The sequence below is a fragment of the Sphaerimonospora cavernae genome (genome assembly GCF_042435035.1).
Taxonomy (GTDB): domain Bacteria; phylum Actinomycetota; class Actinomycetes; order Streptosporangiales; family Streptosporangiaceae; genus Sphaerimonospora; species Sphaerimonospora cavernae.
Genome location: NZ_JBHMQT010000065.1, coordinates 1 through 40,726, shown reverse-complemented (window position 1 = coordinate 40,726; position 40,726 = coordinate 1). Strand labels below are relative to the sequence as shown.

The following is a 40,726-nucleotide window of genomic DNA, read 5'->3' as shown; positions in this document are numbered from 1 at the left end:
GCGCGTGATCGGGAGTCGGTGAAGAGCGCGTTGATCACGCTGGTCGAGCACGCCCTGACCTCGCACGTGGGCGCGTACGGTGGATGAGCGGGCGCGCGCACGGGCGCACTGGCCGCGCGGCCGGATAGGCTGGAGGCCGGTCCATTCACCCGTCCAATCGCTTCGAGGCTGGCCACTCACGTGTTCGAGACGCTTTCTGACCGGCTGACTTCGGTCTTTTCCTCCCTTCGGTCCAAGGGCAGGCTTTCCGACGCAGACATCGACGCGACCTGCCGCGAGATCCGCATCGCCCTGCTCGAGGCGGACGTCGCGCTGCCCGTGGTGAAGGACTTCGTGGCCCGGGTCAAGGAAAGGGCGCGCGGAGCCGAGGTCTCCCAGGCGCTCAACCCCGCCCAGCAGGTCGTGAAGATCGTAAACGACGAGCTGATCGAGGTTCTGGGCGGTGAGACGCGTCGGCTGCGCCACGCCAAGACTCCGCCGACCGTCATCATGCTCGCGGGTCTCCAGGGATCCGGGAAGACCACGCTCGCCGGCAAGCTGGCCAAGTGGCTGCGCGAACAGGGACACGCCCCGCTGCTCGTCGCATGCGACCTCCAGCGGCCCAACGCGGTCCAGCAGTTGTCGGTCATGGCCGAGCGTGCCGAGGTCGCCGTGTTCGCGCCCGAGCCGGGCAACGGGGTGGGCGACCCCGTCGCGGTGGCCAGGGAGTCGGTCGAACAGGCCCGGCGCCGTCAGCACGACGTGGTCATCGTCGACACCGCCGGTCGGCTGGGCATCGACCAGGAACTGATGAAGCAGGCGGCGGACATCCGTGACGCGATCAGCCCGGACGAGGTGCTGTTCGTGGTCGACGCGATGATCGGTCAGGACGCCGTGAGCACCGCCCAGGCGTTCATGGAGGGGGTCGGCTTCGACGGCGTCGTGCTGACCAAGCTCGACGGCGACGCCAGGGGGGGTGCCGCGCTGTCGGTCCGGCATGTCACCGGCCGCCCGATCATGTTCGCGTCCACCGGCGAGAAGCTCGAGGACTTCGATGCCTTCCACCCGGACCGGATGGCGGGCCGGATCCTCGACATGGGCGACATCCTCACCCTGATCGAGCAGGCCCAGAAGACCTTCGACGAGCAGGAAGCCGCCAAGATGGCGGGCAAGCTCGCCTCCGGTGACGGCTTCACGCTCGATGACTTCCTCGAGCAGATGATGATGGTCCGCCGGATGGGCCCTATCAAGAATCTCCTCGGCATGATGCCGGGCATGGGCCAGATGCGCGAGCAGCTCAACCAGGTCGACGACCGTGACCTCGACCGCATCGCCGCCATCATCCGCTCCATGACCCCGGGCGAGCGCCAGGAACCGAAGATCATCAATGGCTCGCGGCGGGCCCGCATCGCCAAGGGCTCCGGCGTCACCGTCACCGAGGTCAACAACCTGGTCGTCCGCTTCTTCGAGGCGCAGAAGATGATGAAGCGGATGACCCAGGGCCTGGGCATTCCCGGCATGCCGGGCCGGGGCAAGAGTCAGAAGGCGCAGAAGGCCAAGAAGGGCCGCCGCGTCAGCGGCGACCCCCGCAAGGCGGCGCTCGGAAAGGCCGGCTCCGGTACGGCGGACACGCCCTCACTGCCGAAGGGCGCCGGCGCCCTCGGCAACCTCGGAACAGGGCAGCTGCCACCGGGCCCGGAGCTCCCGCCCGGCTTCGACCCGTCGAAGTTCAAGCTGCCGGGTCAGAAGTAGCGGTACGGCAAGCGACGGTGTCGAGTGGGCGAGGGGATGCCCGAACACCCTGAGCGATCTGGCAGAATATCTGGCTGGAACATCGTGACTGTGCGGGTGCCCTCTCACTCCCGCCGGTCGCGCCTGTCCCTCGGGCGGGCTCCCATCGTGCCCCACTCGATGAGACACCGCTCACCCACGCTCTAATGCAGGAGAGACCACACTCGTGGCAGTCAAGATCAAGCTCAAGCGGCTCGGAATGATCCGCAACGCGCAGTACCGCATCGTCGTCGCCGACAGCCGTAGCAAGCGCGACGGTCGTGCGATCGAGGAGATCGGCCTGTACCACCCGAAGGAGGACCCCTCGCGCATCGAGGTGAACTCCGAGCGGGCGCAGTACTGGCTGGGCGTCGGCGCGCAGCCGACCGACCCGGTTCTCAAGATCTTCAAGCTGACCGGTGACTGGCAGAAGTTCAAGGGCGAGCCCGCCCCGGCGACGCCGCTGCTGGTGGCCGAGCCGAAGCCGGACCGCCACGCCGCTTATGAGGCCGCGGCCCGGGAGACGCTGTCCGGTGACACCGCTGTCGCCGCCACCGCTCAGAAGAAGGCCAAGAAGCCCGCCAAGGCCGAAGCGACCGCCGAGGCCCCGGCAGCCCAGGCTCCGGCAGTCGAGGAGAAGCCGGAAGGCGAGGCCTGAGATGCTCGAGGAGGCCCTCGAGCATCTGGTCAAGGGCATCGTCGAACATCCTGACGACGTCCGGGTCCGCGCGCGACGCATCCGCACCGGACGCGTCCTGGAGGTCCGGGTCCACCCCGAAGACCTCGGCAAGGTCATCGGCCGCGGCGGCCGTACGGCCAAGGCGCTGCGCACGGTCGTCAACGGGCTGTCCCAGGGCCGGTACGTGCGGATCGACCTGGTCGATCTGGACACGGCCTAGGCCCGCCGAGGAGAACCTCACGTCCGGGGGACCCCTCATGGGGTCCCCCGGCTCCGTCTCCGGCTAGTTCGGTTCCAATGCGAGCTTCGTGTTTCAACGCGAGCTTCGTGTCCTAACACGAGATCCGGTTCTGAAGGAAGGCGACAAGTGCAGTTGGTGGTGGGCAGGATCGGCCGGCCGCACGGCGTACGGGGCGAGGTCACCGTCGAGGTGCGCACCGACGATCCCGACGTGCGGTTCTCCCCCGGTACGGCTCTCGCCACCGATCCGGCGGCTGCCGGCCCGCTGACGGTCGAGAGGGCGCGCTGGCACAAGGGGATCCTGCTGCTGGCCCTGGCCGGTGTGGACGACCGCGATGCCGCCGAGGAACTACGGGGCACGTTGCTCGTCATCGACGCCGCCGACGTGCCACGGTCCGCCGATCCCGACGAGTTCCACGACCATGAACTCATCGGTCTTGCGGTGGTGACCACGGCGGGTGAGCGGATCGGCGAGGTCGCCGACGTCCTCCACCACGGGCAGGACCTGCTCGTCGTCCGCCGACCGGATCAGGGCGAGGCCTACGTTCCGTTCGTCAAGGCGCTCGTACCCGAGGTCGATCTCGACCGGGGCGTACTGGTCGTAGCCGCGCCGCCCGGCCTGTTCGATCTCGGCGAGACCGAGTAGGGCGGGTTTCCGAGTAGGAGGAGGCACGCGTGCGCGTCGACATCATCTCGATCTTTCCCGAGTACTTCGCTCCGCTCGACGTGTCGCTGGTGGGCAAGGCGCGGGAGCGGGGGATCCTCGAGATCCGTCTCCACCAGTTGCGGGACTGGACCCACGACGTCCACAAGACCGTGGACGACACGCCGTACGGCGGGGGTCCCGGCATGGTGATGAAGCCGGAGATCTGGGGTGAGGCCATCGACGCCGTCATCGCCCAGGCCGGGCCGGCCGCGTCGCCCCGGATGATCGTGCCGACGCCGAGCGGACGGCCGTTCACTCAGGAGACGGCCATCGAATACGCCGAGGAGCCGTGGCTGCTGTTCACCCCGGCCCGTTACGAGGGCATCGACTCGCGTGTCGCGGCCGAGTACGGCTCACGGCTGCGGGTCGACGAGGTGAGCGTCGGCGACTACGTGCTGGCGGGCGGCGAGGCGGCCGTCCTCGTGATCGTCGAGGCGGTCGGGCGGTTGCTGCCCGGGGTGCTCGGCAACGCCAGATCGGTCGCCGACGACTCCTTCGCTCCCGGGTCGATGGCCAACCTTCTGGAGGGCCCGGTCTACACCAAACCGCCCACGTGGCGCGGCCGCGAGGTACCCGAGATCCTGCTGTCCGGCCACCACGGAAAGATCGCCCGATGGCGACGCGACCAGGCGCTGCGGCGTACTCTCGAGAAACGGCCCGAGCTGGTCGCCAGGCTCGATCCGGCCGGCCTGGACAAGGACGACCGGAAGATCCTCACGGAGTTCGAGCCCCCATGCGGCATCCCGTTTCGCGCCGAGCCGGATGATGTGGCAAACTGAATCGCTGCTGCCGCTTTCGTGTGGCCGGGTGTCGCCCGGTCCCAGCCGCGGCAGAATCGGACGTAAATCAAGCCAAGCACGCGTGTCCCCCTTGTCGCCGAGCCTTTCCGGCCCGGCCGGGTGGACCTCCGCGTGCCCATGTCAGCGAGGAACCGCCGTCATGCACACGCAGATCCAGGAGCTCGAGAAGGCTGCTCTCCGCAGCGACGTTCCGGCCTTCCGCCCGGGTGACACGCTGGAGGTCCACGTGCGTGTCGTCGAGGGCAACCGGTCCCGAATCCAGGTGTTCAAGGGGTTCGTCCTGCGTCGGCAGGGCGGCGGCGTACGTGAGACTTTCACCGTCCGCAAGGTCAGCTACGGCGTCGGCGTCGAGCGGACCTTCCCGGTGCACAGCCCGGTGATCGAGAAGATCACCGTGGTGACCCGGGGCGACGTCCGCCGGGCGAAGCTCTACTACATGCGCGACCTGCGCGGCAAGGCGGCTCGCATCCGCGAGAAGCGTGAGGCGACGCCGGCCGCCAAGTAGGTCAAGGAGTGTCGATCGTGGTCCGTGCCATCGGTACGGACCACTTTCTTTTGCCGGGGATGCCGCGTCCACGCCACTGGCCGCCGCGGACATCATTTAGGCTCAGCACCGTTGGCTAGCGAAGGTCAGGGGTTCGGCGTGCGCCACCCTGGCGAGGACGGGGTGGACGTGGTCGCCGAAGACATCCAGCAAAGCGCCGATGGCGCCAAGGAGAAGAAGGGGTCGTTCTGGCGGGAGCTTCCCGTCCTCATCGTGGTGGCCCTGGGGCTGGCCCTGCTCATCAAGACCTTCGTCGTGCAGGCGTTCTACATCCCGTCCGAGTCGATGGAGAACACGCTGCTGATCAATGACCGGGTGCTGGTCAACAAACTCGTGTACCACGTCCGCGACATCGAGCGCGGGGACATCGTGGTGTTCTCGGGAGTGGACTCCTGGGATCCCGAGGTGCAGTTGGAGGAGCCGTCGAACCCGATCACCGGGGCCCTCCGCTGGGTCGGTACGGCGTTCGGCGTGGTCCCGGGGGAGAAGGACTACATCAAGCGGGTCATCGGGCTGCCCGGCGACAGGGTCAAGTGCTGTGACGAGCCGGGCCGCGTCACGGTGAACGGGGTGCCGCTGGACGAGAAGGCCTACCTGCACCCGGGAGACGCGCCCTCCCAGGACCCTTTCGATGTCACGGTGCCACCGGGGCGGTTGTGGGTGATGGGCGACCACCGGTTCGTCTCCTCCGACTCCCGGCGTCACACGGGGGATCCCGGGGGCGGCGCGATCCCGGCCGACCAGGTGATCGGCCGTGCTTTCGTCATCGTCTGGCCGTTCGACCGGGCCCAGATCCTGCCGATCCCCGACACGTTCGCTCAGCCCGCCCTGAAAGCCGCCGGAGCCGCCGCCGGAGCCGCCCCCGTCCTGGCGGGCTTCGCGGGAGCCGTGCCGCTGGTGGTGCTGCGCCGCAGATTCAGGAACCGCAGATCAGCCAAGCGGTAGAGGAAGGCCATGGCGAAGACCGGCAAGACCGAGGAGAAGAACGACGCACCCGCCAAGAAGGGCTCGGGGCTCCGTGACACCATCTTGTACGGCCTCGGCGGAATCGTGGTGGCGCTGTTGGTCCACGCGTTCGTCCTGCAGACGTTCTACATTCCCTCCGGCTCGATGGAGAACACGCTGCTGCTGAATGACTATGTGGCGGTGAACAAGCTCGCCTACAAGTTGGGCGACGTGGAGCGGGGCGACATCGTGGTCTTCAAGGGCTGGGATGGTGAGGACACGATCAAGCGGGTGATCGGCGTCGGCGGTGACACGGTGAAGTGCTGCGATGACAAGCGCCGGATCACCGTCAACGGCACCCCGCTCGATGAGGAGGGCGTCTACCTGTACCCGGGAGCCCACCCCTCCGGACGCCGGTTCGAGGTGAAGGTGCCGCCGGGGCGTTTGTGGCTGATGGGCGACCATCGGAACAACTCGATGGACTCCCGGATGTTCCTGGAAGACGGGCATCTGGGCACGATCTCGGAGGCTGACGTCATCGGCCGGGCTTTCGTTCGCTTCTGGCCGCTGTCACGCTTCTCCTGGCTGTCCCCGCCTGCGACTTTCTCCGCCGTTCACTGATCCGGTCCCGAATTCACCCGGGCTTTTGCCGGTGGCGGAGGCTCCGGCCGTATCGCCGGGGCGGATTGGGGCGTAATCTGCTTGTCGTCATGACGCCTTTGTATCGCCCCCGTCCCAGTGTGGTGCGGCGGGATTCGGGACTGTACGGCTACGAGCGGGCTCTGGCACGACGAGGATTCGCTCCGGTGGCCGGGGTGGACGAGGCAGGCCGGGGCGCCTGCGCCGGGCCGCTGGTGGTGGCGGCGGTCGTGTTGGGGCGGGAGATCCACGGCCTGACCGATTCCAAGCTTCTTACGGAGGCCGCCCGAGAACGCCTCTACGACCACATCACCGGCACGGCGAAAGCGGTCGGAGTCGTCGTGATCCCCCCTGCGGAGATCGACGCGCGGGGCCTGCACAAGTGCAATGTCGCGGGCATGCGCCGGGCGGTTGCGGGACTGGGGATCGACCTCGGCTACATCCTGACCGACGGCTTCCCCGTGGCCGGGCTGCCCGCACCGTCGCTCGCCGTATGGAAGGGAGACCAGGTCGCGGCCTGCGTCGCGGCGGCCTCGATCGTGGCCAAGGTGACAAGGGACCGCCTGATGCGCGGCCTGGACGAGACGTCCCCCGAGTACGGCTTCGCCGTGCACAAGGGCTACGTCACCGCGGGCCATCGTCGGGCTTTGGCCCAACACGGACCCAGCCCCCATCACCGGTTCTCGTTCGTGACGGTGGCCAGGGTGACTCGTGGAGCGGAGATCCAGGACGTAGGCCCGTGGACCGGGCAGGATGGGGGCATGCAAGAGAATGAGGTCGGGGCCAGTGTCGTCTGAAGGGGCGACCGCGACGGGGAGCGGAAGAGGAGGTCCGGAATGAGCGCGGAAGATCTCGAGAAGTACGAGACCGAGATGGAGCTGCAGCTCTACCGGGAGTACCGCGACGTCGTGGGTCTGTTCACCTACGTCGTGGAGACCGAGCGGCGCTTCTATCTGACCAACTCGGTGGACCTCGATGTCCGGACAGCCGAGAACGGTGACGTCTTCTTCGACGTGAAGATGCAGGACGCCTGGGTCTGGGATATGTACCGTCCGGCCCGCTTCGTCAAGAACGTGCGGGTCGTGACGTTCAAGGACGTCAACATAGAGGAGTTGGCCAAGCCCGATCTCGAGATGCCCAAGGAGGGATTCTCCAGCTAGGGCCGTTTTCCCCAGAACCGGGTTCGGCGGGCTGAGGATGTGCCCGATTGCGGCACCGTTACGGCATGCGCTCTGTCGTCTGCCTGCTCGCCTGCCTCATGGCCGCCTCGTCCAGTGCAGGCTCCTTGCCGCCGCGGTCGCCGCTGCCCGCTGAGCTGTCGTCCACCGAGAGGGCCGCGGGTCCGCGTGGCGGAGCATGGGCGTCGCCGGTCGCGCTGGGCGGGCGTCGCCCGCTCGGCGTTCGCGGTCTGGTGGTCAGGGGTTTCGACCCGCCGGCTCGGCCCTGGCTCGCAGGGCATCGTGGCGTGGATCTCGCAGCGGGGGCGGGTGAGGAGATCTACGCGGCCGGCTCGGGCGTCGTCGAGTACGCGGGCCGGGTCGCCGGGCGCGGAGTCGTCGCCATCGCTCACACGAACGGGCTGCGGACCACCTATCTCCCGGTCCTGGCATCCGTACGGCCCGGCCAGAGCGTCGCGGCGAGTGACGTGATCGGGGTGATCGAGGACGTCCCGGGTCACTGCAGGATGACCTGCCTCCATTGGGGGCTCTTGCGGGGGAGGAGTTATCTCGATCCCCTCCTGCTGTTCGGTCTCGGCCGGGTCCGCCTGCTGCCGTTGTGGCCGGCGTCCACGGAAGGTCAGGCCCGCGGATGAGCCTGCCGATACGCGGCCCTGAGCCGTTCCACGGACACATGCGTGTAGATCTGTGTGGTGGCCAGGGAGGCGTGACCCAGCATCTCCTGGACACTGCGCAGATCGGCCCCGCCCTCGAGTAGATGGGTGGCCGCGGTGTGCCGGAGGCCGTGCGGGCCCATATCCGGAGTTCCTTCGATCTCCGCCAGGCGCGCGTGCACGACCCGCCTGACCGTGCTCTGATCGATCCGGCCGCCGCGGACTCCGACGAAGAGGGCGGGGCCGGTGCCCTCGCGGACCAGCAACGGCCTGCCGCGCACGCACCAGGCGTCGAGGGTGCGCAGCGCGGGCGCTCCGACGGGCACCGTTCGCTCCTTGCGGCCCTTGCCCAGCACCCGCACCGTACGGCGGTCGCGGTCGACGTCGTCGACATCGAGACCGCACAGCTCGCTCACCCGCACACCGGTGGCGTAGAGCAGTTCCATGATCGCCTGGTCGCGCAGGTCCTTGGGGTTGTGGGCACCCGCTCCGTCAGGGGCGGCCTCGTCAGGGGCAGCCCGGTCCAGCACGGCCCGGACCTCCGCCTGGTCCAGCACCTCCGGCAGGCGCCGGTGCGGCTTGGCGGTGCCCAGCAGCAATCCCGGATCACCGTCCAGCCAGCCCCGGCGGTGGCAGAACGCGGTGAACGCCCGCGCGCACGCCGTCCGCCGCGCCAACGTCGCCCGGGACGCCCCTGCCTGGTGTTGGGTCCCCAGCCAGTCGCGGAGGGCGTTCACGTCCAAGGTGGCGATGCTTTCCCGCTCCGGGCCCTCCTGCCCTGCGGCCATATGTGCGAGCAGTGAGGCGATATCCCCCAGGTACGCCCTGACGGTGTGCGGCGACAGGTCCCGCTCCAGGCGAAGGTGGCGCTCGAACGCCGCCAGGACGGACTCGAACCTGGGAGACGACATCTCAGCCGATCCCGAAATGATCCTTGATGCCCTGCACACCCACCAAGAGTTGCTCCATCGCGACGCCCTGCTGTTCCAGCATCGTGCTGTGGTGTTCGAGGGTTTTGGTGTGGTTGTCCAAGATTGCACTGTGGTGTTCGAGGATCCTGGTGTGGTCGTCCAGGATCCTGGTGTGGTCGTCCAGGATCCTGGTGTGGTCGTCCAGGATCGTGCTGTGGTGTTCGAGGGTTTTGGTGTGGTTGTCCAGGATCCTGGTGTGGTCGTCCAGGATGCTGCCGTGGCGTACCAGCACCGTGCCGTGACGTTCCAGGACGTTTCTCTGGAACTCCAGGTCCTTCCCGTACTCGCGGAGGATCTCCTGCTGCTCCTGCAGCGTTTCGTGGATCGCGGTGAAAAGCCTGGCGTTCGCCGCCTGCGCGTCCCAGACGTCCTGACGGGTGGACAGAGCGATCTCCCTGCCGTCCCCGGTGTTGATCGTTACTGAGCTGCGGTCAGCCATGGATCGCATGCTATCCGTTGACCCTTTCGTGATCTCGATGAATTGAACTACCGGGAGCGGCGAAGCCGCCAGCCGCGGTCTGACTGCTCGACGAATCCGGCGGCGGCCAGCCCGCCGAGGCAGGCGAGCGCTGTGGTGAGATCCACTCCTGCCGCGACGGCGATGGCGGCCGGCCCTGATCCACCGCGGGCCGGAACCGCCTCCAGCACCCGTCTCGTCTCCTCGCCCAGCGCGTCCCTGGGCAGCACGGGCCCTCGGGCGCGGGGGGCCAGATCCGCCCCGATCGAGCCGACCAGCTCGATCACTTCGGCGGCGGAGGTGACGCAGACCGCCTTGCCCTCCCGGATCAGTGTGTGACAGCCCACGGAGGTCTCCGAGGTGACGGGCCCCGGCACGGCCATCAGGTGCCGGTTCAGGTCGGCGGCATGCCCCGCGGTGTTGAGCGCTCCGCTCCGCGCCGCCGCCTCGACGACGACTGTGCCGCGCGACAACGCGGCGATCACGCGGTTGCGTACGAGGAAGCGGGGCCTGGTGGGGTGGACGCCGAGCGGCCATTCGCTGACCATGAGGCCCTGGGAGCGCACGACCCCGAACAACTCCTCGTGGGCGGTGGGATAGCAGACGTCCGTCCCACAGGCCAGCACAGCCACCGTCGCGGCTCCGGCCGCCAGCGCCCCGCGGTGGGCGGCGCCGTCGATCCCGTAGGCACCACCACTGATCAAGGTCCAGCCGCGCTCGCCGAGCCCAGAGCCGAGATCGCTCGCGACGGTCGTCCCGTACGCGGTCGCGGCCCGTGCGCCGACTATCGCGACCGAGCGAAGGCAGGTGAAGCGCAGGTTTGCCCGGCCCTCGAGCCACAATCCGAACGGCCGCCGGTCGCCCAGGTCGTCGAGCTGCGTCGGCCACTCGGCGTCGCCGGGGATGACCAGCCGGGCTCCCCGCTCCCGCCCCGCCGCGATCAGCGCCCCGGGGTCCGTGTAGCGGGCGGCCCATCCCGCGACGAGCCGGGCGAGATCGAGACGCCGCCGCGATGTCAGAGCGAGCTCGGCCTCTCTCCGCGCGGACTCCGGGTCCAGCCTGCCGCGCCTGGCCTGTTCGAGAGCATCTTGCGGGCCGTGGGCCGCGATCAGCCGGCCCATCACCGGGTCGCCGGCCTCGGCCATCCGCATGATCGCCGCTCGAGCGGCCCGCTCCTCTTCCCGGGCGCCGGCATCCTCGGGGACCTCGGGCCGGCACTCGTCTCTTCCAAGGTTCCCCATCACGTGTCCCCCATCACTCGAGATCCCCAACCAACCGATCAGTCCGCCCGCCCAATCAAGTCGCCCGCCCAATCAGTCCACGCCCAGCCACATCGCGAGCGCTCCCGTCGTCTCCGGCTCGCCCGGGATCTCCTTGGTGGCGAGGTCGGCCAGGGTCCAGGCCAGGCGGAGCACCCGGTCGAGCCCGCGCGCGCTGAGCGTCCCGAGGTCGAGGCCGCGGTGCAGCGGAGCGAGGGCCCTGCCGGGCAGGCGGAACTCGTTGTGCAGGACGGCCGACGGCACCTCGGCGTTCGCTCGCCAGGGCGTCCCCGCCAGCCGTTTGGCGGCCCGTTCCCGTGCGAGCAGGACGCGCTGCGCCACCGCCTCGGTCGGCTCGGTGAAGTTCCGGTCTGCCAGCAGTTCGGCCCGGGTGGCCCGGCCGACCCGCACCTTCACGTCCACCCGGTCGAGCAGCGGGCCGGACAGCCGTGCCAGATAGCGCCGACGTGCGGTCGGCGTACATCGGCAGGGCTCGCTCGACGTCCCCGGCCGGCCGCACGGGCAGGGATTGGAAGCGAGGACGAGCATGAAGCGGGCGGGAAACGTGATCGTCGCGCTCGCCCGCGCGATCGTCACCACGCCTGATTCGAGCGGCTGCCGTAGGGAGTCGAGCACGGAGGTGGCGAACTCAGGGGCTTCGTCCATGAACAGCACACCCCGGTGTGCGAGCGACACCGCGCCTGGACGCACCGTCCCGCCGCTGCCGCCGCCCACCACGGCGGCCACCGTCGCGCTGTGATGCGGAGCCATGAAAGGCGGCCGGGCGAGCAGCGGATGCCCAGCCGGCAGCGTTCCCGCCACCGAGTGAATCGCCGACACCTCGAGGGCCTCGTCGAGGCCGAGAGATGGCAGCAGGGTCGGCAGCCGCTCGGCCAGCATGGTCTTGCCGGTGCCCGGCGGACCCAGCATCCAGAGGTTGTGCCCGCCCGCCGCGCAGACTTCGAGCGCCTTGCGGGCGAGTGGCTGGCCGGCCACGTCCCGCATGTCCGGTCCGCCCTCCGTCCCGATTGCCTCCGTCCCATCCGCCGCAGGCTCCGCGTCGGCGCCTCCGGCGGACGGTGCGGCCTGGCCGGTGGCGGCCGGCCGGCGGCCCGTATCGCCGGAGCGCAGCCACCGCACGAGTTCACTCAGGGTGGCGACGGGGACCACGGCGATGCCGGGAACGAGGGCCGCTTCGGCGGCGTTGCGTGCGGGCACGACAACGGTGCCGGCCCCTGCCTCCGCCGCCGCCAGTACGGCGGGCAGCACCCCCCTGATCGGCCGTACCCTGCCGTCGAGCCCCAGTTCGCCGAGGAACAGGGGATCCGCGATGCGGTGCGCGGGGACGGCGCCGGCCGCGCCCAGCATGGCGACGGCGATGGCGAGATCGAAGATCGAGCCGCGCTTGGGCAGGCTCGCGGGGAACAGACTGACGGTGACCCGGGTGTCGGGCCAGGCGAAGCGACTGTTGATCATTGCCGAGCGCACCCGCCCGCGGGCCTCGCTGATCGCGGTGTCGAGAAGGCCGATGAAGTGGGTGCCCGCGACTCCTGGCCCCACGTCGGCCTCGACCTCGACCATCCGGCCGGTGACGCCCACCAGGGCCACGCACCGGGTCCGTGCCACGGCCATGTCAGATCACCCCCCTCTCGTGCCGTACGGCGAAGTCGCCGGCGAACCGCTCGAGCGCGACCACGTCGACCCGGATCGTGCCGAACCTCTCGGGCTGCGACGCCAGCCATTTGCTCGCCAGGCTCCGCAGGCGCAGCAGCTTCTCGCGGGTGACCGCCTCGAACGCGGTGCCGTGGCTGTGGCCTGAGCGGGTCTTCACCTCCACGACGACCAGTGCGTCGCCGTCCCGGGCGAGGATGTCGATCTCGCCCTGGGGGCAGCGCCAGTTGCGGGCCAGGATCCGCATGCCACCCGCCTCGAGAAAGTTCGCGGCGAGCCGCTCGCCGTGTCTGCCAAGTTGATCCTTCGCGGCCATGGGACCACCTCCGGCCTCGACGGTCGCCGATCGCGGGCTACCCTCGATGAGCCGAACCGCATTCTGTGGACAACTCTCTGCGATCGCTCAGCCGCAGGACCGGGGGGAAGGGATGAGGCACGTGATCGAGACGCTCATCAAGGAACTCGGCGAGGGCGTGGGGGTGGCCCTGCCGGATGTGCGGGTGACCGGCGACGATCTCGTGCTGCCGTCCGTCTTCCCGGTCGGCGCGGCCGCCGCCGCATGTGCCGGGGCGGCGAACGCCGCCGTCGCCGCCTACTGGCGGCCCGTCGCGCCGCCGGAGGTGCTCGTCGACGTACGGCACGCGGCGGTGGCCTTCCAGAGTGAGCGCCACTTCCAGGCCGACGGCGAGAACTTCGACGTCTGGGCGCCCCTGTCCGGCGACTACCGGGCCGATGACGGCTGGGTCAAGCTCCACTGCAACTTCGATCATCATCGGGACGCCGCGCTCCGGGCCCTCGGGTTGCCCGCCGGAGTGACCAAGGAGGATGTCGCACGTGCCTGCGAGAGCCGTACCGCACTCGACGTCGAGGAGGCGGTGACCCGCGAGGGCGGGTGCGCGGGGGCGATGCGGAGCCGGGCCCGGTGGCTCGCGCACCCGCAGGCGGGCGTGATCGCCGAACAGCCGCTGGTCGGGCTCACCCGCCTGACTGATCCCTCCACTCCGACCGACGTCCCCGGCACCCTGGAGTCATCGGGCGAGTCATCGGGCTGGGATCGGCCGCTGAGCGGGGTGCGCGTTCTCGATCTGACCCGGGTGATCGCCGGGCCGGTGGCCGCCCGCACGCTCGCCGCCCACGGGGCGGAGGTGCTGCGGGTCGGGGCGGCTCATCTGCCCGAAGTGCCGGGACTCGTCGTGGAGACGGCGTTCGGCAAGCGGTCATGTCACATCGATCTTTGCTCTGAGCCCGAGGCGCTGCGCGACCTCGTCCGCCAGGCCGATGTCGTCATCCAGGCATACCGTCCGGGAGCGCTGAACGCCAGGGGGTTCGGGCCCGCCGATCTCGCCGCGATGCGGCCGGGGATCGTCTGCGTCGACATCTCCGCGTACGGCTCCCGCGGCCCCTGGGGCGGCAGGCGGGGTTTCGACAGCCTCGTCCAGATGGTCTGCGGGATCGCCCACGAGAACGGCGATGGGTCCCGGCCCGCCCCGCTGCCCGCCCAGGCGCTCGACCACGGCAGCGGCTTCCTCGCGGCGTTCGGCGCGGTCGCCGCGCTGCTGCGGCGCCGGGCAGAGGGTGGATCCTGGCATGTCGAGGTCTCCCTGGCGCGTACCGCCAAGTGGCTCGACGACCTCGGCAGGGTCGACGGCGCCGGCATCCCGCAGCCGTCGGCCGACGGGCTGCTGGCCACCATGCCCAGCGCTTTCGGCACCCTCACCTACGTGCGGCCGCCCGGCCTGATCGCGGGCGCGGAGCCCTACTGGGCGAGCCCGCCGCCGAGGCAGGGCGAGCACCCCGCCGAATGGGCGACAGCCACAGGCAGGGGATGATGAGCTGCTGGTCGACGCCGAGGAACCGCGGATGCTCGGCGAGCGGATCGACGAACTCATCCACCCTTACCGGACGACCGAGCGCACGGCCCAGGACGCGCCGACGGGGGCCCGCCTGGCGGAGTTCCACCTCCGCATGTTCCCGCGTGCGCCACGCGGGCCGGGCCGCGAGCCGACGGCGTCACCGGCGCCGAGCCGGGCGAACCGGCCGTCACCTGAGGGGGGCGGATCCGTATAGACTGTTCGACGGCCTGCTATGCGGGCCGAATTCGCACGCCCGTGCAAAGACCGTCTCCTCGGTCCGGATCGGGGGAGTGTTCGACCGAACGCGACCTCGTCCGGTGAAGACGGCCCGGGCGTCAGGACGCGGGCAGACGGGCCCGCGTGACCAACCGAGGCCAGTGCCCCAGGGCACGCGACCATGGAGGAACAGCACCATGGCTCCTGTCGTCACCATGCGGCAGCTTCTTGAGAGCGGCGTTCACTTCGGCCACCAGACGCGCCGGTGGAACCCGAAGATGAAGCGCTTCATCCTCACGGAGCGCAACGGCATCTACATGATCGACCTGCGGATGTCGCTGTCGTACATCGACCGTGCGTACGACTTCGTGAAGGAGACCGTCGCGCACGGCGGCACCATTATGTTCATCGGCACGAAGAAGCAGGCCCAGGAGGCGATCGCCGAGCAGGCGTCGCGCGTCGGCATGCCGTACGTGAACCAGCGCTGGCTGGGCGGCATGCTCACCAACTTCTCGACCGTGCACAAGAGGCTCCAGCGCCTCAAGGAGCTGGAGGAGCTCGACTTCGACAACGTGGCCGGCTCCGGGCTCACCAAGAAGGAGCTCCTGATGCGCCGCCGCGAGAAGGAGAAGCTGGAGCGCACCCTCGGCGGCATCCGCGACATGGCCCGCGTCCCGAGCGCGATCTGGATCGTGGACACCAAGAAGGAGCACATCGCGATCAACGAGGCCAAGAAGCTCGGCATCCCGGTCGTCGCGATCCTGGACACCAACTGCGACCCCGACGAGGTCGACTACGCGATCCCGGGTAACGATGACGCGATCCGCGCCGTCAGCCTCCTCACCCGTGTGGTCGCAGACGCCGTCGCCGACGGCCTGATGACCCGCGCCGGCGCCGCCCGCGGTGAGGAGAAGCCGGCCGGTGTCGCCGCGGCCGAGCCGCTGGCCGAGTGGGAGCGCGAGTTGCTCGAAGGCTCCGCCCCGGCCACCGAGGCCACCGAGGCGGCCGAGGCCGGTGAGGCTCCAGCCGCCGTCCAGACCGAGCAGGCCGAGCAGACGCAGGCCGAGCAGACGCAGGCCGAGCAGCCCGAGCAGGCCTAGGGCCGCTCCCGCCGGCGTACGGCAGAGCCCGTACGGTCAGGCAACACGCTCCATCGGGCGGGCACCCTCGCAGGGGGCGCCCGCCCCCCATGACGATTCGCATCCGGGTCCTGAAGAGGAAATTGGAACAATGGCTTCCGTGAACATGGCCGACGTCAAGCGGCTTCGCGAGATGACCGCCGCCGGCATGATGGACTGCAAGAAGGCGCTTGAGGAGGCCGAGGGCGACTTCGACAAGGCCATCGACATCCTGCGTCTCAAGGGCGCCAAGGACGTCGGCAAGCGCGAGGCCCGCACCGCGTCGAACGGCCTGGTGGCCGTCAAGCACGAGGGTGACTCCCTGGCCGCGCTGCTCGAGCTCAACTGCGAGACCGACTTCGTCGCGAAGAACGAGCGCTTCCAGCAGTTGGCCGCCGACATCGTCGCGCACGTCGCGGCGACCAAGCCCGGCGACGTGCCGACCCTGCTGGAGTCCCAGCTGAACGGCAAGAGCGTCAAGGAACTGCTCGACGAGACGAACGCCGCGCTCGGCGAGAAGATCGAGATCCGTCGGTTCTCCGTGCTCGACGGCGGGTACATCGTGTCGTACATGCACAAGACCGACCCGCAGCTTCCGCCGGCGGTCGGTGTGCTGATCCAGCTCGACGAGCCGAACGCCGAGGTGGCCAAGGACATCGCGCAGCACACCGCGGCGATGGCGCCGAGGTTCCTGAGCCCGGCCGACGTTCCGGCCGAGGTGATCGAGAAGGAGCGGTCGCTGTTCGAGCAGATGACCCGCGACGAGGGCAAGCCCGAGGCGGCCATCTCGAAGATCGTCGATGGCCGCGTCAACGGCTGGTTCAAGGACTTCACGCTCGTGGAGCAGGCGTTCGTGAAGGACAACAAGAAGACGATCGCCAAGGTCGCGGACGAGGCAGGGGTCAGGGTTCTGGCCTTTACTCGTTACAAGGTCGGGCAGGCTTAGGCTTATCGCCGAGGAGCTCTTGACCCGCGGATATCTCGAGGAGGCCGCCGCCGTGCAGGAAAACACCAGACCCGCCACGCCGGCGGCTTCGTCGTACGACGGGCCGCTGCGCTGGAAGCGGGTGATGTTGAAGTTGTCGGGTGAGGCGTTCGCCGGGGGAGACACTCTCGGCATCGACCCGCTCGTCGTCGCCCAGCTCGCCGACTCCGTCGCCGAAGCCGTCCGCGAGGGTGTGCAGGTGGCGGTGGTCGTCGGCGGCGGCAACATGTTCCGCGGCGCGGCCCTTTCCGACCAGGGCATGGACCGTGCCCGCGCCGACTACATGGGCATGCTCGGGACCGTCATAAACTGCCTCGCGCTGCAGGACTTCCTGGAGAAGCGCGGGATCGACACCCGCGTGCAGACCGCGATCACGATGCAGCAGGTCGCCGAGCCGTTCCTGCCCCGCCGGGCGATCCGCCACCTGGAGAAGGGCAGAGTGGTCATCTTCGGTGCGGGGCTGGGGTCGCCGTTCTTCTCGACCGACACCTGTGCGGCGCAACGGGCTCTGGAGATCGGCGCCGAGGCGCTGCTGAAGGGTACGCAGGTCGACGGCGTCTACGACTCGGACCCGCGGAAGAACCCCGACGCGGTACGGTTCGACCAGCTTGAATACGGTGAGGTGCTGACGCGAGGTCTCGGGGTCATGGACGCCACCGCGATCAGCCTGTGCATGGACAACGGCCTGCCCATCGTGGTCTTCGACCTGATGGGCGAGGGCAACATCCTGCGGGCGGTTCGAGGTGAGAAGATCGGCACGCTGGTGAGTCCGGCAGGGAAATAGGGAGCCGCAGTGATCGACGAAACCCTCCTCGAGGCGGAGGAGAAGATGGACAAGGCGGTAGCGGTCGCCAAGGAGGACTTCTCGGGCATCCGCACCGGCCGCGTCACCCCCTCGATGTTCAACAAGATCAACGTGGACTACTACGGGTCGCCGACGCCGATCCAGCAACTCGCGTCGTTTCACGTCCCCGAGGCCCGGATGGTCCTTGTCCAGCCGTATGACAAGGGCGCGCTGAACGCGATCGAGAAGGCCATCCGGGACAGCGATCTCGGGGTCAACCCCGGCAACGACGGTGCGGTCATCCGCGTGGTGTTCCCCGAGCTCTCGCAGGAGCGCCGCAAGGAGTACGTCAAGATCGCTCGCAACAAGGCGGAGGGCGCCCGGGTCTCCATCCGGAACATCCGCCGCCACGCCAAGGAGATCCTGGACAAGATGGTCAAGGACGGCGAGGCCGGCGAGGACGAGGTCCACCGGGCGGTGAAGGAGCTCGACGACCTCACCCAGAAGCACGTCGCGAAGATCGATGAGCTGCTCAAGGGCAAGGAAGCCGAGCTGCTCGAGGTCTGACCGACGCCTCGGCCGCGGGATGCCTCGGGGTCGACGATCGGCTCGACCGTGATCCTTGTGCCGCGCCGCCCTCACGTGGCGCGGCACAAGGATCACGTGTATAGGGAGTAGGACGTTTTGGACGCAACGGCCGCCGCCTCGGAGAACGGGCCCGACCGCAAAGCGCTCGACGGCGACGGTGTCCCCGGCGATGGGGCCCCCGGAGCGGCCGCCGGGGGCGGGAGCCGTATGGGACGGAACCTGCCGGCCGCGGTGGCGGTCGGCGTCGCGCTCGGCGCGGTCGTCATCGGCTCGCTCTACATTGTCAAGGCGGCCTTCCTGTTCGTCGTCCTGGCTGTCGTCGGCGTCGGCGTGCACGAACTGGCCAAGGCGTTCGCGATCCGCGGCATCCGGGTGCCGGTGATCCCGCTGCTCGCCGGTATGGCCGCGATGGTCGTCGGTCCGTACTGGGGCGGCGTCCCCTTCCTCGTCGGAGCGTTCGCGGTGACCGCGATGGTGCTGCTGGTCTGGCGGATGTTCCAGGGCGCCGACGGCTACGTCAGGGATGCTACGGCGAGCATGTTCATCGCGGTTTACCCGGCGCTGTTCGCGGGGTTCGTGCCGCTGCTGCTGAAGCCGGACGACGGCGCCGACCGGGTTGTGATCTTCATAGCGGTGACCGTCTGCAGCGACATCGGCGGCTATTTCGCGGGCATCTTCTTCGGCAGGCACCGGATGTCACCGCTCATCAGCCCGAAGAAGACCTGGGAGGGATTCGCCGGCTCGGCGGTCGCCTGCGTGGTCGCCGGGGCGTTACTCGTCCATTTCCGACTCGACTCGGGCTACTGGCAGGGTGCGGTGCTCGGCGCGGTCGTGGTCGTCTGCGCCACCCTCGGTGATCTCATCGAGTCGGTGGTCAAGCGTGACCTCGGCATCAAGGACATGGGCACGCTGCTGCCCGGCCACGGCGGCGCCATGGACCGCCTCGACTCCCTGCTCTTCACGCTCGTCCCGGTCTGGCTGCTGCTGACGCTCCTCGTCAGCCCATGACCGTTCACGACGCTGTCAGATGCGCGCCGGTCAGATCCGGTGCCGTACGGCCAGGCGCTCGGCGGGCACCTCGTGCCCGTGCTCGGCGGTGAGGCGGAGTTCGGCCTCGGTGAGCGGGAACAGCCACAGCCAGCGGACCGGATCACCCCCGACTGCAAATCCCGACATGTCTGGAAATCCCGGTGGGTCGACGAGCATGATGACCCCCTGATAGTCCCCGTCGAGGGGGAAGGAGTCAGGTCTTCGGAACCACCGCGCCGTGTGGCCGTCCCCCAGCCAGGTCACCGACCGCCAAGGATAGCGGCCCAGCCAGGCGAACAGCCGGGCGACGGCCCGCGGGTCCTGCCGTGTCGCGACGGCCAACTCCACCCGGCAGGCCGTGTCGTAGAGTTCGGCTCCCGGCATCCGCTGGCAGCTCATCCCCACCGTCGACAGAATCGTGTGGTCCCGTTCCGCGGTGGCCGGGCGCTCGGTCACGCCGATCACCGGAAGGCTGCCGCCTCCGACGTTCCAGTAGCGGCCCGGCGGGCCGACCCGGCCGTCCAGGTGGCCCATCACGAACTGCTGGAACGAGGCCCAGCTTCCCCTCGCCTCCCGCCACCGCCAGTACGCGCGCGCCTGGGCGACACGGGACGACAGTCCCTCCATCGCCTCAGCCAGCGGCCACGCGTACGGCGACTCGCCCACGGCGTCGCGGGCATAGCCGGGCATGCCGCGATCCATGTCCGCCCAGCTCGGAATGACGGCGAGGAGTTCGCCGTTCTCGAACAGGGCGACGCCGTCACCCTCCTCGAACCAGAGCACCGACAGCGCCGCCGGGTCCAGTGGCGGAGTGCCGGCCGGGCGGCCGGTGGCGTGCATCGGCAGCACGGGCGGGAGACCGCCGTCGGCCCGGCCCGGGTCCGCCGTGGCCGGCGCGGGGCAGTGGTTTGCCAGCCAGACCGCTCCGCGTACGGCGCCCCGGGCGTCCCGCAGGTAGGCTACGGAGGACTCCCGGTCGGTTTCGACTGTGAGGGCCCGGCTCCGGTACGGATTGGGGCTGGTGAGCACGGTGGTGATGTCCACCCGTCAACCTCCGGGTCGCCTCCGCAATCAGGCCGTCAGACTGAATGTAAGCCCGGTCGGGGCCGCCGTTAAGACCATGTTCCGCCGACATCAGACGTTCCGCCGACATCAGACGTTCCGCCGACATCAGACGTTCCGCCGACCACCAGGCGTTCCGCCGACCACGAGATCGGAAGGTTTCCGCGTGAGCGAGCAGCCGACCACCACGCAGCCGACCACCGGGCAGCCCCGGCCCGGCCAGCTGACCTTCGTCGCGCCGCGCCGGGCCAGGCCGCGACGCCACCTGGCCGATCTGAGCATGGCCGAGCGTCGGGAGGCGGTCGCGGAGTTGGGGGAGAAGCCGTTCCGCGCCGATCAGCTTTCCCGGCACTACTTCGCCAGGCTCACGGCCTCACCGGAGCAGATGACCGATCTGCCCGGCGGGCTGCGCGAGCGGCTGGTCGAGGAGCTCATGCCGCCGCTGCTGACGTCCGTACGCGAGATCACCTGTGACGGCGGCACCACCCGCAAGACCCTGTGGCGGCTGTTCGACGGATCGCTCGTCGAGTCGGTGCTGATGCGCTATCCCGACCGGGTCACCATGTGTGTGTCCTCCCAGGCCGGTTGTGGGATGAACTGCCCGTTCTGTGCCACCGGCCAGGCCGGTCTCACCCGGAACATGTCCACGGCGGAGATCGTCGAGCAGGTCGTCGCCGGGGCCCGGTCGCTGGCCCGTGGCGAGGTGCCCGGCGGTCCCGGCCGGGTCAGCAACGTCGTCTTCATGGGCATGGGCGAGCCGCTGGCCAACTACAAGGCCGTCATCGGCGCGGTCCGCCGCCTCGTCGATCCCGCGCCCGAGGGTCTCGGCATCTCCGCCCGGGGCGTCACGGTCTCGACCGTCGGCCTGGTGCCCGCGATCGACAAGCTGGCGGGCGAGGGCCTGCCCGTCACGCTCGCCGTGTCCCTGCACGCGCCCGACGACGAACTGCGGGACACGCTCGTGCCGGTCAACACCCGGTGGAAGGTCGCCGAGGTGCTCGGCGCCGCCTGGCGTTACGCGGAGACGACCAGGCGCCGGATCTCCATCGAGTACGCGCTGATCAAGGACATCAACGACCAGGAGTGGCGTGCCGACCTGCTGGGCCGTCTGCTCAAGGGCAAGCTCGTGCACGTCAACCTCATCCCGCTCAACCCGACGCCCGGGTCGAAGTGGACGGCCTCCCGCCCGGAGGACGAGCGCGCCTTCGTCCGCCGGCTGGAGTCGCACGGCGTCGCCGTCACCGTGCGGGACACCCGCGGCCGGGAGATCGACGGCGCCTGCGGCCAACTCGCCGCCGCCAACCCGTCATGACGTTACGGGCGGGCGAAATCCGTCCCTCGAGAAACCTCCACAATCGTCGCATCCTGTTTACGGTGCGTGATAATGCCGCTGCTTTTCGGAGTGGTTGGAATGAGCTCCAGGGGCTGCCGTTCTCCGTTATCCAGCCCGACCGGGGCGTACGACTCAGGCGGTGACGCGGGCGACGGCGCGGATGGGGGCACCGTCGGCGGCGCCGAGCCGCAGCGGCAGCAGGAAGAGCTCGATCTCATGACCGGCGGCCTGGGCCGCCAGGAGGTCATCGAGGTTGCGCAGGTTCTCCGCGATGACGGCGTGCGCCCCGCACAGGACGCGGTGGGCGGGGATCTCGCCGGCCGGGGTGGGATCCACACTCAGCGCGTCGATCCCGACCGTCCGCGTCCCCGAACCCACGATCAACTCGGCCGTCTCAACGGTGAGCCACGGATGCGCCAGATAGTTCTCGTCACCCCAGTGGGTTGCCCAGCCGGTGGCGATCAGCAGGATCGCCCCCGGCCGACCCGCCGACGCCAGTGCCGGGGCCAGCGCCTCGGGCGTGATCGGTGATCGGGGCGGCAGGCCCCGTACGTCGGCGACGACCGCCGGGCCGACGAACCGATCGAGGGGCAATTCCTCCAGCGTGGGCAGGTCGTCGTCGATGTGGTACGGCGCGTCCACGTGGGTGCCCGACTGCGACCCGAGGTGCAGGCCGAGGACGTTGACCCCCTCGGCCGCGACCGTGAGCGCCGGTTCGATCGCCACCTCGGGGTCCCCGGGGTAAACCGGCATCCCGGTCGCCATCGGCACCGTCAGGTCGATCAGCACGTCGCCTCCCACGGGTCGCTCAGAGCTTCGGCTTGCCGCTGCGGTAGAGCCAGGCGTCGAACAGCGCGCCCAGGTCCTGACCGGACAGCTTCTCCGCCAGGTCGACGAAGTCGCGGGTGGCCACCGTGCCGTGCCGGTTGTCCTTGGTCCAGGTCTTGAGCAGCGTGAAGAACGTCCTGTCACCGATCTTCTCGCGAAGCGCGTGCAGGGTCATCGCGCCCCGCGTGTAGACCAGGTCGTCGAACATGTTCGCACGGCCCGGATCGCCGGTCTTCCGCTTCCAGAACGCGCTCTTCGCCTTCTTCTCGTAGAACTTGTCGAACGTCCGCCGCGCCGTGGGGCCGCCGTGCCGCTCCACGTACAGCCACTCGGCGTAGGTCGCGAAACCCTCGTTGAGTCAGATGTCCTTCCAGCTGCGCAATCCCACGCTGTTGCCGAACCACTGGTGGGCCAACTCATGCACGATCTCCAAGTCGTTGCCCGGGCCCCCGTCGTAGACGGGCCTGCCCTGCGTCTCCAGGGCGTACTCGACGTCCAGCCGCTCTCCGATGCCACCCGTCGAGGAGAACGGATAGGTGCCGAAGACTCCCGCCGCCCACTTGGTGACCTTGGCGGTGGTCCGGTGCAGGTGCTTGGACTTCTCGGCGGCCGAGGGGCCGTACGCGGTGATGTTCGGCACGCCGCCGGCGCTGCCCTCGCTGACCTTGAACTTCCCGATGGCGACCATGGCGAGGTAGGTCGCCATGGGCTGCTTCATCTCCCATTTCATCGTGTGATAACCGTCGCGGACGCCCACGACGCCGGAGTTCTCGGGCTCGCCGTTGGCCAGGACCGTGAGGGCGGCGGGCACGGTCACCTCGAAGGAGAAGGTGGCCTTGTCGCGGGGATTGTCGTTGGCCGGGAACCAACTGCGGGCGCCGTCGGGCTCCGAAACCACGACCGCGCCGTCCTCGGTGTTGATCCACCCTTCGAGACCGAGCGCCTTGTCTTTGATCGCCTTGGGTCTGCCCGCGTACGACACCTCGACGCGGAACGTGCTCCCCGAGGGCAGCCCCCGCTTGGGCGTGATCACGAGCTCCTGGCCCTTGCGCTGGTAGGGCGCCCCCTTGCCGTTCACCTCCACCTTTCTGATCTTCGGTCCGGAGTAGTCGAGGTTGAACCTGGACAGGTTCTCGGTGGCGGTGGCCGTGATCGTCGTGGTGGCGGTCAGGTGCCGCTCCTCGGGGTCGAACCGCAGCTTGATGTCGTAGTGGCCGACGTCGTACCCGCCGTTGCCGGCGTGCGGGAAGTATGGATCGCCGAGCCCGGCCGAGCCGGGTGTGAAGGCACTGGCCCGGACCGTCTCGGTGGACGCCGCGGCGGCCGTAGCGGTCGGCTGGAGGGTGACCAATGCGAGACCCGCGGCGGCGGTGAGCGCCGCGAAGGGGGATGATCTGCGAATCATGCCCCTATCGTGGTGCATAACGCCCGAACAGCCGCCGTTCCACCGTCTGATGAGATCGCTGAATTACCGGATAAGGGTGGAAGTCAGACGATAAGCTCCTGTGACCATGCGGGTCGCCAATCTCTCGTTCCGCTATGGGCGGCGGGATCCATGGGTGCTGTCCGGGGTGGAGCTGGGCCTCGGCGCCGGGGACGTCATCGAGATCATTGGGGTCAACGGCACCGGCAAGTCCACCCTCCTACGTCTGATCGCGGGACTTCTCAGGCCCGTCACAGGAGCGATCGAGGATCGGCCCGGAGTGGTCGGGTACGCCCCCGAGCGCTTCCCGGCAGGTCAGCCGTTCACCGTCGCCGCCTATCTCCGGCACATCGCGGCGATCCGCGGTGTCGATCCGCGATCGGCGGAGGAATGGTCCGAACGGCTCGGGATGGATCACCTGCTCGGGCAGCTGCTGCCGGACCTGTCCAAGGGAAGCGCCCACAAGGTGGGCCTCGCTCAGGCGCTGCTGTGCCGGCCGGGGCTGCTCGTCCTCGACGAGCCCTTCGCCGGCCTGGACGCGGCCACCCGGGACGAACTGCCACGCGTCATCGACGAGGTCGCCGGTCGAGGGGGCATCGTCGTCGTCAGCGATCATCAGGGTGACCTGCGCGCGCTTCCCGGAAGGCGGCGGCACGAGGTCCGCGATGGCACCCTTCGCGAGGTCCCCGTCGCGGCGCCGGACGACGGTCCGGACTCCGCCGGGTCGGTCACGATGCTGGAGGTCAGCGTGGTCACTGCCAAGGCCGCGGACCTGGCGGAGCGCCTGCGGGCGGAGGGCCACGGCGTCCGGGCGGTCCGTACGGCCCGGCCGGGCCGTACAACCGGGGCGGTGGTGGAGCAGTGATGGCGCTGGCCCGGTTCCGGCTCGCCGCCTACGCGCGCTCCCACAGGGCCGTTCAGCCTCTCATCGGGCTGCTTCCGCTGTTGGCGATCCTCTACGCGACGCCGGTTCCGGCGGGTGCCGAGTTGGGGGCCGCGGCCGACTCGGCCGCCATCCTCGTCCCGGTGTTCGCCTGGGCCGCCCGCGGCCTGCTCGACATCGAGCCGGACGAGCAGCGGATGATCTTCCGTACGGCCGTCGGCCGGTCGGAGGCAGTCGGCGGGCTGCTCGCTGCCTGCGCGTACGACCTCGCACTGGCGGCCGTCGCCATGGGGGCGCTCGTCCTGCGACTGCCGGCCGCCCCCGGCCTGGCCGTACTGCTGGCGGGCGGATTCCTGCATCTGCTGTCGGTGATCGCGGGCGTGGTGCTCGGTGCGCTGACGAGCCGCCCGATCCTGCCCTCTCCCGCCGTGTCGAGCATGGCCCTGATCTTCGGCTACCTGGCCATGCTGCTCATCAGCCTGTCGGGGGTGCGCTGGCTCGGCGTCCCGCTGATGGCCTGGATGCGCGACGCCCACCACTGCGTCCTACTCGCCAATCTGCCCCTGCTCACGGTGCAGTCCCTGCTGTGGCCCGCCCTCGGCCTGGCCGCCTACGCGCGCCTTCGCCGCACCCGCCCGTAACGTCAGGCGAGGGACCCACCTTCCGTTTCATCCGGCAGGGGAATCGCTTCCTCGGAATCGTCTTTACGTGCCCCGAAGGGGCATCGGTCAGGGCTTGGCCGTCGCCTACTCCGGCTACCTCAGCCAGAGGGAGCGAGAAGCCGTCCTCTTCAGGGGGGCGGAGGAGTCACAGCCACATCCTCGCCGGCGGCGGCGTGGCGGGTGGCCAGGTCGATCCACCGGTCGGCGATGCGGCCCCACAGTTCCCGGAGGGCTGGTTCGGCGGCGGCGATCTCGGCGAGCATGACGGACGCGTCCATGCCCAGCTCGGTGAGCTGGCCCGCCCCGCTCCGCGCCCACCGCTCGGTGGATTCGAGCAGCACCTCGGGATGGAACTGCACGCCCCAGGCCGCCGGGCCCAGCCGGTAGGCCTGGTTGGGAAAGTCGGGGCAGAACAGCAGGGGCACCGCCCCGGGCGGCAGCTCGGTGATCGCGTCATAGTGCCACTGGATGGCGCATGCGTCGTCGGGGAGGCCGGTGAACAGCGCGTCCTGTGCGGCGGCGGGCCGGGCGGTCAGCGGGAACAGGCCGATCTGGGGGGTGGCGGCCTTCGCCACCGTGCCGCCACAGGCATGGGCGAGCAACTGTCCGCCCAGGCACACGCCCAGCGTCGGAATCTCGTCGCGTACGGCCTGCCGCAGCAGATCGGCCACCGCCGGCAGCCAGGGCGCCAGATCCACGTCGTCGACGCCGGGGATGCCGCCGAGGACGAGGAATCCGTCGACGCCCTCCAGGGAACGCGGGAGGGTGTCCCCCTGCCAGGGGTGGCGTAGGTCCAGTTTCACCTCGGCCGCCGCGATTCGCGTGCCGATGAGTCCGGGGCCGGCGCCGTCCTCGTGCTGGACGGCGAGGATCACGGGAGCGTTCACAGCCATCGCCTCGCTGATCGACGTAGGGGTGTGTCGGGCGGCAACCGCGGTCAGCGGGTGCCCCAGGAGTAGGTCTGCTTGTGGAGCTTCAGGTAGACGAACGTCTCGGTCGCCCGCACGCTGGAGATCGCCCTGATCTTGCCCAGGATCTCCAGCAGATGTGTGTCGCCCTCGCAGACCACCTCGACGATGAGGTCCACCGAACCCGCGGTCAGCACCACATAGTTGATCTCTCTTATCGAGGAGAGTTCCTCGGCGACCGCGTCCAGATCGCCCTCGCACTTGATGCCGATCATCGCCTGCCGGGGGAACCCGAGCGACAGGGGGTCGGTGACCGCGACGATCTGCATCACGCCGAGGTCGAGCAGTCGCTGTACCCGCTGGCGTACCGCGGCCTCTGACAGCCCCACTGCCTTGCCTATCGCGGCGTACGGTTTACGCCCGTCGGCCTGAAGCTGCTCGATGATCTGCTTGGAGATCTCGTCGAGCATCACTGGCCCGCCCTTCCCGGGCGCGCGTACCTTCGGCGGATTCGTCATCCTCGGGGGGGTGTCCTCTCTGGGGGATGGAGTGGGACAGGGGAGGGGCCATCACCGGTGTGACCTCGTGTTACAGCGTAGTTCCAGTCAACCTGTGATCACGATCTGACATATTGTCAATTTCTCTGCTCGCGGCAAGCGATTTCGTAGCGATTTGGTATCTTAGCCACGGATTCCCTTGTAGTTGTCTGTTTTCTCTGTCAGAGTCGCGACAACTCCAGCCACCTCAACAGGAGGTCAATGGTGACCACCCGTCTCCAGAACTTCGTTAACGGGAAGTTCGTCGACGCCGTGAGCGGGCGCTTCTCCGACGTGGTCGACCCTACGACGGGCGAGGTCTACGCCCAGGCACCGGTATCGGGCCGAGAGGACGTCGACGTCGCCTACGCCGCCGCCACCGCCGCCTTCGAGACGTGGGGGCAGACCACGCCGGGCGAGCGGGCGGCGCTGCTGCTGAAGATCGCCGACGCGATCGAGGCGCGTGCCGACGAGATCAACGAGGCGGAGTGCCGCAACACCGGCAAGCCCCGGGCTCGGATGGCCGAGGACGAGACGCCGGTCGCCGCCGACCACTTCCGGTTCTTCGCCGGGGCGGCCCGCACACTCGAGGGCCCGACGGCCGGGGAGTTCCTCGCCGACCACACGTCGGTGATCCGGCACGAGCCGATCGGCGTGATCGGTCAGGTCACCCCGTGGAACTACCCGATGATGATGGCGGTCTGGAAGATCGCCCCCGCGCTCGCCGCCGGCAACACGATCGTGCTCAAGCCGTCCGACACGACCCCCGCCGCCACGCTCAAGCTCGCCGAGATCCTCGGCGACATCCTCCCGGCCGGCGTCTTCAACGTCGTCACCGGTGACCGTGAGACCGGCGCGCTGGTCGTCGGTCACCCCGACGCCGACATGGTCGCGATCACCGGCTCGGTCGGCGCCGGCATGGCGGTCGCGCGGTCGGCGGCCGACGACCTCAAGCGCGTCCACCTGGAACTCGGCGGCAAGGCCCCGGTCGTGGTGTTCGACGACGTCAAGGACATCGGGGCCGTCGCGGGGGCGATTGCCGAGGGCGGCCTCTACAACGCCGGCCAGGACTGCACCGCCGCCTGCCGGGTCCTCGTCCAGGAGAGCATCCACGACGAGTTCGCCGCCGCGCTCGCCGAGGCCGCCGCCGCCACCAAGGTGGGCGGCCTGGACGACGAGGAGGCCTACTTCGGCCCGCTCAACAACCCCGCTCAACTCGCCAGAGTGGAGGGGTTCTTCGCACGCAAGCCCGACCACGCGAAGGTCCTGACCGGAGGCCGTCGCGTCGGCGAGAAGGGGTTCTTCTTCGCCCCGACCGTCGTCGACGGGCTCCAGCAGGACGACGAGATGATCCAGGACGAGATCTTCGGCCCGGTCATCACGATCCAGACGTTCACCGACGAGGCGGACGCGCTGGCCAAGGCGAACGGCGTGCGGTACGGGCTGGCCGGCTCGGTGTGGACCTCCGACCATGGCCGGGCTATGCGGATGTCCAGGCGGCTGGACTTCGGCGTGGTGTGGGTCAACACCCACCTCCCGTTCGTGTCCGAGATGCCGCACGGCGGCTTCAAGCACTCCGGCTACGGAAAGGACCTTTCGGTCTTCGGCCTGCATGACTACACGCGCGTGAAGCACGTCATGCACTACATCGGCGAATAGGTCGCGGCAGCCCGAGCCGTACGGCCTACCGACAAAGAGGGATAAGCCTGGAATGACAGACATCCAGGCGGGCATGGGGGCGGCCGTCGCGGCCGCCCCCATATCAGCCGACGTGCCCGCCATCGAGCTCGACAGCGTCGTCAAGGAGTACGTGTCACACGGAGAGGTCGTTCCGGCGGTAAAGGGGGTCAGCCTCTCCATCGCCGAAGGCGAGTTCTTCTCCCTTCTCGGCCCGTCCGGCTGCGGCAAGACCACGACGATGCGGATGATCGCCGGGTTCGAGGAGCCCACCCGGGGGACCGTCCGGCTGCGCGGCGAGGACGTCACCAACGTGCCGCCGAACAAGCGCGACGTGAACATGGTCTTCCAGTCCTACGCCCTGTTCCCGCACATGAGCGTCTGGGAGAACGTGGCCTTCGGGCTCAGGCGCAAGAAGGTCCCCGGCGACGAGATCAAGCGCCGGGTGGGCGACATCCTGGAGGTCGTGGACCTGGTCGGCCGCGAGAAGCGCCGCCCCAAGGAGATGTCCGGCGGCCAGCAGCAGCGTGTCGCACTCGCCCGCGCCCTGGTGAACCGGCCCCGGGCGCTGCTCCTGGACGAGCCGCTCGGCGCGCTCGACCTGAAGCTTCGCCAGGCCATGCAGATCGAGCTCAAGCGCATCCAGCGGGACGTGGGCATCACGTTCGTCTACGTCACCCACGACCAGGGCGAGGCGCTCACGATGAGCGACCGCATCGCCGTGATGAACGACGGGCTGGCGGAGCAGCTCGCCGACCCGCGCGAGATCTACGAGAGGCCGGCGACCAAGTTCGTCGCCGGGTTCATCGGCACCTCCAACCTGCTCAGCGGCACCGTGCAGCACGTGACCGGCGCGACCGCGGTGCTCGCGCTCGGCCCCAGCGACCGGATCGTGATCCCGGCCGACGGTACGGCGTCCGCGGGCGACGCGGTCGACCTCACCGTCCGCCCCGAGAAGATCACCATCTCGACGGAACAGCCCGTGGGCGACCTGAGCATCGTGCGCGGCACGGTGGCGGAGGTTGTGTACCTCGGCACGTCCAACAGCTACACGGTGGTGCTCGCCGACGGCGCCGACATCACCGTGTTCCAGCAGAACGCGCACGACAGCACCATCACGGCCGGGCGAGGTGACACGGTCTGGCTCTCCTGGCAGCCCCGGCACTCCTACGTGCTGCGGTAACACCGATTCCCCCGAGCCGAACTCCACGAGCGATCCCCCCGAGCCGCTTCCCCCGAGCGCGGTTCTCCAGAGCACGCACAGCAACTCCCCGGAGCACAACCCCATGAACGACTCCTCCAGGCAGGATCTCGCCTTCCTCCGCGGCATGACCGGGCGGCGGTTCGGCCGCCGCGACGCCCTGCGCCTGACCGGCCTGTCGGCCGCCGGGCTGGCCCTCGCCGCCTGTGGCGTGCAGGGCAAGAGCGTGGCCCGGCCGACCTCCTCCGCGCAGGTCGAGTCCGAGGTGGACAAGTACTGGTCAGGCAAGGTGAAGAACGGCCACATCGACTTCGCCAACTGGCCGCTCTACATGGATCCCAAGCTGCCCGAGCTCAAGGAGTTCACCAAGCGGACCGGGATCACGGTGAACCACAAGGAGGTCATCCAGGAGACCACGAGCTGGTATGCCAAGATCCAGCCGCAGCTCGCCGCGGGCCAGTCCATCGACTACGACGTGATGATCGTCACCAACAGCTTCCAGCTCACCCAGTTGATCAAGCTGGGTTACCTGGCGCCGCTCGATCACGCACAGCTGCCGAACTTCGCCGAGAACGTCGGGGAACGGTACAAGATCGAGGCGTTCGACCCGGGCAACATCTTCACGGTCCCGTACGCCTCCGGCATGACCGGCATCGCGTACAACCCGAAGTACGTCGACACTCCGCCCACGAGCTACGCGGCGCTGTGGGATCCGAAGTACAAGGGCAAGGTCGGCATGATGGCCGACTCGCAGGAGATCGCGAACTTCGGGATGTTCGCCCTGGGCATCGACCCGGACAAGTCCACACAGGCCGACTGGGAGAAGGCGGCCGCGAAGCTCAAGGAACAACGCGACTCCGGGATTGTCCGGAAATACTACGATCAGTCGTATATCGACCCGCTGGCCAAGGGCGACATCTGGATCACCCAGGCGTGGTCCGGTGACATCTTCCAGAAGAACCTCTCCGACGGCACCGACCTGAAGTTCGTGATCCCCGACGAGGGCGCGACCATCTGGACCGACAACTTCATGATTCCGAAGACGGCCGCCAACCCGGTCGACGCGATCATGATGATCGACTTCTTCTACGAGCCCGACATCGCGGCGAGCATGGCGGAGTACATCAACTACGTCACCCCGGTGCCCGCGGCCAGGGACATCATCGTCGAGAAGGCGGCCAAGGCGTCCGGGGAGGACAAGAAGACGCTCGAAATGATCGCGAGCAGCCCGCTGGTTTTCCCGAGTGATGACGATTACGCCAAGCTGCGGACCTATGTGACCTTCGCCGACAGCGAGGAGCACAAGAAGTTCGAGAGCGTCTTCCAGCCCATCACCACGTCATGAGCAGAAGGCTCAGGGCGGCGCTGACGCCGTACGCGCTGATCTTCCCTGGCGGCATCTGGCTCGCGATCTTCTTCGTGGTCCCGATGGTGGTCATGCTGTCGCTGTCGTTGCAGTCGGGCAGCGTGGAGGAAGGCTATGCCTTCGCCTGGAACTGGCACTCGTACGCCGATGGCCTGTCGAACTACCACGATCAGATCATCCGCTCTGTGCTCTACGGTCTGGCCTCGACCGTGATCCAGATCATCATCGGCTTCCCGGTGGCGTACTGGATCGCGTTCAAGGGCGGCAAACACAAGTCGCTCTACCTGTTCCTGCTGCTGCTGCCGTTCCTGGTGTCGTTCGTGCTCCGGACGATCTCCTGGCAGTTCATGCTGTCCGACAACGGCATCCTGCTGGGCCCGCTGAAGAGCCTCGGGCTGCTGCCGGAGGGCTTCCGCGTCCTGGCCACGCCGTACGCCGTGATCGGCGGTCTCGCGTACAACTTCCTGCCGTTCATGGTGCTGCCGATGTACGTGGCGCTGGAGCGGATCGACCCGCGGGTGCTGGAGGCGGCACAGGATCTGTACGCGAGCCGGTTCCAGACGTTCCTGCGCGTGGTGCTCCCGCTGTCGCTGCCCGGCGTGTTCGCCGGCGTGCTCATGACGTTCGTGCCGGCGACGTCGGACTACGTCAACGCGTCGGTGCTCGGCGGAACGAACACCACGATGATCGGCAATGTCATCCAGAACCAGTACCTGGTCAGCCAGGACTATCCGACGGCCTCGGCGCTGTCGTTCACGCTGATGGCGCTGCTGCTGGTCGGCATCTTCGCCTACGCCAAGGCGCTGGGCACCGAGGACGTGCTGGAGGTGGCGGCCCGATGAGGCGGGGTCTGCTGAGGGGCCGCGGGCTGCAGATCTACACCTGGCTGGTGATCGCCTGGCTGGTCGCGCCGATCGCCGTCATGGTCCTGTTCGGGTTCAACGACACGCAGGGCCGCTACAACACCAGCTGGCAGGGCTTCACGCTCAAGTGGTACGGCAAGCTGTTCGAGATCGGCGACCTGACCGAGGCGCTGGTGAACTCGCTGCTCATCGCCCTGCTGACCATGGTGATCGCGGGCGTGCTCGGCTCGCTCATCGGGCTGGCCCTTGGCCGGTACCGCTTCCGCGGGTCGGGCACGACGAACGTCGTCATGTTCGCGGCCATCTCCTGTGCCGAGATCGTGATGGGCGCCTCGCTGCTGTCGCTGTTCGTGACCCTCGCCGTGCCGCTGGGCTTCTGGACGATCGTGATCTCGCACGTGATGTTCTCGATCTCGTTCGTCGCCGTGACGGTCCGGGCCCGGGTGATGACACTGGACCGCTCGCTCGAGGAGGCCGCCAGGGACCTCGGCGCGGGCACCTGGACCACATTCCGCCTGGTCACCCTGCCCATGATTTTCCCAGGTGTGCTGGCGGGTTCGATGCTCGCGTTCGCGCTGTCCATCGACGACTTCGTGATTACGAACTTCAACGCGGGCGGAACGGTGACGTTCCCGCTGTGGATCTGGGGATCCACCCGCGTGGGCATTCCGCCCCAGGTCAACATCATGGGCACATTGATCTTCGCGGGCGGTGTGCTGATCGCGGTGATCAACGCCCTGATGGCCCGACGTCGTAGTTGATTTCGCGGTTCATGCCGCTGTAGGGAAGTGAGATGTGTGGATCCGCTGAAGGCCCTCGCTGACGCGGAGCGCAAGCCGTACTGGCTGGACCGTCCGATCGCGACGGATCCGCTGCCGCCGATCGACGCCCGGGAGGCCGCGGGCGCGGTCGCCGATCTGGCCGTGGTCGGAGGCGGCTTCTCCGGCCTGTGGACCGCGCTGCTGGCCAAGGAGCGAGAGCCCTCGCTCGACGTGGTCCTGTTGGAGGGCCGCAGGATCGGATGGGCCGCCTCCGGCCGCAACGGCGGCTTCTGCGCGGCCAGCATCACCCACGGCCTGGGCAACGGGCTGCAGCGCTGGCCCGAGGAGATCGCCACGCTGGAACGGCTCGGGCGCCAGAACCTGGCCGAGATCGAGGCGACGCTCATGCGGTACGGCATCGACTGCTCGTTCGAGCGCACCGGCGAGTTGCACGTCGCCACCGAGGAGTGGCAGCTCGACGGGCTGGACGAGGAGGCGGAGGCCGCCGAATCGCTCGGCCTGCGGGTCGACCGGCTCGACCGGGACCAGGTGCGGGCCGAGGTGGACTCTCCGACCTACCTGGGCGGTCTGTGGGACCGCGACGGGACCGCCATGGTCGACCCGGCTCGGCTGGCCTGGGGGCTGCGGGACGCCTGTCTGCGGCTTGGTGTGCGGATCTTCGAGCACACGCCGGTCAGGTCGGTGCGCGACGACGGGAGGCTGCTGGAGCTCGTCACCCCCGGGGGCAGGGTCAGGGCCCGGCGGGTGGCGCTCGGCACCGGCGTCTTCCCGCCGTTGCTGCGCCGACTCGGGCACTTCCTCGTGCCGGTGTACGACTACGCGCTGATGACCGAGCCGCTGCCGCCGGCCCGGCTGGCCGAGCTCGGCTGGCGGAACCGGCAGGGAGTGGGAGACTCGGCCAACCAGTTTCACTACTACCGGCTGACCGACGACAACCGGATCCTGTGGGGCGGCTACGACGCGGTGTACCACAACGGCGGCCTGATCAAGGCGGCGCACGACCAGCGCGACGCCACGTTCGAGAAGCTCGCCAGGCACTTCTTCGAGACGTTCCCACAGCTAGACGGGGTGCGGTTCACCCACCGCTGGGGCGGGGTCATCGACACCTGCAGCCGGTTCAGCGCCTTCTTCGGCACGGCGTACGACTCCCGTCTCGCCTATGCCGTCGGATACACAGGCCTGGGCGTGGGCGCCACCCGGTTCGGCGCCAACGTGATGCTCGACCTGCTCGGCGGCCCGGACCGTGCCGGTTCGGACTGGGGCGGCCCGGGCTTCGGCGGCGGTGACACCGAGCGGACCCGGCTGCGCATGGTGAGGGAGAAGCCGCTGCCGTTCCCGCCCGAGCCGTTCAGGTCGGGCGTCATCCAGCTCACCCGATGGTCGATGGCCCGGGCCGATGCCCACCAGGGCCGCCGCAACGCCTGGCTGCGCCTCCTCGACGCCATGGGCCTCGGCTTCGACTCCTGACCCCCCACCCCTCTGGGGGAGAGGGGGAGGGGGTCACCTCAGCCCGCGTCGGAGAGCCAGCGCAGGGGGTTCTCGCACATCATCAGGTGGAGCGTGTCGTTGTCGACACCCGCTCCGCTCAGGGCGGGGATGAGCGTGTCGAACAGCCGGCCGTACCCGTGCCCGCCGTAAGCGGCGACGTGCTCCTGGCGCTCCACCCCGCTGCTGAGCAGCACCCGCTCGGCGTGCCCGGTGTCCAGGAGGGCCAGGACCTGCTCGGCCTCCCGTACGCTCACGTAGGCCCCGGTCTCGGCGATCTTGCGCTGGGCGGGGGCATCCGTGCCGCGGATGCTCAGCCGCCGCGCGGGAACGCCATTGGAGAGCAGGAGCTCCAGCAGTTCGAGGCTTTCCGCGGCCACTGGGAGATCGGCGTGCAGCGAGGCGCGGGCCGCCGCGATCACTGCGCGTTCTTCGGCGGGAGTCGGGATCTCGTCCCATGAGGCCGCCACGATAAGCCCCGGCCGGGCGCCGGTCCCGTCGAGTCCGGCGCCGATCTCCCGCAGCAGGTCGCCGGTGAGATCGTCCACATCGCGGTGCCGGATCAGATGGCCGGAGAACGGCTCGGCGGCGAAGCCCGTCGCGGTCACGACGTGGACCCGGGTGTCCATGGAGACGCGGGCCAGCGCGGCCGGATCCCTCGCCATACCCAGGCAACTGTGCTCGACGATCAGTGTGAGACCGTGCTCCCGCCCCAGGGCTCTGATCTCGGGAATGATGTGCCGTTCCTCGTCCAGCCAGCGTCGCGGGTCGGATTCCACCCCGACGCCCCAGCGGGTGTCGGTGCGCATTTGCTCATGGGGCAGCACCGGTCCGTCCAGCTCCGAGACGGGAACCGCGCCGGTGACTGTCTGGATGCGGGGGAACGAAGCGCCGGACATGCCCGGACATTACCCGATTTTTGCATTCCATGCCCTATAACCTGCCAATTTGTAACGTTCTGCGGCTTCCGTCGGTCAGCTCAGCGTGGCCGTGGCCAGCTTGGCGCCGAAGCCCAGGAACAGGATGCCCGCACCCGAGGTCAGACCGGCCGACAGCGCGCGCCGCCGCCGGAAGCGGTCGGCGAGAAGAGTGCCGCCGAAGATGAGCATCGTCAGATAGGCGACGCTGAAGACCTGGATGATCAGCGCGAGGATCAGGAACGACAGCGCGGGCGCGCCATACGACGGGTCCACGAACTGCACGAAGAACGCCACGAAGAACAGGATCGCCTTGGGGTTGAGCAAGCTGATTGACAGAGCCCTGCGGAATGGACCGCCCTCAGGGGACACGCGCGCCTCGGCCGCCTCGACCTCATGGGGCACGGCGGGGGAGCGCAACGACTTCCAGGCCGTGCGAACCAGGCCGAAGCCGATCCACGCCAGGTACGCCGCGCCGGAGTACTTGACCACCGAGAACAGCAGCGGCGTGGACTTCAGCAGCGAGGCCACGCCTGCCGCCGAGAGGAACATCAGCACGCTGTCGCCGACGAAGACCCCGCATGCGGCACGGTAGCCGTACCTGACACCTCGCCTCGCCGCGGTGGAGAGCACGAACAGCGAGTTGGGGCCGGGCAGCAGGATGATGAGGAACGAGCCGAGGACGTAGGTCCAGATGTTGGTGATGCCGAAGAACAACGTTGCTCCCACAAAAAATGATGTTTCACCTTATATCCGCGCCACGATCTTCGGGTCGACACCCCGTCCGGTCCGCGAAGTGAAAGTCGCAGCCGCCTGGAATGGTGTGACGAACATCACACGCGAAGGCTGGAACGTGCCCTGCTGCAGGATGAGTCGACCATAAGCGGCGCTTAAGGTTGCGTGGATTGTCCGCTGGTCACGCCGTCGCTACGCTCCCTCGGCAATCTCGTCAACGCGTACGGTCACGCCCCGGCATCTCGGAGTCATCCCATGGGAGCGATCACGCGAGGCGCCTTCACCGTGCTGGTCCTCGCAGCAGTCATGTCCTCGCTGTTCGTCGTCTGGTACGGCGTATGGCACGGCGGCCAGGTCCAGGCAACGGGGGGCACGCCCCCCGCCGCCAGGCGGACCCTTGCCATGCCCCACCCTCCGCTGTCCCCGGTGGCCGCGGTCGCGCCTGCCTCGGGGGAGAGTTCGGCCGCCGCCGCTGACGAGGAGGAGGAGGGCCCGGCCGATGGGTTCGATGACGATGCCCTGCCCGAGCCGGAGGTGACCGTGACGGTCCGGGTAACCGTCACGCCGTCCCCACCGCCTCCCCCTCCCCGGCCGTCTCCCACGCCGCGGACGGCGCGGGTGGGATATCTGGCCCAGCGCGGTGCCTTCGGCGGCACGTCCACGGTGATGAGCCTGGAGACCAGTGGCCTGGCGGCGCGGCTGACCCACGTCAACTACGCCTTCGCCAACATCGACCCCGACGCGCTGACCTGTCTGAGTGGGGTGACCAGGCCGCCGCTGCCCGACCCCGACGACCCCGATCAGGGGGACGGCGCGGGCGACGCCTGGGCCGACTACCTGCGGGGGTTCTCCGCGGCCGAGTCGGTGGACGGGGTCGCCGACGCGCCCGACACCGTGCTGGGCGGCAACTTCAACCAGCTCAAGAAGCTCAAGGCCCGTCACCCCGGTCTCAAGACGCTGATCTCGATCGGCGGTCCGAGCTACTCCAAGTACTTCTCCGACGTAGCGGCGACGGCCGAGAGCAGGCGGAGGTTCGTGAGGTCGTGCCTGGACGCCTACATCAAGGGTGATCTTCCGGAGTTCGGCGGTCGGGGCGGCCCGCGCAGCGCCGAAGGCGTCTTCGACGGCGTCGACATCGACTGGGAGTGGCCGGGGTCCAGGGGACATGCCGGAAACCACGTCAGCGACGCGGACCGGGAGAACCTGACCGAGCTGCTCGCCGAGTTCCGCTACCAGCTCGACGCGCTCGGCGAGGAGGCGGGCAGGCGCTATCTGCTGACCGTGTACCTGCCCAGGGACCGGAGGAAGCTCGCGGACGGCTTCGACCTCGACCGGATCTACGATCACGTGGACTTCGTCAACACGCAGGGAGCGGGGGCGCGTCAGGAAGGCGCGGAAACGGGTCTTGTCGGGCATCCGGCGTAGAGCTACGATCCGACCAATCTCAGTAAGGTTTCTGTAAAGAGGCGGCCTTTGGGAGCCTGGTGGACGCCGAGACTGCGCACGCGAACTCCCCGGCCGTCCGGACGCCGGCCCGTTGGGAGGAGTTCGGCCGACGCCTGCGGCACTGGCGCCGGCGGGCCGGGCTCACTCAGGCTCAGGTCGGGATCCACGTCGGCTACGACCACAGCGCGATCAGCAAGCTGGAGGGCGGAAGCCGGGAGCCGTCCCCCCGGCTCGTGCGGCGGCTGGACGACCTGCTCGGCACCGGTGGGGAGCTGCAGGCGGCCTACACGGCGGCGGCTCTGCCCGGACAGGCGGGGACCGGCGCGGGCTCAATCGGACTGTCCCTGGCCACTCCGCTGCCCGGAGACGGTAGAGCACTGCTGGCCGACATGGAGATCCTCGAAACGCTGAGTTGGCCGTCACACCTGCCCAGTTATGGGCTGGCGTGCCCGCTTCACGACACCGCGGGCTGTGCGGTGCCCGTTCCGGCGGAGGCGCTGTCGACCTATCTCGCCTCCTGCGCGTTCGACCAGACCTCCCCACCCCCGCAGAGCATCGACGCCGACGCCGTGCACGTGCTGGCCGCGCTCCTGGCGGCGTACTGGCAGGCGGCCGACGAGCGGGTGGCGGCGGTGCTCGTCACAGTGGTCGAGCACGCGCTGCACGCGGTCGTGCGGTGGATGGAGGTGCTCGCCGGGCCGTACCGGCGGGCGTTGCTCAGCCTCGCCGCCGGCTACGCGCAGTTGGCCGCGGTGCTGCGGATGCAGCGCGGCCAGCACGGCATGGCCGCGGCCTGGTTCGGCGGCGGCCTGCGCTGGGCCGCCATGGCCGAGGACCTCGTGGCGCGCGTGTCCCTGCTCGGGGACATGAGCACGCTGGCCCGGCTCGAAAACGACCCGCAGTCCGCTCTGGCGTACGCGCGCGCGATCCGCGCGGCCGGACCGGACCGGCCCTGGGTGGCGGCCCTTGCCGATCTCTACGAGGCCCGGGCACACGGGTTGGGCGGCGACGCGGCCGAGTGCCACCGGCACATCGCGCACGCCAGGGTGCACCTGACCCGGTTCGGCGAGCGCGACGAGATCGAGGCGCCCTGGCTGTGCGGCGCCGCCGGTCACCTCCGCGTCGAGTCGAGCACCGGCGGCGCGCTGCGCGACATCGCGGTCGCCACGGCCAACCGGTCCGTGGCCGGTCTGGCGGTGCAGGCGATCGAGCGGTCGCTGCGCCATCTGCCGCCGCACATGCGTCCCGCCCGGGTGATGCTCACGCTGCGGCTGGCCGATGGCTACGCCTGCGCCGGAAACGTCGAGACCGCGCTGGCGGTCGCCGAGCCGGTGCTCGCCGACGCGGTCACCGTGCCGACCACGATGATCAGCCAGGAGCTGCGGGGCCTCCGCGACCGGCTGGTCGCCCGCTGGGGCGGTCGGCCCGATGTGCGGGATTTCGCGGCCCGAGTCGGCGGCTTCCTTTACTGATCTCCGCTGTCGATCTCTTTGACCGAGCCGGCCGCACTTGCGGGCGCTTGTCGATTTCCTTGCCAACCGCATCTCGGAGCGGTTTCACTTCGTCACCTTCCGTCACGAGAATCCCGCTGAGCCTGATCGCTGTGCCGTACGGATCGACAAAGTTTGCATGCTCTGTCTAGATCATTGACTCGATCTGTCGAGATTGGGACGGTCTGGTCGCGGCGCTCCTGCCCTGTCCCGGCGCACACATGACCGGTACAGGTCCTGCGTCGATGTCGCGGCACGGCCACCCGGCCGGGCCGCGGTCCCCCCACATCGTCTAGCAGCGAGGACGACATGAGAGGTTTCCTCCGAAGACTGACTCCGATCGGCATCGCCGCCGTGGCCGTCGCGGCCACGACCGCGATCCCCATTTCGACGGCCCTGGCCTCGACGGCCGCGGACCCGGCCCCCGACCCCGCCATCACGGCCAAGGCCGACCGGGCCATCGCGCAGCACGGTGAGGCCGTGCGCGCCGGCGGCTCCGACAAGTACGCTGTGTCCGACACCAACGTGGATGACAACGGCGCAGCCCACGTGCGCTACACCCGGAAGTACCACAACCTGCGGGTCCTCGGCGGCGACTTCGTCGTCCACCTCAACACGGACGGCGCCTTCGACGGGGCGTCGGTGGGCCTGACGGCGCCGCTCATGCTCGGCGTCACCCCGAAGATCAGCGCGGCCGACGCGGCCGCCAAGGCCAGGGACGCGTTCACCGGGGAGGCCGGCGAGGTCGGCAAGCCCGAACTGATCGTCGACGCCTCCGCGGGGAACGGCCGGCTGGCCTGGGAGACCGTGGTCAGCGGTGTGGCCGAGGACGGGCAGACACCGTCGCGGCTGCACGTGATCACCGACGCGCTCACCGGGGCGGTCCTGTCGTCGTTCGACGAAATCATGCACGTCGACGGCACCGGCAACTCGATCTACTCGGGCACCGTCAGGATCTCCACCTCGGGGTCGAGCGGCTCCTACAGCATGGTGGACGTGGCCCACGGCAACGGCCGTACGTGTGACATGAACAACCGCACCAGCGGCACCTGCACGACGTTCACCGACCCCGACAACACCTGGGGCAACGGCTCCAACAGCAACCGGCAGAGCGCCGCCGTCGACGCGCACTACGGCGCGGCGACCACGTTCGACTACTTCAAGAACGTGCACGGCCGCAACGGCATCTTCGGCAACGGTCAGGGCGTGCCGAGCCGCGTCCACTACGGCAGCAACTACGTGAACGCCTTCTGGGACGGCTCCCAGATGACGTACGGGGACGGGTCGGGCAACTCCCGGCCGCTGGTCGCGATCGATGTGGCCGGGCACGAGATGAGCCACGGCGTGACCGAGCGCACCGCCAACCTGACCTACTCCGGGGAGTCCGGCGGCCTCAACGAGTCCACCAGCGACATCTTCGGCACCATGGTGGAGTTCTACTCCAACAACACCTCCGACCCCGGTGACTACGACATCGGCGAGAAGATCAATATCAACGGCAACGGCAGTCCGTTGCGCTACATGTACAACCCGTCGTTGGACGGCCGGTCGCACTCATGCTGGTCGACCAGCACGAACAGCGTCGACGTGCACTACTCCTCCGGCGTCGGCAACCACTTCTTCTTCATGCTCGCCGAGGGCTCCGGCAGCACGCGGTACGGCAACTCGCCGGTGTGCGGCTCGGCACCGGCCGTGACCGGCATCGGCCGTGACAAGGCGGCGAAGATCTGGTTCCAAGCCCTGGCCAACCACTTCACCTCCAGCACCCGCTACGTGAACTCCAGCAACCCGGGCAACACCGCCCGCGCCTACACCCTGCGCGCCGCCACCGGCCTGTACGGCAACTGCTCGACCGAGTACAAGGCGGTCCAGGCGGCCTGGACCGCCGTCAACGTGGCCGGCAACGACAGCACCTGCGGAGGCAACCCCAACCCGAGTCCCAGTCCCACTGTCAGCCCCAGCCCCGGCCCCACCTCCAACCCGGGCACCTGCACGGGCTACCAGACCACCAAGACCGGCTCGCTGACGTCGGGGTCGAGCGCCTACCAGCCCGACGGCAGCTACT

Annotated in this window: 42 protein-coding genes and 1 pseudogene; 30 read left to right on the top strand and 13 right to left on the bottom strand. The window is 69.1% G+C overall.

Annotated elements, in window-relative coordinates:
- Nucleotides 1–180 precede the first annotated feature (180 nt).
- The 11 genes from ffh (at nt 181) to ACFHYQ_RS27700 (ending at nt 8,115) form a co-directional block, all read left to right on the top strand.
- Nucleotides 181–1,731, top strand: a complete 1,551-nt coding sequence (gene ffh / locus ACFHYQ_RS27750; protein WP_394304094.1) for a signal recognition particle protein — start codon at nt 181–183, stop codon at nt 1,729–1,731.
- A gap of 205 nt (nt 1,732–1,936) precedes the next feature.
- Nucleotides 1,937–2,407: a 30S ribosomal protein S16 gene (rpsP, locus tag ACFHYQ_RS27745; RefSeq protein ID WP_394304093.1), complete on the top strand. Its 471-nt coding sequence runs from the start codon at nt 1,937–1,939 to the stop codon at nt 2,405–2,407.
- Nucleotide 2,408: 1 nt separating this feature from the next.
- Nucleotides 2,409–2,648, top strand: a complete 240-nt coding sequence (locus ACFHYQ_RS27740) for an RNA-binding protein (RefSeq protein WP_204018336.1) — start codon at nt 2,409–2,411, stop codon at nt 2,646–2,648.
- Between the two features lie 147 nt (nt 2,649–2,795).
- Complete coding sequence (rimM, locus tag ACFHYQ_RS27735) at nt 2,796–3,314, top strand: ribosome maturation factor RimM (RefSeq protein ID WP_394304092.1); 519 nt, start codon at nt 2,796–2,798, stop codon at nt 3,312–3,314.
- Nucleotides 3,315–3,343: 29 nt separating this feature from the next.
- A complete protein-coding gene (gene trmD, locus ACFHYQ_RS27730; RefSeq protein WP_394304091.1) occupies nt 3,344–4,153 on the top strand; it encodes a tRNA (guanosine(37)-N1)-methyltransferase TrmD in 810 nt (269 codons plus the stop codon).
- 160 nt (nt 4,154–4,313) lie between these two features.
- The gene (gene rplS, locus ACFHYQ_RS27725) at nt 4,314–4,679 is read left to right on the top strand and encodes a 50S ribosomal protein L19 (RefSeq protein WP_204018339.1); all 366 of its coding nucleotides are present in this window, start codon (nt 4,314–4,316) and stop codon (nt 4,677–4,679) included.
- A gap of 111 nt (nt 4,680–4,790) precedes the next feature.
- Nucleotides 4,791–5,663: a signal peptidase I gene (gene lepB, locus ACFHYQ_RS27720; protein ID WP_394304090.1), complete on the top strand. Its 873-nt coding sequence runs from the start codon at nt 4,791–4,793 to the stop codon at nt 5,661–5,663.
- Nucleotides 5,664–5,672: 9 nt separating this feature from the next.
- Nucleotides 5,673–6,284 carry a signal peptidase I gene (gene lepB / locus ACFHYQ_RS27715; RefSeq protein WP_394304089.1) on the top strand — a complete coding sequence of 204 codons (612 nt, stop codon included), beginning with the start codon at nt 5,673–5,675 and terminating at the stop codon, nt 6,282–6,284.
- 89 nt (nt 6,285–6,373) lie between these two features.
- A complete protein-coding gene (locus ACFHYQ_RS27710; RefSeq protein ID WP_204018341.1) occupies nt 6,374–7,099 on the top strand; it encodes a ribonuclease HII in 726 nt (241 codons plus the stop codon).
- A gap of 39 nt (nt 7,100–7,138) precedes the next feature.
- Entirely contained in the window at nt 7,139–7,462 is a 324-nt protein-coding gene (locus ACFHYQ_RS27705; RefSeq protein ID WP_036327164.1) for a DUF2469 domain-containing protein, read from the top strand.
- A 65-nt stretch (nt 7,463–7,527) separates the two neighbouring features.
- The gene (locus ACFHYQ_RS27700) at nt 7,528–8,115 is read left to right on the top strand and encodes a murein hydrolase activator EnvC family protein (RefSeq protein ID WP_394304088.1); all 588 of its coding nucleotides are present in this window, start codon (nt 7,528–7,530) and stop codon (nt 8,113–8,115) included.
- On the opposite strand, the gene ACFHYQ_RS27695 is transcribed toward ACFHYQ_RS27700, so the two are convergent.
- From ACFHYQ_RS27695 to ACFHYQ_RS27675, 5 genes are all read right to left on the bottom strand, one after another.
- Nucleotides 8,100–9,044, bottom strand: a complete 945-nt coding sequence (locus tag ACFHYQ_RS27695) for a tyrosine recombinase XerC (protein WP_394304087.1) — start codon at nt 9,042–9,044, stop codon at nt 8,100–8,102. The genes ACFHYQ_RS27700 and ACFHYQ_RS27695 overlap by 16 nt on opposite strands.
- Before the next feature lies 1 nt (nt 9,045).
- The gene (locus ACFHYQ_RS27690) at nt 9,046–9,543 is read right to left on the bottom strand and encodes a hypothetical protein (protein ID WP_394304086.1); all 498 of its coding nucleotides are present in this window, start codon (nt 9,541–9,543) and stop codon (nt 9,046–9,048) included.
- Nucleotides 9,544–9,590: 47 nt separating this feature from the next.
- A complete protein-coding gene (gene dprA, locus ACFHYQ_RS27685; protein ID WP_394304085.1) occupies nt 9,591–10,802 on the bottom strand; it encodes a DNA-processing protein DprA in 1,212 nt (403 codons plus the stop codon).
- A gap of 72 nt (nt 10,803–10,874) precedes the next feature.
- Nucleotides 10,875–12,452, bottom strand: coding sequence for a YifB family Mg chelatase-like AAA ATPase (locus ACFHYQ_RS27680; RefSeq protein ID WP_394304084.1), 1,578 nt, complete (start codon nt 12,450–12,452; stop codon nt 10,875–10,877).
- A 1-nt stretch (nt 12,453) separates the two neighbouring features.
- A complete protein-coding gene (locus tag ACFHYQ_RS27675; protein ID WP_394304083.1) occupies nt 12,454–12,807 on the bottom strand; it encodes a YraN family protein in 354 nt (117 codons plus the stop codon).
- Between the two features lie 121 nt (nt 12,808–12,928).
- Between ACFHYQ_RS27675 and ACFHYQ_RS27670 the strand changes: the two genes are divergently transcribed.
- The 7 genes from ACFHYQ_RS27670 to ACFHYQ_RS27640 all read left to right on the top strand — a co-directional run bounded on the left by ACFHYQ_RS27670 (nt 12,929) and on the right by ACFHYQ_RS27640 (nt 19,043).
- The gene (locus ACFHYQ_RS27670; RefSeq protein WP_394304082.1) at nt 12,929–14,320 is read left to right on the top strand and encodes a CoA transferase; all 1,392 of its coding nucleotides are present in this window, start codon (nt 12,929–12,931) and stop codon (nt 14,318–14,320) included.
- A 31-nt stretch (nt 14,321–14,351) separates the two neighbouring features.
- Nucleotides 14,352–14,558 (top strand): hypothetical protein, encoded by a 207-nt coding sequence (locus ACFHYQ_RS27665; protein ID WP_394304081.1) that lies wholly within the window; start codon nt 14,352–14,354, stop codon nt 14,556–14,558.
- A gap of 199 nt (nt 14,559–14,757) precedes the next feature.
- Nucleotides 14,758–15,660, top strand: coding sequence for a 30S ribosomal protein S2 (rpsB, locus tag ACFHYQ_RS27660; protein WP_394304080.1), 903 nt, complete (start codon nt 14,758–14,760; stop codon nt 15,658–15,660).
- A 130-nt stretch (nt 15,661–15,790) separates the two neighbouring features.
- Nucleotides 15,791–16,624: a translation elongation factor Ts gene (gene tsf, locus ACFHYQ_RS27655; protein ID WP_394304079.1), complete on the top strand. Its 834-nt coding sequence runs from the start codon at nt 15,791–15,793 to the stop codon at nt 16,622–16,624.
- Nucleotides 16,625–16,676: 52 nt separating this feature from the next.
- Entirely contained in the window at nt 16,677–17,447 is a 771-nt protein-coding gene (gene pyrH, locus ACFHYQ_RS27650) for a UMP kinase (RefSeq protein ID WP_394304078.1), read from the top strand.
- A gap of 9 nt (nt 17,448–17,456) precedes the next feature.
- On the top strand, nt 17,457–18,014 hold the full coding sequence (frr, locus tag ACFHYQ_RS27645; RefSeq protein ID WP_394304077.1) for a ribosome recycling factor: 558 nt from the start codon (nt 17,457–17,459) through the stop codon (nt 18,012–18,014).
- Nucleotides 18,015–18,131: 117 nt separating this feature from the next.
- On the top strand, nt 18,132–19,043 hold the full coding sequence (locus tag ACFHYQ_RS27640; protein WP_394304076.1) for a phosphatidate cytidylyltransferase: 912 nt from the start codon (nt 18,132–18,134) through the stop codon (nt 19,041–19,043).
- Nucleotides 19,044–19,073: 30 nt separating this feature from the next.
- On the opposite strand, the gene ACFHYQ_RS27635 is transcribed toward ACFHYQ_RS27640, so the two are convergent.
- The gene (locus ACFHYQ_RS27635) at nt 19,074–20,108 is read right to left on the bottom strand and encodes a suppressor of fused domain protein (RefSeq protein WP_394304075.1); all 1,035 of its coding nucleotides are present in this window, start codon (nt 20,106–20,108) and stop codon (nt 19,074–19,076) included.
- Nucleotides 20,109–20,292: 184 nt separating this feature from the next.
- Between ACFHYQ_RS27635 and rlmN the strand changes: the two genes are divergently transcribed.
- On the top strand, nt 20,293–21,438 hold the full coding sequence (gene rlmN, locus ACFHYQ_RS27630) for a dual-specificity RNA methyltransferase RlmN (protein ID WP_394304074.1): 1,146 nt from the start codon (nt 20,293–20,295) through the stop codon (nt 21,436–21,438).
- Between the two features lie 153 nt (nt 21,439–21,591).
- On the opposite strand, the gene ACFHYQ_RS27625 is transcribed toward rlmN, so the two are convergent.
- The 3 genes and pseudogenes from ACFHYQ_RS27625 to ACFHYQ_RS27615 form a co-directional block, all read right to left on the bottom strand.
- A complete protein-coding gene (locus ACFHYQ_RS27625) occupies nt 21,592–22,248 on the bottom strand; it encodes a cyclase family protein (protein WP_394304073.1) in 657 nt (218 codons plus the stop codon).
- Nucleotides 22,249–22,267: 19 nt separating this feature from the next.
- Nucleotides 22,268–22,633, bottom strand: a pseudogene (locus tag ACFHYQ_RS27620) (M1 family aminopeptidase); the annotation flags it as partial.
- Between the two features lie 12 nt (nt 22,634–22,645).
- On the bottom strand, nt 22,646–23,692 hold the full coding sequence (locus tag ACFHYQ_RS27615) for a gluzincin family metallopeptidase (RefSeq protein ID WP_394304072.1): 1,047 nt from the start codon (nt 23,690–23,692) through the stop codon (nt 22,646–22,648).
- A 106-nt stretch (nt 23,693–23,798) separates the two neighbouring features.
- Between ACFHYQ_RS27615 and ACFHYQ_RS27610 the strand changes: the two genes are divergently transcribed.
- Together ACFHYQ_RS27610 and ACFHYQ_RS27605 are read left to right on the top strand one after the other, a co-directional pair.
- Nucleotides 23,799–24,575, top strand: a complete 777-nt coding sequence (locus ACFHYQ_RS27610; protein WP_394304095.1) for an ABC transporter ATP-binding protein — start codon at nt 23,799–23,801, stop codon at nt 24,573–24,575.
- The gene (locus tag ACFHYQ_RS27605; protein ID WP_394304071.1) at nt 24,575–25,234 is read left to right on the top strand and encodes a hypothetical protein; all 660 of its coding nucleotides are present in this window, start codon (nt 24,575–24,577) and stop codon (nt 25,232–25,234) included. The genes ACFHYQ_RS27610 and ACFHYQ_RS27605 overlap by 1 nt, the downstream gene beginning before the upstream one ends.
- A gap of 149 nt (nt 25,235–25,383) precedes the next feature.
- On the opposite strand, the gene ACFHYQ_RS27600 is transcribed toward ACFHYQ_RS27605, so the two are convergent.
- Together ACFHYQ_RS27600 and ACFHYQ_RS27595 are read right to left on the bottom strand one after the other, a co-directional pair.
- The gene (locus ACFHYQ_RS27600) at nt 25,384–26,142 is read right to left on the bottom strand and encodes a type 1 glutamine amidotransferase (RefSeq protein WP_394304070.1); all 759 of its coding nucleotides are present in this window, start codon (nt 26,140–26,142) and stop codon (nt 25,384–25,386) included.
- Between the two features lie 50 nt (nt 26,143–26,192).
- Nucleotides 26,193–26,681: an Lrp/AsnC family transcriptional regulator gene (locus ACFHYQ_RS27595; RefSeq protein ID WP_394304069.1), complete on the bottom strand. Its 489-nt coding sequence runs from the start codon at nt 26,679–26,681 to the stop codon at nt 26,193–26,195.
- 243 nt (nt 26,682–26,924) lie between these two features.
- Here ACFHYQ_RS27595 and ACFHYQ_RS27590 point away from each other — a divergent pair, with 243 nt between their 5' ends.
- The 6 genes from ACFHYQ_RS27590 to ACFHYQ_RS27565 all read left to right on the top strand — a co-directional run bounded on the left by ACFHYQ_RS27590 (nt 26,925) and on the right by ACFHYQ_RS27565 (nt 34,055).
- On the top strand, nt 26,925–28,358 hold the full coding sequence (locus ACFHYQ_RS27590) for a gamma-aminobutyraldehyde dehydrogenase (RefSeq protein WP_394304068.1): 1,434 nt from the start codon (nt 26,925–26,927) through the stop codon (nt 28,356–28,358).
- A 52-nt stretch (nt 28,359–28,410) separates the two neighbouring features.
- The gene (locus ACFHYQ_RS27585; protein ID WP_394304067.1) at nt 28,411–29,559 is read left to right on the top strand and encodes an ABC transporter ATP-binding protein; all 1,149 of its coding nucleotides are present in this window, start codon (nt 28,411–28,413) and stop codon (nt 29,557–29,559) included.
- A gap of 103 nt (nt 29,560–29,662) precedes the next feature.
- The gene (locus ACFHYQ_RS27580; protein WP_394304066.1) at nt 29,663–30,922 is read left to right on the top strand and encodes a polyamine ABC transporter substrate-binding protein; all 1,260 of its coding nucleotides are present in this window, start codon (nt 29,663–29,665) and stop codon (nt 30,920–30,922) included.
- Nucleotides 30,919–31,785 carry an ABC transporter permease gene (locus tag ACFHYQ_RS27575; protein WP_394304065.1) on the top strand — a complete coding sequence of 289 codons (867 nt, stop codon included), beginning with the start codon at nt 30,919–30,921 and terminating at the stop codon, nt 31,783–31,785. Before ACFHYQ_RS27580 ends, ACFHYQ_RS27575 begins: the two co-directional genes overlap by 4 nt.
- Nucleotides 31,782–32,567: an ABC transporter permease gene (locus tag ACFHYQ_RS27570; protein WP_394304064.1), complete on the top strand. Its 786-nt coding sequence runs from the start codon at nt 31,782–31,784 to the stop codon at nt 32,565–32,567. The genes ACFHYQ_RS27575 and ACFHYQ_RS27570 overlap by 4 nt, the downstream gene beginning before the upstream one ends.
- 36 nt (nt 32,568–32,603) lie before the next feature.
- A complete protein-coding gene (locus ACFHYQ_RS27565; RefSeq protein WP_394304063.1) occupies nt 32,604–34,055 on the top strand; it encodes an NAD(P)/FAD-dependent oxidoreductase in 1,452 nt (483 codons plus the stop codon).
- Between the two features lie 38 nt (nt 34,056–34,093).
- Here the strand turns inward: ACFHYQ_RS27565 and ACFHYQ_RS27560 are convergent, their stop codons facing one another.
- Together ACFHYQ_RS27560 and leuE are read right to left on the bottom strand one after the other, a co-directional pair.
- The gene (locus tag ACFHYQ_RS27560; RefSeq protein WP_394304062.1) at nt 34,094–34,972 is read right to left on the bottom strand and encodes a phosphotriesterase family protein; all 879 of its coding nucleotides are present in this window, start codon (nt 34,970–34,972) and stop codon (nt 34,094–34,096) included.
- A 75-nt stretch (nt 34,973–35,047) separates the two neighbouring features.
- Nucleotides 35,048–35,719 carry a leucine efflux protein LeuE gene (leuE, locus tag ACFHYQ_RS27555; protein ID WP_394304061.1) on the bottom strand — a complete coding sequence of 224 codons (672 nt, stop codon included), beginning with the start codon at nt 35,717–35,719 and terminating at the stop codon, nt 35,048–35,050.
- A gap of 261 nt (nt 35,720–35,980) precedes the next feature.
- Between leuE and ACFHYQ_RS27550 the strand changes: the two genes are divergently transcribed.
- The 3 genes from ACFHYQ_RS27550 to ACFHYQ_RS27540 all read left to right on the top strand — a co-directional run.
- Nucleotides 35,981–37,150 (top strand): glycoside hydrolase family 18 protein, encoded by a 1,170-nt coding sequence (locus ACFHYQ_RS27550; protein WP_394304060.1) that lies wholly within the window; start codon nt 35,981–35,983, stop codon nt 37,148–37,150.
- Nucleotides 37,151–37,209: 59 nt separating this feature from the next.
- The gene (locus ACFHYQ_RS27545; RefSeq protein ID WP_394304059.1) at nt 37,210–38,643 is read left to right on the top strand and encodes an NsdA family TPR-like regulatory protein; all 1,434 of its coding nucleotides are present in this window, start codon (nt 37,210–37,212) and stop codon (nt 38,641–38,643) included.
- Nucleotides 38,644–38,970: 327 nt separating this feature from the next.
- Nucleotides 38,971–40,726, top strand: a 1,756-nt coding sequence (locus ACFHYQ_RS27540; protein ID WP_394304058.1) for a M4 family metallopeptidase, incomplete at its 3' end; no start/stop codon positions are given.

Bases quoted from the DNA above. Each gene is read 5' to 3' on its own strand.
- ACFHYQ_RS27740 (WP_204018336.1), top strand. From the start codon at position 2,409: ATGCTCGAGGAGGCCCTCGAGCATCTGGTCAAGGGCATCGTCGAACAT.
- rplS (WP_204018339.1), top strand. From the start codon at position 4,314: ATGCACACGCAGATCCAGGAGCTCGAGAAGGCTGCTCTCCGCAGCGAC.
- lepB (WP_394304089.1), top strand. From the start codon at position 5,673: ATGGCGAAGACCGGCAAGACCGAGGAGAAGAACGACGCACCCGCCAAG.
- ACFHYQ_RS27710 (WP_204018341.1), top strand. From the start codon at position 6,374: ATGACGCCTTTGTATCGCCCCCGTCCCAGTGTGGTGCGGCGGGATTCG.
- ACFHYQ_RS27705 (WP_036327164.1), top strand. From the start codon at position 7,139: ATGAGCGCGGAAGATCTCGAGAAGTACGAGACCGAGATGGAGCTGCAG.
- ACFHYQ_RS27700 (WP_394304088.1), top strand. From the start codon at position 7,528: ATGCGCTCTGTCGTCTGCCTGCTCGCCTGCCTCATGGCCGCCTCGTCC.
- ACFHYQ_RS27695 (WP_394304087.1), bottom strand. From the start codon at position 9,044: ATGTCGTCTCCCAGGTTCGAGTCCGTCCTGGCGGCGTTCGAGCGCCAC.
- ACFHYQ_RS27690 (WP_394304086.1), bottom strand. From the start codon at position 9,543: ATGGCTGACCGCAGCTCAGTAACGATCAACACCGGGGACGGCAGGGAG.
- dprA (WP_394304085.1), bottom strand. From the start codon at position 10,802: ATGGGGAACCTTGGAAGAGACGAGTGCCGGCCCGAGGTCCCCGAGGAT.
- ACFHYQ_RS27680 (WP_394304084.1), bottom strand. From the start codon at position 12,452: ATGGCCGTGGCACGGACCCGGTGCGTGGCCCTGGTGGGCGTCACCGGC.
- ACFHYQ_RS27675 (WP_394304083.1), bottom strand. From the start codon at position 12,807: ATGGCCGCGAAGGATCAACTTGGCAGACACGGCGAGCGGCTCGCCGCG.
- ACFHYQ_RS27665 (WP_394304081.1), top strand. From the start codon at position 14,352: ATGCTCGGCGAGCGGATCGACGAACTCATCCACCCTTACCGGACGACC.
- rpsB (WP_394304080.1), top strand. From the start codon at position 14,758: ATGGCTCCTGTCGTCACCATGCGGCAGCTTCTTGAGAGCGGCGTTCAC.
- tsf (WP_394304079.1), top strand. From the start codon at position 15,791: ATGGCTTCCGTGAACATGGCCGACGTCAAGCGGCTTCGCGAGATGACC.
- ACFHYQ_RS27615 (WP_394304072.1), bottom strand. From the start codon at position 23,692: ATGATTCGCAGATCATCCCCCTTCGCGGCGCTCACCGCCGCCGCGGGT.
- ACFHYQ_RS27610 (WP_394304095.1), top strand. From the start codon at position 23,799: ATGCGGGTCGCCAATCTCTCGTTCCGCTATGGGCGGCGGGATCCATGG.
- ACFHYQ_RS27605 (WP_394304071.1), top strand. From the start codon at position 24,575: ATGGCGCTGGCCCGGTTCCGGCTCGCCGCCTACGCGCGCTCCCACAGG.
- ACFHYQ_RS27595 (WP_394304069.1), bottom strand. From the start codon at position 26,681: ATGACGAATCCGCCGAAGGTACGCGCGCCCGGGAAGGGCGGGCCAGTG.
- ACFHYQ_RS27585 (WP_394304067.1), top strand. From the start codon at position 28,411: ATGACAGACATCCAGGCGGGCATGGGGGCGGCCGTCGCGGCCGCCCCC.
- ACFHYQ_RS27580 (WP_394304066.1), top strand. From the start codon at position 29,663: ATGAACGACTCCTCCAGGCAGGATCTCGCCTTCCTCCGCGGCATGACC.
- ACFHYQ_RS27575 (WP_394304065.1), top strand. From the start codon at position 30,919: ATGAGCAGAAGGCTCAGGGCGGCGCTGACGCCGTACGCGCTGATCTTC.
- ACFHYQ_RS27570 (WP_394304064.1), top strand. From the start codon at position 31,782: ATGAGGCGGGGTCTGCTGAGGGGCCGCGGGCTGCAGATCTACACCTGG.
- ACFHYQ_RS27560 (WP_394304062.1), bottom strand. From the start codon at position 34,972: ATGTCCGGCGCTTCGTTCCCCCGCATCCAGACAGTCACCGGCGCGGTT.
- ACFHYQ_RS27550 (WP_394304060.1), top strand. From the start codon at position 35,981: ATGGGAGCGATCACGCGAGGCGCCTTCACCGTGCTGGTCCTCGCAGCA.